The organism is Neobacillus sp. KR4-4, assembly GCF_042136325.1.
In the GTDB taxonomy this organism is placed as follows: domain Bacteria; phylum Bacillota; class Bacilli; order Bacillales; family Cytobacillaceae; genus Neobacillus.
In genome coordinates this window covers 56,938-114,608 of sequence record NZ_JBHHJU010000004.1, presented here as the reverse complement: position 1 = coordinate 114,608, position 57,671 = coordinate 56,938, and the positions used below count along the sequence as shown (strand labels likewise).

The 57,671-nt window shown below is 36.9% G+C and carries 55 protein-coding genes (2 of these 55 only partly in view); 32 read left to right on the top strand and 23 right to left on the bottom strand.

Going from position 1 to position 57,671, the window contains the following annotated elements; all coding sequences use genetic code 11:
- The 5 genes from yidC to ACE198_RS05625 form a co-directional block, all read right to left on the bottom strand.
- Positions 1-541: the 5' portion of a membrane protein insertase YidC gene (gene yidC / locus ACE198_RS05645; protein WP_375374937.1), read on the bottom strand. It extends 254 nt beyond the left edge of the window; the window shows 541 of its 795 coding nt (coding positions 1-541); the start codon lies at positions 539-541; the stop codon falls past the left edge of the window.
- A 28-nt stretch (positions 542-569) separates the two neighbouring features.
- Positions 570-863, bottom strand: a complete 294-nt coding sequence (locus tag ACE198_RS05640) for a hypothetical protein (protein WP_251462249.1) — start codon at positions 861-863, stop codon at positions 570-572.
- Positions 864-1,038: 175 nt separating this feature from the next.
- On the bottom strand, positions 1,039-1,791 hold the full coding sequence (gene pflA, locus ACE198_RS05635) for a pyruvate formate-lyase-activating protein (RefSeq protein WP_375374936.1): 753 nt from the start codon (positions 1,789-1,791) through the stop codon (positions 1,039-1,041).
- A gap of 63 nt (positions 1,792-1,854) precedes the next feature.
- Positions 1,855-4,080: a formate C-acetyltransferase gene (gene pflB, locus ACE198_RS05630; RefSeq protein ID WP_098574995.1), complete on the bottom strand. Its 2,226-nt coding sequence runs from the start codon at positions 4,078-4,080 to the stop codon at positions 1,855-1,857.
- Positions 4,081-4,415: 335 nt separating this feature from the next.
- Positions 4,416-4,865 (bottom strand): cupredoxin domain-containing protein, encoded by a 450-nt coding sequence (locus ACE198_RS05625; protein ID WP_098574994.1) that lies wholly within the window; start codon positions 4,863-4,865, stop codon positions 4,416-4,418.
- Positions 4,866-5,147: 282 nt separating this feature from the next.
- On the opposite strand from ACE198_RS05625, the gene mprF reads away from it, so the two are divergent.
- Positions 5,148-7,676 carry a bifunctional lysylphosphatidylglycerol flippase/synthetase MprF gene (gene mprF / locus ACE198_RS05620; RefSeq protein WP_375374935.1) on the top strand — a complete coding sequence of 843 codons (2,529 nt, stop codon included), beginning with the start codon at positions 5,148-5,150 and terminating at the stop codon, positions 7,674-7,676.
- Between the two features lie 144 nt (positions 7,677-7,820).
- Positions 7,821-8,990, top strand: coding sequence for a D-alanyl-D-alanine carboxypeptidase family protein (locus ACE198_RS05615; RefSeq protein WP_375374934.1), 1,170 nt, complete (start codon positions 7,821-7,823; stop codon positions 8,988-8,990).
- A gap of 152 nt (positions 8,991-9,142) precedes the next feature.
- Here the strand turns inward: ACE198_RS05615 and ACE198_RS05610 are convergent, their stop codons facing one another.
- Complete coding sequence (locus ACE198_RS05610; RefSeq protein WP_098575037.1) at positions 9,143-9,385, bottom strand: YkuS family protein; 243 nt, start codon at positions 9,383-9,385, stop codon at positions 9,143-9,145.
- A gap of 102 nt (positions 9,386-9,487) precedes the next feature.
- Here ACE198_RS05610 and ACE198_RS05605 point away from each other — a divergent pair, with 102 nt between their 5' ends.
- Positions 9,488-9,619 carry a YuzL family protein gene (locus ACE198_RS05605; RefSeq protein WP_098574991.1) on the top strand — a complete coding sequence of 44 codons (132 nt, stop codon included), beginning with the start codon at positions 9,488-9,490 and terminating at the stop codon, positions 9,617-9,619.
- Between the two features lie 39 nt (positions 9,620-9,658).
- Here ACE198_RS05605 and ACE198_RS05600 read toward each other — a convergent pair whose 3' ends face one another.
- Positions 9,659-11,278, bottom strand: a complete 1,620-nt coding sequence (locus ACE198_RS05600; protein ID WP_375374933.1) for an ABC-F family ATP-binding cassette domain-containing protein — start codon at positions 11,276-11,278, stop codon at positions 9,659-9,661.
- Between the two features lie 189 nt (positions 11,279-11,467).
- Here ACE198_RS05600 and ACE198_RS05595 point away from each other — a divergent pair, with 189 nt between their 5' ends.
- Positions 11,468-11,602, top strand: a complete 135-nt coding sequence (locus ACE198_RS05595) for a hypothetical protein (protein WP_257148543.1) — start codon at positions 11,468-11,470, stop codon at positions 11,600-11,602.
- A gap of 74 nt (positions 11,603-11,676) precedes the next feature.
- Here the strand turns inward: ACE198_RS05595 and ACE198_RS05590 are convergent, their stop codons facing one another.
- Positions 11,677-12,279, bottom strand: coding sequence for an SCO family protein (locus ACE198_RS05590; protein ID WP_375374932.1), 603 nt, complete (start codon positions 12,277-12,279; stop codon positions 11,677-11,679).
- 607 nt (positions 12,280-12,886) lie between these two features.
- On the opposite strand from ACE198_RS05590, the gene ACE198_RS05585 reads away from it, so the two are divergent.
- On the top strand, positions 12,887-14,821 hold the full coding sequence (locus ACE198_RS05585; RefSeq protein ID WP_375374931.1) for an endonuclease MutS2: 1,935 nt from the start codon (positions 12,887-12,889) through the stop codon (positions 14,819-14,821).
- 48 nt (positions 14,822-14,869) lie between these two features.
- Here ACE198_RS05585 and ACE198_RS05580 read toward each other — a convergent pair whose 3' ends face one another.
- Positions 14,870-15,007 (bottom strand): hypothetical protein, encoded by a 138-nt coding sequence (locus tag ACE198_RS05580; protein ID WP_251462267.1) that lies wholly within the window; start codon positions 15,005-15,007, stop codon positions 14,870-14,872.
- Between the two features lie 46 nt (positions 15,008-15,053).
- On the opposite strand from ACE198_RS05580, the gene ACE198_RS05575 reads away from it, so the two are divergent.
- On the top strand, positions 15,054-15,272 hold the full coding sequence (locus ACE198_RS05575) for a cold-inducible protein YdjO-related protein (protein ID WP_251462270.1): 219 nt from the start codon (positions 15,054-15,056) through the stop codon (positions 15,270-15,272).
- A 56-nt stretch (positions 15,273-15,328) separates the two neighbouring features.
- Here the strand turns inward: ACE198_RS05575 and ACE198_RS05570 are convergent, their stop codons facing one another.
- Positions 15,329-15,502, bottom strand: a complete 174-nt coding sequence (locus tag ACE198_RS05570; protein WP_375374930.1) for a hypothetical protein — start codon at positions 15,500-15,502, stop codon at positions 15,329-15,331.
- A 140-nt stretch (positions 15,503-15,642) separates the two neighbouring features.
- Positions 15,643-15,777: a protein YhfH gene (gene yhfH, locus ACE198_RS05565; RefSeq protein ID WP_081825336.1), complete on the bottom strand. Its 135-nt coding sequence runs from the start codon at positions 15,775-15,777 to the stop codon at positions 15,643-15,645.
- Positions 15,778-16,068: 291 nt separating this feature from the next.
- Between yhfH and ACE198_RS05560 the strand changes: the two genes are divergently transcribed.
- Positions 16,069-18,225, top strand: coding sequence for a PAS domain S-box protein (locus ACE198_RS05560; protein WP_375374929.1), 2,157 nt, complete (start codon positions 16,069-16,071; stop codon positions 18,223-18,225).
- Positions 18,226-18,368: 143 nt separating this feature from the next.
- Positions 18,369-20,429, top strand: a complete 2,061-nt coding sequence (gene fdhF, locus ACE198_RS05555; RefSeq protein WP_375374928.1) for a formate dehydrogenase subunit alpha — start codon at positions 18,369-18,371, stop codon at positions 20,427-20,429.
- A 246-nt stretch (positions 20,430-20,675) separates the two neighbouring features.
- On the opposite strand, the gene ACE198_RS05550 is transcribed toward fdhF, so the two are convergent.
- Together ACE198_RS05550 and ACE198_RS05545 are read right to left on the bottom strand one after the other, a co-directional pair.
- Positions 20,676-21,977 (bottom strand): NarK family nitrate/nitrite MFS transporter, encoded by a 1,302-nt coding sequence (locus ACE198_RS05550; protein ID WP_375374927.1) that lies wholly within the window; start codon positions 21,975-21,977, stop codon positions 20,676-20,678.
- A 222-nt stretch (positions 21,978-22,199) separates the two neighbouring features.
- On the bottom strand, positions 22,200-23,696 hold the full coding sequence (locus tag ACE198_RS05545; protein WP_375374926.1) for a nitrate/nitrite transporter: 1,497 nt from the start codon (positions 23,694-23,696) through the stop codon (positions 22,200-22,202).
- 181 nt (positions 23,697-23,877) lie between these two features.
- Here ACE198_RS05545 and ACE198_RS05540 point away from each other — a divergent pair, with 181 nt between their 5' ends.
- Positions 23,878-25,029: an acyl-CoA dehydrogenase family protein gene (locus ACE198_RS05540; protein WP_375374925.1), complete on the top strand. Its 1,152-nt coding sequence runs from the start codon at positions 23,878-23,880 to the stop codon at positions 25,027-25,029.
- Between the two features lie 75 nt (positions 25,030-25,104).
- On the opposite strand, the gene ACE198_RS05535 is transcribed toward ACE198_RS05540, so the two are convergent.
- On the bottom strand, positions 25,105-25,284 hold the full coding sequence (locus ACE198_RS05535; RefSeq protein WP_098574980.1) for an H-type small acid-soluble spore protein: 180 nt from the start codon (positions 25,282-25,284) through the stop codon (positions 25,105-25,107).
- Between the two features lie 84 nt (positions 25,285-25,368).
- Entirely contained in the window at positions 25,369-25,548 is a 180-nt protein-coding gene (locus ACE198_RS05530; protein ID WP_375374924.1) for a hypothetical protein, read from the bottom strand.
- 446 nt (positions 25,549-25,994) lie between these two features.
- On the opposite strand from ACE198_RS05530, the gene ltaS reads away from it, so the two are divergent.
- The 4 genes from ltaS to ACE198_RS05510 all read left to right on the top strand — a co-directional run bounded on the left by ltaS (position 25,995) and on the right by ACE198_RS05510 (position 29,763).
- The gene (gene ltaS, locus ACE198_RS05525; RefSeq protein ID WP_375374923.1) at positions 25,995-27,944 is read left to right on the top strand and encodes a lipoteichoic acid synthase; all 1,950 of its coding nucleotides are present in this window, start codon (positions 25,995-25,997) and stop codon (positions 27,942-27,944) included.
- A gap of 85 nt (positions 27,945-28,029) precedes the next feature.
- Positions 28,030-28,923: a thermonuclease family protein gene (locus ACE198_RS05520; protein ID WP_375374922.1), complete on the top strand. Its 894-nt coding sequence runs from the start codon at positions 28,030-28,032 to the stop codon at positions 28,921-28,923.
- Between the two features lie 61 nt (positions 28,924-28,984).
- Positions 28,985-29,158 carry a multidrug transporter gene (locus ACE198_RS05515; protein ID WP_375374921.1) on the top strand — a complete coding sequence of 58 codons (174 nt, stop codon included), beginning with the start codon at positions 28,985-28,987 and terminating at the stop codon, positions 29,156-29,158.
- 92 nt (positions 29,159-29,250) lie between these two features.
- The gene (locus tag ACE198_RS05510) at positions 29,251-29,763 is read left to right on the top strand and encodes an HD domain-containing protein (protein WP_375374920.1); all 513 of its coding nucleotides are present in this window, start codon (positions 29,251-29,253) and stop codon (positions 29,761-29,763) included.
- Positions 29,764-29,802: 39 nt separating this feature from the next.
- On the opposite strand, the gene ACE198_RS05505 is transcribed toward ACE198_RS05510, so the two are convergent.
- Positions 29,803-30,279: a hypothetical protein gene (locus tag ACE198_RS05505; protein WP_098574976.1), complete on the bottom strand. Its 477-nt coding sequence runs from the start codon at positions 30,277-30,279 to the stop codon at positions 29,803-29,805.
- Positions 30,280-30,475: 196 nt separating this feature from the next.
- Between ACE198_RS05505 and ACE198_RS05500 the strand changes: the two genes are divergently transcribed.
- Positions 30,476-33,883: a hypothetical protein gene (locus ACE198_RS05500; protein ID WP_375374919.1), complete on the top strand. Its 3,408-nt coding sequence runs from the start codon at positions 30,476-30,478 to the stop codon at positions 33,881-33,883.
- 197 nt (positions 33,884-34,080) lie between these two features.
- A complete protein-coding gene (locus ACE198_RS05495) occupies positions 34,081-35,241 on the top strand; it encodes a cation:proton antiporter (RefSeq protein WP_375374918.1) in 1,161 nt (386 codons plus the stop codon).
- 65 nt (positions 35,242-35,306) lie between these two features.
- Here ACE198_RS05495 and ACE198_RS05490 read toward each other — a convergent pair whose 3' ends face one another.
- Positions 35,307-36,773, bottom strand: a complete 1,467-nt coding sequence (locus ACE198_RS05490; protein ID WP_375374917.1) for a cbb3-type cytochrome c oxidase subunit I — start codon at positions 36,771-36,773, stop codon at positions 35,307-35,309.
- Between the two features lies 1 nt (position 36,774).
- Positions 36,775-37,311, bottom strand: a complete 537-nt coding sequence (locus ACE198_RS05485; RefSeq protein ID WP_098574973.1) for a cupredoxin domain-containing protein — start codon at positions 37,309-37,311, stop codon at positions 36,775-36,777.
- A gap of 250 nt (positions 37,312-37,561) precedes the next feature.
- Between ACE198_RS05485 and ACE198_RS05480 the strand changes: the two genes are divergently transcribed.
- The 10 genes from ACE198_RS05480 to ACE198_RS05435 all read left to right on the top strand — a co-directional run bounded on the left by ACE198_RS05480 (position 37,562) and on the right by ACE198_RS05435 (position 47,254).
- Positions 37,562-37,690: a hypothetical protein gene (locus ACE198_RS05480; protein ID WP_375374916.1), complete on the top strand. Its 129-nt coding sequence runs from the start codon at positions 37,562-37,564 to the stop codon at positions 37,688-37,690.
- A 244-nt stretch (positions 37,691-37,934) separates the two neighbouring features.
- Positions 37,935-38,933 carry an ABC transporter substrate-binding protein gene (locus ACE198_RS05475; RefSeq protein WP_098574972.1) on the top strand — a complete coding sequence of 333 codons (999 nt, stop codon included), beginning with the start codon at positions 37,935-37,937 and terminating at the stop codon, positions 38,931-38,933.
- A 108-nt stretch (positions 38,934-39,041) separates the two neighbouring features.
- Complete coding sequence (locus ACE198_RS05470; protein WP_098574971.1) at positions 39,042-40,064, top strand: ABC transporter permease; 1,023 nt, start codon at positions 39,042-39,044, stop codon at positions 40,062-40,064.
- Positions 40,048-40,842 (top strand): ABC transporter ATP-binding protein, encoded by a 795-nt coding sequence (locus ACE198_RS05465; RefSeq protein WP_098574970.1) that lies wholly within the window; start codon positions 40,048-40,050, stop codon positions 40,840-40,842. The genes ACE198_RS05470 and ACE198_RS05465 overlap by 17 nt, the downstream gene beginning before the upstream one ends.
- Positions 40,843-41,083: 241 nt before the next feature.
- Positions 41,084-42,199 carry a 4-hydroxyphenylpyruvate dioxygenase gene (gene hppD / locus ACE198_RS05460; RefSeq protein WP_375374915.1) on the top strand — a complete coding sequence of 372 codons (1,116 nt, stop codon included), beginning with the start codon at positions 41,084-41,086 and terminating at the stop codon, positions 42,197-42,199.
- Between the two features lie 86 nt (positions 42,200-42,285).
- Positions 42,286-42,897 (top strand): flavin reductase family protein, encoded by a 612-nt coding sequence (locus tag ACE198_RS05455; RefSeq protein ID WP_375374914.1) that lies wholly within the window; start codon positions 42,286-42,288, stop codon positions 42,895-42,897.
- A 16-nt stretch (positions 42,898-42,913) separates the two neighbouring features.
- On the top strand, positions 42,914-43,840 hold the full coding sequence (locus ACE198_RS05450) for a fumarylacetoacetate hydrolase family protein (RefSeq protein WP_375374913.1): 927 nt from the start codon (positions 42,914-42,916) through the stop codon (positions 43,838-43,840).
- 4 nt (positions 43,841-43,844) lie between these two features.
- On the top strand, positions 43,845-45,002 hold the full coding sequence (locus ACE198_RS05445; RefSeq protein ID WP_375374912.1) for a homogentisate 1,2-dioxygenase: 1,158 nt from the start codon (positions 43,845-43,847) through the stop codon (positions 45,000-45,002).
- Between the two features lie 112 nt (positions 45,003-45,114).
- Positions 45,115-45,729, top strand: a complete 615-nt coding sequence (locus ACE198_RS05440) for an NUDIX hydrolase (protein ID WP_098574965.1) — start codon at positions 45,115-45,117, stop codon at positions 45,727-45,729.
- A gap of 163 nt (positions 45,730-45,892) precedes the next feature.
- Positions 45,893-47,254, top strand: coding sequence for an aspartate kinase (locus ACE198_RS05435; protein WP_251462320.1), 1,362 nt, complete (start codon positions 45,893-45,895; stop codon positions 47,252-47,254).
- Positions 47,255-47,296: 42 nt separating this feature from the next.
- Here the strand turns inward: ACE198_RS05435 and ACE198_RS05430 are convergent, their stop codons facing one another.
- A complete protein-coding gene (locus ACE198_RS05430; RefSeq protein WP_251462323.1) occupies positions 47,297-47,872 on the bottom strand; it encodes a DUF2238 domain-containing protein in 576 nt (191 codons plus the stop codon).
- A gap of 14 nt (positions 47,873-47,886) precedes the next feature.
- Positions 47,887-48,453 carry a DUF2238 domain-containing protein gene (locus ACE198_RS05425; RefSeq protein ID WP_375374911.1) on the bottom strand — a complete coding sequence of 189 codons (567 nt, stop codon included), beginning with the start codon at positions 48,451-48,453 and terminating at the stop codon, positions 47,887-47,889.
- A gap of 169 nt (positions 48,454-48,622) precedes the next feature.
- Here ACE198_RS05425 and ACE198_RS05420 point away from each other — a divergent pair, with 169 nt between their 5' ends.
- Positions 48,623-49,240 (top strand): GntR family transcriptional regulator, encoded by a 618-nt coding sequence (locus ACE198_RS05420; protein ID WP_375374910.1) that lies wholly within the window; start codon positions 48,623-48,625, stop codon positions 49,238-49,240.
- A gap of 514 nt (positions 49,241-49,754) precedes the next feature.
- On the opposite strand, the gene ACE198_RS05415 is transcribed toward ACE198_RS05420, so the two are convergent.
- Complete coding sequence (locus ACE198_RS05415; RefSeq protein ID WP_375374909.1) at positions 49,755-51,314, bottom strand: ABC transporter permease/substrate-binding protein; 1,560 nt, start codon at positions 51,312-51,314, stop codon at positions 49,755-49,757.
- Entirely contained in the window at positions 51,314-52,438 is a 1,125-nt protein-coding gene (locus tag ACE198_RS05410; RefSeq protein ID WP_375374908.1) for an ABC transporter ATP-binding protein, read from the bottom strand. Before ACE198_RS05410 ends, ACE198_RS05415 begins: the two co-directional genes overlap by 1 nt.
- A gap of 174 nt (positions 52,439-52,612) precedes the next feature.
- Between ACE198_RS05410 and ACE198_RS05405 the strand changes: the two genes are divergently transcribed.
- The 5 genes from ACE198_RS05405 to ACE198_RS05385 all read left to right on the top strand — a co-directional run bounded on the left by ACE198_RS05405 (position 52,613) and on the right by ACE198_RS05385 (position 57,324).
- The gene (locus ACE198_RS05405) at positions 52,613-53,284 is read left to right on the top strand and encodes a response regulator transcription factor (RefSeq protein ID WP_098574958.1); all 672 of its coding nucleotides are present in this window, start codon (positions 52,613-52,615) and stop codon (positions 53,282-53,284) included.
- Positions 53,285-53,287: 3 nt separating this feature from the next.
- Entirely contained in the window at positions 53,288-54,673 is a 1,386-nt protein-coding gene (locus tag ACE198_RS05400; RefSeq protein ID WP_375374907.1) for a sensor histidine kinase, read from the top strand.
- A gap of 71 nt (positions 54,674-54,744) precedes the next feature.
- Positions 54,745-55,821: an ABC transporter permease gene (locus ACE198_RS05395; RefSeq protein ID WP_375374906.1), complete on the top strand. Its 1,077-nt coding sequence runs from the start codon at positions 54,745-54,747 to the stop codon at positions 55,819-55,821.
- A 1-nt stretch (position 55,822) separates the two neighbouring features.
- Positions 55,823-56,515, top strand: a complete 693-nt coding sequence (locus tag ACE198_RS05390) for an ABC transporter ATP-binding protein (RefSeq protein WP_375374905.1) — start codon at positions 55,823-55,825, stop codon at positions 56,513-56,515.
- A 125-nt stretch (positions 56,516-56,640) separates the two neighbouring features.
- Entirely contained in the window at positions 56,641-57,324 is a 684-nt protein-coding gene (locus tag ACE198_RS05385) for a M50 family metallopeptidase (protein WP_375374904.1), read from the top strand.
- 52 nt (positions 57,325-57,376) lie between these two features.
- On the opposite strand, the gene ACE198_RS05380 is transcribed toward ACE198_RS05385, so the two are convergent.
- Complete coding sequence (locus tag ACE198_RS05380; RefSeq protein ID WP_285851459.1) at positions 57,377-57,502, bottom strand: hypothetical protein; 126 nt, start codon at positions 57,500-57,502, stop codon at positions 57,377-57,379.
- A gap of 135 nt (positions 57,503-57,637) precedes the next feature.
- Between ACE198_RS05380 and ACE198_RS05375 the strand changes: the two genes are divergently transcribed.
- Positions 57,638-57,671, top strand: the beginning of a protein-coding gene (locus ACE198_RS05375; RefSeq protein ID WP_375374903.1) for a nitroreductase family protein. Its footprint extends 452 nt past the window's final position; the window shows 34 of its 486 coding nt (coding positions 1-34); it begins with the start codon at positions 57,638-57,640; its stop codon lies beyond the right edge, outside the window.

Here is a 57,671-nt window from a genome sequence, read left to right as displayed (position 1 = left end):
TAATAATGATGTCAGGATTTCCTAGGCTGAACCATAAAAACTCATGAGTTTTTATCTCTTCTGAACCACGAATCGCATAATAGAAACCAGTTAGAATAGGCATTTGGATTAGCAATGGAAGACAGCCCATATTTAATGGATTAACCCCATGTTTTTTATAAAGTCCCATCATTTCTGCTTGAAGTTCCTGCTTTTTCTTTGGATCCTTTTCGGTTTTCATTTTAGTCTGAATGACATCCATTTCAGGCTTTAACACATCCATTTTTTCCTTCATCGCCATTTGATTTTTATACTGCCTTAACATAAGCGGCATTAGGGCAAGCCTTATAATCAGAGTAACAAGAATTATGGACAAACCATAATTTCCATTAAAAAGTTCCGCTAAATAATGTATAAAATTTGAAAAAGGTTCGACAAAGTAAGTATGGAAAAATCCACTATTGTTGTTTCCACTTTTTGGTTGGGACGAACATGCAGATAATAATAAAGTCGTTAAAGCTAACATTGTTACAAAAATAATAGAAGATCGTTTGTTTTTCATATTTCCTCCTAGAATGGTTTATTAATTTTTATGGACAAAAAAGGGAGGAAACAGGTTCTTCAGAATCATCCTGTGAATATTCTTTTCTACGAAAATATATAACAATTCTTTTCAGAATAAAGCTGCCATTTAAACAACTTTTCTTAAGATAAAGTACCAATGGGTGAATAATATTTGTCCTTGCTGGATCAGATAAGGAACCAACAAAAGAATATTCCACACTCCATGCCCATAATAACTTTAAAGCAATTCCTAAAAAAATACTTACATAAAGAGCGTTAAGGGCATTTATATCTGAACTGTCGATAAGCAATTGAAACAAATATTATCACCTCACTTAAATGTCAATGATATGAGTATATAGGAGATAAGGTAAAGAATCAATTTAATACTTGCCAAAATGCCAGATTATGAAGATATTTACTTATTGGCCAATAGGATAAGTATTAAAGTTTCCAAATTATGCACAGTATCTAAAAACACTGATTCAAACCGAATCAGTGTTTTTGGATTGGTGCATTCCAGTGTGCAGTTATTTTTTTATTGGCAAACTCCACATTTTCCTCTGTGGGCGGCTCAATAGAATGGAGTTGATATTCATGTCCGAGTGCTTCCCACTTATAAACACCGAGTTTGTGGTAGGGAAGAATTTCAATCTTTTGGACGTTATTAAGTGTCCCAATAAATTCACCAAGTTTTGTTAAATCATCAGGATCATCTGTTATCGTTGGAACGAGCACGTGGCGAACCCAGATAGGAACATGATGATTGGATAAGAATGTTGCAAATTCAAGAATATGATCATTAGCCATTCCCGTTAATTGAATATGTTTTTTCCGGTTAATATGTTTCAGATCCAATAGGATTAAATCAGTATACTGGAGCAATTCCTCTAATTGGTCAACAAAAAGCTTTGAATGAGAGAAGCAGCCACCGGAAGAGTCAATGGTCGTATGAATCCCTTTCTTTTTACATTCCTTAAATAATTCTGTTAAGAAAGGGATTTGCAGCAAGGGTTCACCACCGCTCACTGTAATTCCACCACCAGAAGACTGAATAAAAGGCAGATAGGACATAAGATCATCCATGATATCGGAAACAGTCATTTCTTTGCCGCTGCCAATTTCCCACGTATCAGCATTATGGCAAAACTGGCACCGCAATAGGCAGCCTTGTGTAAAAATAACATAGCGGATACCTGGTCCGTCGACTGTACCTAATGTTTCAATTGAATGAATATTTCCGTTCATGATGATGATCCCCCTTGGTTTACCAGGGACCCCCGATTAAAGGGCCCCTGTTGGTTTGTTTGATTATAGAGACTCGTGGAATGTTCGATTAATAACGTCTAACTGTTGTTCTTTTGTTAATTTAATGAAGTTAACTGCATATCCAGAAACACGGATTGTTAATTGTGGGTAAAGCTCTGGGTGTTCCATTGCATCAATTAATGTTTCGCGATTAAAGACGTTAACGTTTAAGTGATGACCTGATTTAATAGCATATCCATCTAGGATTGAGACAAGGTTACGGGTTTGGCTTTCTTCCTCTTTACCTAATGCTTTAGGCACGATTGAGAAGGTATTTGAAATTCCATCCATCGCATAGTTGTATGGAAGCTTCGCAACTGAAGATAGTGAAGCTAGTGTTCCTTTTGTGTCACGGCCGTGCATCGGGTTAGCACCTGGTGCAAATGGTTCTCCCATACGACGTCCATCAGGTGTATTACCGGTTTTCTTTCCGTAGACTACGTTAGATGTAATCGTTAAGATAGATAGTGTGTGAACAGAATCACGGTAAGTTTGGTGCTTACGAAGCTTTTTCATAAAGGTTTTAAGCACTTCCACAGCAATCGCATCGACTCGGTCATCGTTGTTTCCGTATTTAGGGAAGTCCCCAGTTGTTTCGAAATCAACCGCAAGACCATTTTCATCACGGATTACCTTGACTTCACCGTATTTAATCGCACTTAGTGAATCAGCGACAACGGAAAGACCAGCGATACCTGTTGCCATCGTACGAAGAATCTTAGTGTCGTGTAAGGCCATTTCAATTCTTTCATAGCTGTATTTATCATGCATATAGTGAATGACATTTAAGGTGTTGATATAAAGACCAGCAAGCCATTCCATCACAAGATCGAATTTTTGCATGACTTCTTCATAGTTTAATACTTCGGATGTAATTGGCTGATATTGTGGTCCCACTTGTATTTTTAATTTTTCATCTACGCCGCCGTTAATAGCGTATAGGAGTGCTTTTGCAAGGTTAGCACGGGCACCAAAGAACTGCATTTGCTTACCAATTTCCATTGCTGAAACACAGCAAGCAATTCCATAGTCATCCCCATATTCTGGGCGCATAATATCGTCGTTTTCATATTGAATCGAGCTAGTTTTGATGGACATTTTCGCACAATATTTCTTAAAGTTTTCGGGTAACTGTGGTGACCATAAAACTGTTAAGTTTGGTTCTGGTGCAGCACCTAAGTTGTCTAATGTATGCAGGAAGCGGAATGAGTTTTTCGTTACTAGGGAACGACCATCATTTGCCATACCGCCGATTGATTCTGTTACCCATGTAGGGTCTCCACTGAATAATTCATTATAATCTGGTGTGCGGGCAAATTTTACAAGACGAAGCTTCATAATAAAGTGGTCGACTATTTCTTGTACTTCTTCTTCGGTTACTGTTCCGTTTTTCAAATCTCTTTCTACGTAAATATCTAGGAATGTTGACACGCGGCCAAGGCTCATCGCGGCACCGTTTTGTTCCTTAATCGCTGCTAAGTATCCAAAGTACACAAATTGGAATGCTTCAGCCGTATTTTTAGCTGGTTGACTAATATCAAATCCATAGCTGCTTGCCATTTCCTTTAGTTCTTTTAAAGCACGAATTTGTTCAGCAAGTTCTTCACGAAGGCGCATATTATCTTCAGTCATTACTTTGCTAGTGTTCTTTTGGTCCTTTTGCTTTTCTTGGATTAAGAAATCAACACCGTAGAGAGCAACGCGGCGATAATCCCCAATAATGCGGCCGCGGCCATAAGCATCAGGAAGACCGGTAATAATTGCAGCTTTACGAGCAAGCATCATTTCATCTGTGTAGGCATCGAAAACACCTTGATTGTGAGTTTTACGGAACTCAGTAAAGATTTTTTCAATTTCAGGGTTTAATTGGTACCCATAAGCTTCACAAGCTGCTTTCGCCATACGGATCCCACCAAATGGCTGCATGGAACGATTAAACGGTTTATCGGTTTGTACACCAACAATTTTTTCAAGGTCTTCGTTAAGGTAACCAGGTCCATGGGAAGTTATTGTAGATACGGTTTCAGTGTCCATATCCAATACGCCGCCCTTTTCGCGCTCTTGTTTGGTTAATTCCATTACCTGTGCCCAAAGTTTAGTGGTAGCTTCTGTAGGACCTGCTAAAAATGAATCATCTCCTTCGAAAGGAGAAAAATTATTAAGGATAAAATCGCGAACGTTAACTTCTTTTGACCAAGCACCTTTTGTAAATCCAGTCCATTGTTCCATTAGTAATCACCTCATATTTTTTATAAAACAATATAACAGTTTGGTTGTTTCTTCTATAAATTGAGTATAACAGGTTTTTTGTGAAAAAAGGCACGTATATTAGTAACAATTGTTAACGTTTTGTGAAGTCTTATTTAAAGGGGATAATTAGTAATGTCTTCAGATTGTTAATATAGTTTTATAGAATCAATTTTCAAACTGTACTATAATTATCTTCGTGAATTTCAAAACTGTTATATATGAAGAAATTTATAAAAACAAGGTGTTAACATTAAAAAAGATTGAAACAGCAGTTCTTTTATCATGAAAAAAAACAGGAGAAGAATCCCCTGTTTTTAATCCACTACTATATAAGCAATCATTGGACCATTATGTGAGCGATCGGAATGGACTTCACAAATTAACCGATACGTACCTTCTTTTTCAAATTGTAAGGGAACAATTGTTTCTTCGCCCTTTTTGACGGTCCCTTTTATTTTAGTTCCTTCTATATAAAAGGGGTGCTCTTCACCGTTGATTCCGCTAATAAATAACCTTACTTTTTCACCTTTCTCTAAAAATACTGTCCCGGGATCCCAGCGATAAGCCTCCATTTCTTTTCCATTTTTCATTTTCGTACTGAATTCTGCAGTAACCATGTGAATTTCACGGATATCTTTCGATTGCTGATTAAAAACAGTTATATCCCCGGCTTTTAACATGAACCAGGCTGACAGGGAGAAAAGTACAACCCCTATTGCAACAAAGAATAGAAGTGTTTCCTTTTTAAAGACTAAAAATTTCATTTCGTACCCCCTCATAAATTTGTCCTACTTTATACTTATGCTAAGTGGGGGAGAAAACTTGTCTATTATTTTGTGAGATTTGAGTTGTTTTGGTTACCACTTATACCTTCAAACATGGTTGAACATAAATAAAAATGTCTAGAATAAGAAGTAACACCCTATAGAGTGAGATAATTTTTCTTTGTTTTTCTATTAGAAAAGTTTATAGTAAAAACAGGAAATGTGTTTCTATGTAAATTAGATGTTGCTAATTAATTCGCAAATAATTAGGTGGTTAGCTTGTTGGGGATTAGAAAAGAAAGAATATTAAAGGCGCTAAAATTTATTTTTCCATTGTTACTGTTAATCTTTGCAATTGTCGAAATCAAAAAATTTACTCAAAACATAAATATGGACTTACTTAAGGAAGAACTAAGTCAACTTGATATGGGGCGCCTTCTATTTATATTATTTATCACCTTTATAGCTGTCTTACCCATGTTGCTTTACGATGTGGTTCTAGTACGAATATTAAAATTAAAAGTTCCAATCAGAGATTTATTAGAGCAATCATTTATTGCTAATTCGTTTTCAAATTTAATTGGCTTTGGTGGAATAATCGGGGCAATGTTACGGACATATTTCTTTCATAAGCACGAACCGGACAAGCGCAAACTTTTAGGGGTTATTGCATCCGTATCATTATTTTATTTAACTGGTATTTCGGTGCTCTCATGGATTGTCACAAACAATTTTCGTAACTTTCCGTTGTTTGTTGACACAAAATGGCTCTATTTTGCAGTGGTGGGAGTTGGTTTATATTTACCACTATTTTTATTTATACATATCTTAAAATCAAGAAAAGGAAGTCCATCTCTAGTTAGTGCCAATAGTACCTTGAAGCTAATTATGATATCCATTATCGAATGGTTTGCAGTATTTTTAGCCATTTGGATTTTATGCCGGACTCTAGGAATTTCTATCTCTGCAGCAAATCTTTTTCCTGTTTATATTGTAGCTGCATGTGCCGGTATTATTAGTATGATCCCCGGCGGCTTAGGTTCTTTTGATTTGGTATTTATTTGGGGGATGCAAGATTTACATTTCTCTGAAGAAAAGGTACTTGTATTATTATTATTTTATCGGGTTGGCTATTACTTTCTCCCATTTTTTATTAGCCTAGTTTTCTTTATTAAGCTTTATTGGAAAAAATGGAATCAAACTTGGAATGATCTTCCTAAAGCCGTGGTACAAAGATTAAGTCATGTCATTTTAACCATGCTGGTTTTCCTTTCTGGTCTAATCCTGCTCTTATCAGCTAGTGTGCCTGGAATTATGTCCCGGTTAAAGGTTGCACAAGAACTTTTATCCTTTCCAATTATTAATGTTTCGCACCAATTATCTGTTGCCGCTGGATTTTTACTATTAGGTTTATCTCGGGGAATTGAGTATAGTGTTAAGCGAGCGTACGAACTAACGATGTTCGCTTTAATACTGGCCGCATTGTTCTCTATCTTTAAAGGAATTGATTATGAAGAAGCGATCTTTTTAATTATTGTCGCTTTGTTGCTCCGGATGTCAAAAGGTCAATTTTATCGAGAGAGTTATGTGTTAACTTGGGGAAAAACGATTTTTGATATAATGATTATTCTTGTAATTACATCAATGTATCTCGTAATTGGTTATCTGAATTTACCGATTTCTAAAATAGAAATACCACCCAAACTTTTACCCTATGTAATAGTTGATTATCACGATTTATTTATGAGTGCGGCAATTGGGCTTGTTATCGCACTATTCATTCTTATGTTTGGATATTTAATCAGTTTGCCGAAAAGTTGGATTTTAGAGCGATCTGTAAACCGTGAAAAAGATATTGTTGACCATTTATCGAAGTATCAAGGTAAGGTGTTATCGCATTTAATCTTTTTACATGATAAATTTATATTTTGGAACAGTCAAAAGAATGTATTAATTTCCTTTCAGCGATTTGCAGATAAGCTGGTCATTCTTGGAGATCCCATAGGGGAAAAAGACGAAATATCAAATGCAATAGAGGAGTTTCAGGAAATTGCTGATTTACATGGCTATACGCCTGTTTTTTATCAAGTTAGTGATGATATGCTTCCTTATCTGCATGGGCATGGTTTTGCTTTTTTTAAGTTAGGTGAAGAGGCATTTGTAGATTTGAAATACTTTTCTTTATCAGGATCCAAAATGAAAGGGTTGCGTGCATTACGAAATAAATTTGTTCGTGCTGATTATTCATACGAGATTATAACCCCTCCACATTCAATAGACCTTTTAGAAGAATTAAGAGAGATATCTAATGAATGGCTGCAAGGAAGAGAGGAAAAAGGTTTTTCACTAGGTTTCTTTTCTGAGGATTATTTAAATAAGGCACCAATTGCGATTGTAAGAAATGAACAAAAGCAGATTCTTGGTTTTATGAGCATTATGCATGTATATGATGATTATCAAACGATTTCTGTTGATTTAATGAGGTTTAAACCAGAAGCCGCATCAGGTGCAATTGATTTTCTTTTTTTGTGTTTATTTGATTGGGCAAAAGAACAAGGGTATGCTCGTTTCAATATGGGCATGGCACCATTGGCAAATGTAGGACTCTCAAGATTCTCATTTTTAAGCGAAAAAATTGCTGCGCAAATTTTCCTGCATGGCCATTTTTTTTACCACTTCCAAGGTCTGCGTAAATTTAAAGAAAAATATACAAACATTTGGGAACCCAAATACTTGGCATACCGGAGAAAATCATCATTACCGATGATCATGGCGCAAATTACTATGCTTATATCAAAAAAAAGAAACTAGTCCAATTTTCGGTTGGTGTGATACCAGCCGATTTTTCTATTTCTGTAATTGACTTCCCAATAGATATCCTAATTTAATCTATTATTTTGCAATACAATCTGTTAAGATTTAATAGGAAATAATGTAAAAGTTGGGTGTTATTTAATGAAAAAATTTGTATCCGTTATCTTTGTAATCCTACTTGTTTGTTCGAACCATTTAAGCCCGATAGCTGCTAATAATGGACAACCTAACCTAAAAAGTAAAGGGGCTATACTTTTAGATTCTGATACGGGTGCCGTTCTGTATGCAAAAAATGCAGATAAAAAGATGTACCCTGCAAGTCTAACGAAAATAGCCACAGCAATTTATGCGATTGAAAAGGGCAATTTGAATAGCATGGTTACGGTTAGTGGCAATGCAGTGAGGCAAGATGGAACAAGGGTTTATTTAGAAGAAGGGGAAAAGATCACTTTAAAGCAATTAATCCAGGGAATGTTAGTTAATTCAGGTAATGATGCAGCTGTAGCCATTGCAGAACACATAGATGGAAATGTCGAACAGTTTGCTGTGCATTTGAATACCTATTTAAAAACAACTATAGGTGTTAACCACACCCATTTTATCAATCCCAATGGTTTGTTTGATAAGAACCATTATACCACGGCAAGGGATATGGGGATTATAACTAATTATGCAATCAAGAATCCTGTCTTTGCAGAAATCTTTGGTACGAAAGTACTAAAGTGGAACGGGAAATCTTGGAAAACGAATATCCTGACCCACCATAAAATGCTGAAAGGGGAGTTTGCCTACTCAGGAGTAACTGGAGGGAAAACAGGATATACAGTTAAAGCAAAACAAACACTGGCTACCACTGCAGCTAATCCGAAAATAAGGCTGACTGCTGTGGTTCTAAACTCTGAACTGCCAAGAGATAAATATGATGATACGGCCAGCTTGTTTAATTATGGTTTTAAAAACTTTCAACATGCAACACTATTGCAAAGTGATATTTATAAATTAGACAATAAAGAATACTTCCCGGAAAAAAATACCTTAATTACAGAATCCACCAAAGGAAGTACAAGGGTATTAAATAATCAGGGAGTACTTGCTATTAAAAGTAATATTAATGGACAAGTAGTTCAGTTCGTTCCACTTAAATTCAAAGAACCAGTTCCTGTTAAGGTTGAAGTGAAAAATGAAACATCCTCTAAAAAGAAACAAAAAGAAAAGCAGTTATCCAATATTAATCTCATATATGGTGTAATAATTATTGCATTAATAGGGATTATAATTGGTTTTAAAAATAAACTTACTAGGAAATTTTAGAAAAATGAAAAAGCTATGATAAGTGAGGCCTTATCATGGCTTATTTTTGTGTAATATTGTTGCGAATAGCATTATAGCAAATAGAATTATACATAAAAGGTGAAAACAAAAAAGACTAAAGTATATCCTTTAGTCTTTGAGATTTGGATAAATTATTGTAGTCTGCTTTCAACTTGTTGACATACTTCGTCAGCGGATAGTCCGTTTGCGTCGATAACAGAACCCTTTGTACTGGTATCCTGCATACCCATTACATTGGAATCTAGTCCTGTAACAACACAACAATCGCAATTCTGGGCGTCCGACTCCTGCTTTAATTCAACTACATCATGTCCCTTTTCACGCAGAACTTGTTGAACTTGTGTAAGAGATTGTTCTACACCAATTTTTGCCATACAAAACACCTCCTCTTCTAGTTTATCTTGCCTCAGTTTATCTGAATTATTCGGAATAACTAGCATTAATCCTCCAAAAACTAATAGGGGAGGTGTACAAATATGGGAAAACGTAAAAAGGATCCATCAACGATAGGCTTGGCTTCCTCTCAAGTGGAGGGACAAGGAACAACAACAACTGAGACAGGTTCTAGAACAGAACCTTCATCAAGAAGAAAACAAAAGAGAAGCTAATGAAAAAGGGTCACCTCAATCGAGGTGACCCTTTTATCCCTATTTATACATTTCAGCTACTTGTTTTTGAATTTCATCATTTTCTAAATATTCATCATAGCTCATTTGTTTATCCATTAAGCCATTTGGAGTTAATTCAAAAATTCGATTAGCAATTGTTTGAATAAACTGATGGTCATGAGAAGCGAAGAGCAATGAACCCTTAAAATTAATTAATCCGTTATTCAATGCTGTGATTGATTCTAAGTCTAAATGGTTGGTTGGTTCATCTAATAAGAGAACATTTGCGCCGTTTAACATCATTTTAGAAAGCATGCAGCGAACCTTTTCTCCTCCGGAAAGGACACTTGCCTTTTTAAGCACCTCTTCACCAGAGAAAAGCATTCTACCTAAAAATCCACGTAAAAAGCTTTCACTGTCATCTTTAGGTGAGAATTGACGTAGCCAATCCACGAGATTTAAGTCGCTGTTTTCAAAGTAATCAGAGTTATCCTTAGGGAAATAAGCTTGTGAAGTGGTAATTCCCCATTTAAAGGTACCACTGTCTGCTTCCATTTCACCCATTAGAATTTTAAAAAGGGTTGTTTTTGCAAGTTCATTTGTACCAACAAGAGCAATTTTACCCCCCTTATTTACAAAGAAACTGATATTATCAAGGACCTTAACCCCATCAATGGTTTTTGTTAATCCTTCGACATGTAATAAATCATTTCCGATTTCGCGGTCTGGTGTAAAGCCAACAAACGGGTACCGGCGCGAGGATGGCCTGATATCATCCAGAGTGATTTTGTCCAGTAACTTTTTCCTTGAAGTTGCTTGTTTAGATTTAGATGCATTTGCACTAAATCGTGCGATGAAAGCTTGCAATTCTTTAATCTTTTCTTCTTTCTTCTTGTTAGCGTCGGAAGTTAACTTGGATGCTAATTGGCTTGATTCATACCAAAAATCGTAGTTACCCACGTAGATTTGAATTTTACCAAAGTCAAGATCAGCGATATGTGTACATACCTTATTTAAAAAATGACGATCATGGGAAACAACAATTACAGTATTTTCAAAGTTAATTAAGAATTCCTCAAGCCATTGGATTGCTTTAATGTCTAAGTGGTTTGTTGGTTCGTCCAGTAGTAAAACGTCAGGTCTGCCGAATAAAGCCTGTGCAAGTAATACTTTCACTTTTTCTGAACCTGTCAATTCCGCCATTGTTTTATAATGAAGATCTTCACCAATACCAAGACCTTTTAAAAGGATGGCTGCTTCAGGTTCAGCTTCCCAGCCGTTTAATTCGGCGAATTCGCCTTCAAGTTCAGCGGCCTTCATACCGTCTTCATCTGTAAAGTTTTCCTTCATATAGATTGCGTCTTTTTCTTGCATGACTTCATACAGGCGCGTATGACCCATGATAACCGTCTTTAAGACCTCATACTCTTCATATTCGAAATGGTTTTGTTTTAACACAGCCATCCGTTCATTAGGTCCGAGCTGAACAGTTCCTGATTGTGCTTCAATTTCACCAGATAGAATTTTTAAAAAGGTTGATTTTCCTGCACCATTGGCACCGATTAGTCCGTAGCAGTTCCCAGGTGTAAATTTAATATTTACATCTTCAAATAATTTTCGGTCTCCATATCGTAAACCTACGTTACTTACAGTAATCATATTTAAAACATTCCTCCAAAACAAAATATCTACTGATTATACCATTAAAACAGAAGAAGAGCGAATTCTTTTCGTCAATAAAAAGTTTATAAGAAAAATTTTCTAAAAAAATTTATCCGATTTCATACTTTATTCATATTTTTGTTGTAGAATTGGGTATAGAAGCAAGTAAAAGAAGGTGTGAGATGGATGACAAAAAATCAACTAACTGAACTTGTTAACAAGTTAAAAAAGGCTGGTATTAAAGCGAGCTTAACCAAACCAAAATCCAATTACCTCTTGTCACTGCAGAAAATAAAAAATTACCCTTCTTCTGTGAATTAAATAACAAACATAAGCTAGGGACAAAATCTAGAAATTAAAAAGCGATTATTCCAAACGGACTAATCGCTTTTTTGTTACTCTAATTCATCCATGACTTGATCGTAGACTTCTTGTTTGTTAAAGTCTTCTCCCATTGGAAACTTGTTAATAAATTTATTGTTCTCATCAATTAAAAAGGTAAAGGTGGAGTGCACGAATTGGCCGTTTCCAGGATCTTTAAACTGAAACTGCATGGCATCGGTCACTTTTTTGATCTCTGCGCGGTCTTTTTTAATGTTCTGTTTATCTCCGGTTAAGAATAACCAATCCTCATTATTTTCAATCTCAAATCCTTGCATATAATCGGCTAATATCTGTGGTGTATCACGATAGGGATCGATAGTAATTGTCAAAAACTCAATATCCTTACCAAAAACGCCAACCTTCTGAAAATCTTTTTTCAAGTCAATCATCTTTTGTGTTGTAGTTGGACAAATGTCAGGGCAATGGGTATAGATAAACTCTACAAGTTTTAGTTTGGTTTTATCCTTACCAAAATTATAAGAATCCCCATTTTGGTCTATCAAGGTAATCTCTGCAGGTATTTTAGCATTTGCATCACGTACGAGAAAGAAAGAAATTCCTGCTGCAATTCCGATAAGCACAGCAAGACTGCAAATTAAATAAATCTTTTTCATAAATATCCCTCCTACTTTTAAGATAAAGAAGTTAGCAGAAAAAAGATATGGATAATTTGTGAACAAACCCAAGGACTTGAAAATGAAAACTATATCAATTCATCCTTCTCTAAGGAGCAATGGATCTTTATTTGCATATTCTATAAAATGAAGCAAATACTAAATTGACAAGTGTTGCCAGTTATTATATTCTTTATAAGAAATTAATTTTTCTAAAAACTTAGTGTTTAAAGGAGTATGTTTTATGTTAGGTGTCGTTCTTAACTAATCCAATCAATTGGATATGTTCATTCCTAGCTCCTCGTTCAATTTTTTCTTGAATGGAGGCTTATTTACGTATGTTTAGGAATGGAGTTAAGAACAATGGGCATCATTAGCATACATCTTCACCAATGTAGCTGTGTACCTCCGTGTAGACAGTTTTTATTTTGGGTAAATATTTTGTATGTAATATGAGTGAATGAGTTTTTTTCATGTGGCCGCAATGACATTGTTCATTGCGGCTATTTTTATTTCAGTTTAACTAGGCTGTTGATTTCCGCTTCAATCAACATAGTGCCAATATCAACAATGATTAACATAGTCAATTATTTAGGAGGTTAAAAAAGTGAATCAACATACTTTTACTACATTGGAATTTCAGCAAATCAAAAAGACTATTGCAAGTTTTGCCTTAACGCAAGAAGGGAAGGAAAAAATTGAGTGCCTGACACCATCGACAAATTTGAGGCAAATTGAAGCATGGCTGGATGAAGTGTCTGAGGCTGTAGAGATTTTAAAAAAGAGTGCTAGTGTTCCTGTTCATGGTTTGGATGGGATGGATGCCTTGTTAAAAAGTATGAATAAAGGAGTTGCACTAAGGGTTGACCAGTTGGCAAGGCTTTATGATTTTTTGGATTGTTGTAGAAAGATGCGCAAGTTTATGAAGGATAAAGAATATTATGCCCCAAGAGTATCATCCTACGTGAATGGAATTGATGAATTGCCGGAGCTTGCGAGTGAGATTATTCGCTGTATTCGGAATGGCCGCGTTGATGATTATGCTAGTAAAGAGTTATTAAAATTGAGGAAACAAATAGCGATTCAAGAGGAAAGGCTAAAAGAAAAAACACTTCAGTTGATTCGTTCCAATAAATATAAAAATTATTTACAGGAGAATGTTGTCAGTCAGCGAAATGGCCGCTATGTGATCCCTATTAAAAAAGAATATCGGAACAAAATAAAGGGAGTTGTCTTAGATACTTCTGCTTCTGGTTCAACTCTTTTTATGGAACCTGAAGAGGTTACGATGTTACAAGATCAATTAAATTGGTTATTCGGAGATGAAGAGGTCGAAGTTCAAAGGGTTTTAAATTATTTAACGGGATTGGTTGAAGAAAAAGAGCAGCAAATTCTTATGGCGATTGAAACGATGGTTCATTACGATGTTTTATTTGGAAAAGCAAAGTATGGCCGTTCAATTAATGGATCAAAGGTAAGTATAAACGAATCTGGTGAGTTGAAATTAATTTCTGCAAAACACCCGCTTTTAGGGGAAAAAGCTGTTCCGCTTTCCTTTACTTTAAGTAATGAACAACATGCATTAGTCATTACCGGACCAAATACAGGAGGGAAAACTGTAACGATAAAAACGGTGGGTCTCTTAACTTTAATGGTCCAATGCGGTCTTTTTATTCCCGCAGCACCAGAAAGTAGTCTGAATATATTTGAGAGTATTCTAGTCGATATTGGGGATGGGCAAAGTATTACTGAAAATTTAAGTACGTTTAGCTCACGAATGGTTAATATTATTGAAATTTTAAAAGAAACCCACCATCGCACCTTGGTTTTATTAGATGAATTAGGTTCGGGCACTGATCCTGGTGAAGGAATGGGGCTCGCTACAGCGATTTTAGAAACCCTGTATGAAAAGGGGGCGACTATTCTGGCAACAACCCATTATAGTGAAATCAAAGTTCTTGCTGAAACACATCCTGGATTTATTAATGGATCAATGGAGTTTGATCTACCCACTTTAAGTCCGACATACCGCTTACACATCGGGAAAGGAGGAGAGAGTCAGGCCTTTGCAATCGCATTAAAACTGGGAATGCATCCGAGAATTCTTGAGAGGGCTCATACTATCACTTATAAAGAAGAAAAGCAATTTACAACTGATATTACAGATGCATGGAAGCTAAAGGAATTGGAAAAACAGGTAATTATTAATAAATATAAGGACGTAAAGAAAAGAACGAAAATGGAGGTGAAAATCCCGCTCTTCCTACAGGGAGACAATGTAAAAATTTCACCTGCCAATGAGTTTGGGATTATCTATTCAGGTCCGGACCCTCTCGGAAATTACGTTGTACAAATAAAAGGGGAAAAGCAAGCAATCAACCACAAAAGAATCACTTTATATATCGCAGCAAAAGAGCTATATCCTGATGATTACGATTTTGATATTATTTTTCAATCCAAAGAAAACCGGAAAAAAGATAAACTGCTCTCAAAAGGACATCAGGAAAATATATCAATCGAACATAGAGAAGGAAATCATTAGGAAAAAAATCAAACCCTCAAGCCCGATTGCTTGAGGGTTAGTCATCCTCTATTCCTTTTTAATATCAAGATATCTTTCCGCAAGTAATCTCTTTACTTCATTATAACTCAAACCAGATTGGAGGTTTAACCGCTTTACTTCGTCAATATCAGTTCCTACTGATGTATATCTGCTTTGATTGGTCATCTTTTTCACAACTCCTAAAGAATTCTGGAAATGAAAAGCCGCTTTTTTGTGCATACTAATAAAAAAGGAGGCGGTTCCCATTTTTTACGGTAAAAGAGCAAAAGAAGAAGAAGTTGAAACGATCTTAGTTAATACTGAGATCTATTCATGCATAGCCGAAGCCTGCATAGGGTGGATGAGAAAGGACTTCGTTGCAGATGACTTACTATGCCCAATGTGTGGCAATGAAATGCTTCAAGAAATGAGAGAACTTCCGCAAATTTAAGAAATCACTATTCACTAAAGACTGTCAAGGAAGATTGACAGTCTTTTCTTCTCTTTCTACAGATTATCATTTTGCTGTTGAATTTCATCACCGCTAATCAAGGTGTTTGCTTCTTCCAGGTTTCTAAGTTCATCTACAGAATCCCCCGAAACTGTTTTCGTATTATTGATAACAGTCTCTTTTATTACGTTTCTATTTCGATAACTCTGGGAATCAGTCTTTATAGCCATGCATATCATCTCCTTATGTAAAGGTTTTGCATGAAGAAAAGGGATTATGCCTTCCTAAATCTCACCTAAAAGGTAAAAATTAATCATTACATGACATTTGAAATAACAAAAAAACTCTCCAAAGTGGAGAGCTTTTCAAGCTATTCTTCTTTTTTTGCTAAACATTTTTCGCATTCCATGAAATAGCTTTCTGCTTGTTCCTCCATGTGCTGACCACATTCTGAACATTGCTTCTTTGGTAAAGTACGGAAAAACTCAACTGGACTGATTAACATAATAAAACTCCTCCTTTATTAATACAGTTTATTTATTTCGTTCTTGTTATAGTACAGTATAGACGAAATTTATTAAAATGTGTAGACTTTTTTTTGAAAAATCAGCCTTTTTTTTAAAAAATCTTTTATCATATAAATGTTCATTCATCCATTTACTCATTCATGGATTGGAGATGTGTAGGTTAAAATAATAGGAAATTGAAGGTTCATGTGAATTTTGTACTTCCATAACAATTCTCATTCCATTACAATCATAGTAGAAAAGCTATAGATTTGGGGGGATGCTCGTAAATGAATGCAGTGGTAGGGACTTTTCAACCGTATTTCATCATAATTGCCATTGGTTTAACCATCATGGCATCTTTTACAGCATTAGATATTTTTACTTTAATAAAGTCTACAGAAAAAAATCAGCCACATCTGTTCCTAGGTGGCACATTTTCAATAGGTATCGGGATTTGGATCATGAATTTTATTGGACTTATTTCCGAAGATACAAACAGGTTTGCCAGTTATCATATTCCACTAACCATTTTGTCAATAATCATCGGGTTAGCATTCACAGGCATGGCCTTCCTATCATTATTAGGAAAACGAATGATGTTTTATCATTTGATCTTAGGAAGTTTATTTCTAACGATGGCCGTAGTTGCAACCCATCTAATCGGTTTATATGCCATGAATGTTGTTATAAAATATCACGTAATATTGCTTCTTTTTTCAGGGCTTTTAATCTTTGCTTCTTTTTTATTCTCATTATGGATTATTTCTTCTTCGAAAAGTTTTACTCGAAATAACCAGGTTTGGTTAAAACCAATTAGTGCGATTATTATGTCGTTAGCTATTATTGAAGGTCATTTTCTATTGACTAGAGCTTTGAACACGTCAATAAGTGATAGTCTGAATGGGTCAAGTGCAGATAGTCCCTTTTTTATTTATTTGGTATTATTCTTAACTATTCTCATTATTGGAGGGCTAATTGCATCAAGTACATTAATTAGTAAACAACTTGTAACATCCGATGCAGACCTAAAGGACATTAAAGCTGCTCTCGATGCCTCGACCATTGTTGCTATAACAGACCCTCATGGAACGATTATCTTTGTAAATGATAAGTTTGAAGAGATTTCCAAGTATACAAAAGAAGAAATTCTGGGTCAGAATCACCGGATCTTAAATTCTGGTTACCATTCTAAAGAATTTTTTAAAGATTTATGGTCCACGATTCGGTCAGGAAAGATTTGGCGTGGAGAAATCCGTAATAAAGCCAAGGATGGGTCTTTTTATTGGGTGGATACCACGATTGTGCCTTTTTTGAATAAAAAAGGGAAACCTGTCCAATATGTTGCAATTCGCTCGGATATTTCGGACAGAAAAAAGGCTGAAGGCCATCTGAAAGAAACCGTTAAAGAGAATGTTGATATAAAATTTGCACTTGACCAATCCTCGATTGTTGCATTTACGGATGCAAAAGGAGTTATCACCAGTGTTAATGAAAAATTCTGTGAGATTTCGAAATACAAGCGGGAAGAAATAATTGGCAGAGATCATAATATTTTAAATTCAGGTTTCCATTCAAAAGAATTTTTCAAAGATCTTTGGAAGACCATTGGTTCTGGAGGAGTATGGAAGGGTGAAATAAGAAATAAAGCCAAGGATGGTACTTATTATTGGGTGGACACAACGATTGTTCCCTTTTTAAATGATCAAGGAAAGCCATATCAATATCTTGCCATCCGAAATGACATAACCGAACGGAAGAAATCTGAGGAAATCCTCCATCGGCAGGATAAATTGGCTGCGGTTGGTCAATTAGCTGCGGGTGTTGCCCACGAAATTCGTAATCCACTCACTTCAATGAAGGGATACGCGGAATTTTTACAGCTGGATGAAAAGGACCCCGAGCGAATTGAGTTTTTAAGCATTATTCTCGATGAAATTGAACGAGTTAATACTATTGTTGAGGACTTTATGGTATTAGCAAAGCCAAAAGCCGTGGAATTAGAAGAAAAGAATGTAGTTCCTGTAATTAAGAATGTTGTCTCATTGCTTGAATTTGAAGCAAGAAAGAAAAATGTCGGTTTAACATTTGATTGCAATCAGGAAATTATTCAAATTGAATGTGATGAGAATCGTTTAAAACAGGTATTTTTAAATTTCATCAAAAATGGAATTGAAGCTATGCCAAACGGCGGGGAACTACATGTAAAAACAATCATCCACGATAATAATGTTCAAATTTCTATTCAAGATACAGGTGTGGGCATTTCTAAGGAGAAATTAAAGAAACTTGGCGAGCCGTTTTATACAACGAAGAAGAACGGGAACGGTTTAGGATTAATGGTGAGCTTCAAAATCATTGAAAGTCATAATGGGAAGGTCTTTGTAGAAAGCGAACCTAATAAAGGGACCACCTTTAATATCTTATTGCCTGCCAAAACTGCTTAAAAAACGGGAGAACGATTCTCTCGTTTTTTTATTACTCAATTTTTCAAAAAATAGACACATATATTGAGAAAAAAGAATCTACAATTAAAATATATAGATTATTATTATTATATAGTTACAATGCTTTTTATAGAGGAGTGAACATGTTGGGAGATTCTAATTTAGTCAAAACGATCTGCGGATATTGTGGAACGGGATGTGGCCTAGTCCTTGAAGTTCAAGACAACCGAATCATGAAAATTCGTGGTGATAAGGATGCACCTGTCAACAAAGGACAAACATGTGTAAAAGGTGCATTTGCCTATGAATATGTACATGCTAAGAATAGATTAACAACCCCATTAATTCGTAAAGCTGGTAAGTTGGTTGAAACGACGTGGGATGAAGCCTATCAATACATTGCCACTAAATTATTAAGCATCAAAACATCATGGGGACCAAATGCAATATCTATGTTTGCTTGTGCACGGAGTACCAATGAATCCAATTATATAACACAAAAATTCATGAGAACGGTCATCCAGAGTAATAATATTGATGGCTGCAATCGAACCTGACACGCTCCTAGCGTTGCCGGTCTGGCAACTGTTTTTGGAAGCGGTTTCCCAACGAATACTTTGGAAGATTTTGAGCGGGCAGAGGTGCTGCTTTTAATGGGGTCGAATACAACAGAGGCACATCCAATTATCGCTAATCGCATAAAAAAAGCGGCAAAAGCCGGCCTGAAAATAATCGTTATTGACCCAAGAAGGATTGATATGGTGAAAGTTGCTCACCGTCATCTGCAAATTAATGTCGGTACAGATATTGCACTGATCAATGCTTTCATTCGAATTATCCTGAAAGAAGGGTTATATAACCCTGAGTATATTAAACAATTTACGGTCGACTTTGAGAAACTTGAAAAACAAGTTGAACCATATACTCCTGAATTTGCTGCAAGCATTACTGGTTTGCAATCAGAAGATATTGTCGCTACAGCTAGGGAGTATGCTTCAGCAAGCTGTTCAATGATAGCATATACACTTGGTATTACAGAGCATCACTGTGGTGTTAATAATGTATTTGATATCGCCAATCTTGCTTTATTAACCGGAAATATTGGAAAACCAGGAACTGGAATTATGCCATTAAGGGGCCAGAACAATGTCCAAGGTGCTGGGGATATGGGATGCCTGCCAAACCAATTAGCTGGAGCAATGAGTTTAGCAAATGACGAATTCCGTAGCCGATATGAAAAAGAATGGAGAGTCGAATTAAATCCGCAGGCAGGCGATACACAAACGCGTACATTTGACCGCTTAGAAATGGGTGAACTAAAGGCACTATATATTATTGGTGAAAATCCTCTACTTGCCGATGTTCATATGAACCATACGAAAAAATTGCTTGAGAAATTAGATTTGTTAGTTGTTCAAGATATTTTCATGACCGAAACAGCCAAAATGGCAGATGTTGTTTTACCAGCTCGTTCATGGGGAGAAGTAGATGGTACTTATACCAACACAGATCGAAGAATTCAAAGGGTTCGCAAAGCAATTGAGGCACATCCAAATGTGAAAGAGGATTGGGAAATCCTTTGTGAATTATCCACAATTATGGGTTATCCGATAACCTATAAAAATAGTGAAGAGATTTGGGATGAAGTGAGGAAACTTGCTTGGGAGATGTATGGTGGTATCTCTTACGAGAGGCTCGAAAAAGAGTATAGCATCCACTATCCATGTCCGGACGAAAATCATCCTGGAACTTTTATCATGCATGAGAGGTTTCATCAGCATGAAGTGCCAACGAAAAAATCACCATTTGTTCCGGTAGATTACACAGCTCCTTTAGAGTTACCAGATCATGACTATCCATTTACACTAACGACAGGCCGTCGCTATGAATCTTATAATACCCATTCTCAAACTCGTCATTATGCTTCGGGTGTAAAGGTGAAACAAACGGAAGAGACCTTAGATATCTCTCCTTCTGATGCAGCAGCTCTAGGAATTATTGATGGAGAAGTGGTCAGGGTTCGTTCACGAAGAGGGGAGCTTGAGGTAAAGGCAAAGGTTACAGAACAGGTGGTACCAGGCTTGGTCTTTATGAGTTTTCACTGGAGTGAAACACCAACAAATGTATTAACATTAAATGAATACGACCCTATTTCAGGAACCGCCGAATACAAAGCATGCGCAGTTGCAATTGAAAAGGTCTAAAAATTATTTTAGAAGACGCAGTTTAATGACTGCGTTTTTTTTATGTGATTGTTTAGGTCACTGTTAATTTTGGCATCCTGTTGATTGGAACGTAAGGCGCGAGACTCCTGCGGGAGTACGGGGCAGGGGAGACCCCGCAGGAGCAAAGCGACGAGGAGGCTTCCCGGCACGCCCGCGGAAAGCGAAGCGCCTGAAGTGGAAATCAACAGACAAATTAAAGGAACGATACAAAAAAACAAGCCGGGATTACCCGACTTGCTGTGTAAGAGCTTTAGCTGCAGTTGCTTTCCTTTGATAAAAATACCAGTTAAGCACAAAGGATATAACATAAAAACCGATAAAGAAGTAAAAAGCAGTAACTGGTGTGCCAGTAGCGTTAACTGACCATCCGAATAACTTTGGTATAAAGAATGATCCATAAGCTGCAAATGCTGCTGAAAAGCCAATAACTGGTGCGGCTTCTTTCGGAATAAACAGGTTAGGAATCATTTGGAACGTTGAACCTGAACCAATTCCAGAAGCAATGAAAAGTACTAAGAAAGCTACTAAGAACCCAGCAAACTGTTTGCCATTTAGGAAGTAAATAACCCCCGCTGCGCCAATTCCCATGATAATTAAAACATATGAGGTCACCTTTGCACCACCGAGTTTGTCAGCCAACCAGCCGCCTACAGGTCTTGCCGCCGCTGCTACTAAGGCTCCAAGGAAGGCAAGTGAAATATGCTCAGGAAATTGTGATCTTAAAAGGAGCGGGAAAGCCGCTGAATAGCCAATGAATGAACCAAATGTTGCTATATAAAGAGCTGTCATTATCCAAGTGTGTTTACGTTTTACGATGACAAATTGATCCGCTACAGATTGTTTTGCACCAGGAACATTATCCATTTTAAACATAGCTAGTATTGTTAAAATTACAATTGGAATAACCCAGATAAATGCTGCATTTTGTAACCAAACTTTCTCACCATTTGCTAACACTTGATTGCTGCCGACTAGTGCAAAAGTTCCTGAAGTAACAATTAACGGTGTAACAAATTGAACAACAGATACCCCCATGTTACCCAAACCACCATTAATACCAAGTGCTGTTCCTTTTTCTTTCTTGGGAAAGAAAAAGCTAATATTCGCTGAAGAGGATGAGAAATTTCCACCGCCAAGACCACAAAGAGCTGCTAGTAACAACATGATTGAAAATGGTGTCTCCGGATTCTGAACTGCAAAACCAATTCCAATCGCAGGAATGGCTAAGACAGCTGTTGAAATCACAGTCCAGTTCTTACCACCAATTGAGCCAACAGCGAATGTATAAACAAAACGAAGTGTTGCACCAACCAAACCAGGCACAGCTGCAAGTGTAAAGAGTTGTTCTTCAGTAAAATGGAAGCCAATGTCGTTAAGCCTAACAGCAACCACGGACCAAATTTGCCAGACAATAAATGCGATCATCAATGATGGTACGGAAATCCATAAATTTCGACGTGCATGTTTTTTTCCTTCTGCTTTCCAGAACTTTTCATCTTCTGGGTTCCAGTAATTAATTCGGGCCATTATTTATTCCCCCTAAAGTGCTTTAATTTTTATTTTCAAAAGTATTTGTGTTTGTGTTATTAATATAAATCAGATGGTAACATGAAATTTGTGACGTACGTCACAAAAATGGTGAACGAACTGTGAACTCAAGGCGGATGACAAAAAGTTGTAATAATTTGATCCTTAGCATAACGAAAGGAGACCTTCCACACACGGAAGGTCTCCTTTTGTTATGCTTATTTAGGATTTTTCATTATCCTCATAAAACATACCTACATAGTTTTTTGTTTCTCCAACGTCATCTTTAATGGCCGTAATGGTAAGCCATTCTCTGTAAATTTCATTATTTTTACGTTTATTCCAAATGTACCCTTCCCAAACGCCATTGGTCTTTAGACTCTCCCACATTTGATTGTAAAATTCATGCCCATGTTCCCCGGATTGAAGTACACTTGGGGTTTTACCTACAACTTCGGCCTGACTATATCCGGTAATTTTCGTAAATGCAGGATTTACACTTTGAATGATTCCGTGAACATCGGTTACACAAATACCGTCTAAAGCATGATTAACAATCTTAGCAGAAATATCTAACTTATCTTGGTAATATAGCCAAACTACTATAACCAGACTTGCTAAAGAAAACTCCGAAAGAGACATAAACCCTATTGCATAATGTCCAGTCCAATTAAAGAGTATGGTAAGAATAACTGGAGGGAAAAAACCACCAAGCCCCCCCATGGCAGAAACAATACCATTCACAATTCCAGCTTGCTTTGAAAAATATAATGGGACTAATTTAAAGATCGCCCCATTTCCAATCCCTGCGAAGAAAGCAACTAATAAGCAGCCAAATGAATAAATTGGCAGCGAGGGAGTAAATGACAATAGAAATCCTGCAAAAGTTAGGCTAAAGAAAACAGCCATTAAAATAAGAAACGGATTAATTTTATCGCCTAACCATCCCCCAATTGGTCTAAAAATTGTGGCTAAGGCAATAAAACCGGCTGTCCGAAGTCCTGCATCCACTTTATCCAATTCAAAGTGATTGACTAAGAACGATGGTAAATAAATGGTGAAGGCTACGAAGGAACCAAACGTGATAAAATAAAATAAACTTAGAAACCATAGTTTAGGATTTTTATACACCTCTTTGATTTGGTCAGGTAAGGAAATGTTTACTTTTCGTTCCTTTCTGTCCCCTAATATTAAATTTAAAAGGGCAAAGAGAAGTACAACGAGCAGGTAGATTTTTATCGTATTTCTCCAACCATATGCGGTAGCAAGAACAGGTGCTGAAAAGGAAGTAATGGCCGTTCCAATATTACCTGCTCCGTATATTCCATTAATAAACCCATGCTTTGATTTCTCATAATATTTTGGAAGAGAAGTTACACCAACAGAAAAGACTGCACCTCCAATCCCAAGTAATAACCCGCCAATGATAAGCGTACTCAAGGAATTTGCATAGCTTAACAATGCAATAGGAATAAGTAGTATAATGAAACTAATTGTAAATAAAAGACGAGCACCATAGCGATTTGTCCAATAGCCAATCGGTACACGGAGAAGTGAGCCGAGGATAACAGGGACAGCTGTTGCCCATGCAATTTGTGAGGAAGTAAGTTGAATATCTACTTTTATAAAAGGCATAAGTGATGATATAAGTACCCAAACCATAAAACCAGCAACAAGGCTTCCAGTTTGTATAAAAAGTTGTTTTGATCCTTGTTTCATAAAAATCCTCCTTTAATTCCCATGCCATCTTATTATTTCCTCAATCTTACGTTATATATTAAGAAATATGTTCATAGGCATGGAAGATTTTTCTTCTTGTATTATAGAACAACGAGCATTTGACTTTCAGTGAGGTATGACACACATTTGACACAAATATTTTTAATGGGAGAGATAGATAATGAATTTTCTTGAAAAACGAACATTGGATGAACGAATCGAACTTATGAGTAGCCTTTCGAAACAGTTTAAAATGCGTGCACATCAAATAGACATTGAGGGCGCCTTTCCTTATGCAAATATTCTGGACCTTAAAAGTTCTGGATACACTTCATTAACTGTCCCCTCTAGGTATGGCGGACAGGAAATTGAACTTTACGAACTCATTCGACTCCAAGAAAAGATAGCCGAAGGTGATGGGGCAACTGCTCTTTCCATCGGATGGCATATGGGCATTATCATGAATCTCAATGAAAAAAACTCATGGAAGGAGCCTGTCTTTAAGGAAATTTGTGAACAGGTGAAGAAAGGTGCATTAATAAATAGTGCTCAAAGCGAACCGAAAACAGGTAGTCCTACTCGGGGTGGAAGACCGGAAACAACAGCGGAAAAGTGTAAGAGAGGCTGGAATATTAATGGAAGAAAAACGTTTACGACGATGTCTCCTGTCCTTGATTACTTTATCGTTAGTGCGACCATTAAAGATACAGATGAAGTGGCCAATTTTCTAATCCCTCGAACGTCAAAAGGGATAATGATTGAAGAAACATGGGACAGTATCGCTTTAAGAGGGACAGGCAGTCATGACTTAATTCTTGAGGATTGTTTTGTGGAAGCTGAAAATCTTGTCGAAGAGTTTAGTACCACAGGAAGAAAAGTGAATGGATGGCTCTTACATATACCAGCTTGTTATCTTGGTATAGCAAAAGCCGCCCAAACTTATGCTATTCAATTTGCAAAGGAGTATTCTCCTAATAGTATCGTAGGGCCGATCATCGATTTACCAAATGTACAACAAAAACTGGGTGAGATGGAACTAAAGGTCATGCAGTCCGAGTACTTTTTATATGGGGCGTCTAAACAGTGGGATTCTTCAAACACTGAGGATAGAGAAAAAATGGGCGCTCATTTAGGGGCAGCTAAATTAACTGTGACCAATCTAGCTATTGAAATTGTTGACTTAGCCATGCGTATCGTGGGAGCAAAAAGTCTTTCATTAAGTAATCCATTGCAAAGATATTATCGGGATGTAAGAGCCGGACTTCATAATCCTCCGATGGATGACATGACTCTACAATTATTAGCAAAGCATAGTATCCAAAACATGGAGTAAGGCAGGAATCCTATCCTGCCTTTTTATTGTGTATAAAAAAATCGTTATTTGATTTCACACCACTCACCAAAAAATTTATTCTTCTACTAACTCTCCAATGTCAACAGTTGATCGTTCTTCCAATGGACCGCGTAAATGAACTGTGGCAGTATGTCCGTCTTCATTTAATTGATCAATCCATACTGATGCACCATTATACTTGACTTCGATATCTGCTGAAGAAGACAAAATCTGCTTAACTCGGTTAATATGCATGTGATTCACTCCTAGTCATTTATTAGGTAATTCAAAAAGGTTTTCAATCGCATTCTACTATTATTTAGTGGGTAATTTTTCATTCTAAGGGTAGTCAATATGTACACCATTGATCGTTCCTGGCTCATCCACCTCTTCCAGGCTATTTATATAATGATTGAGTTCTATCTGCATTTCCTTCGGTGCACCAGGCTTTAAATGCCAATTTCCTGGTTCATCAACAAAATATGGGCTCTTTGTAAAGTCAGGCCTTATTCTGGGCATGGGATTCTCCTTCTAAATGTTCTTCTTTCCTCTGTGTATATACTTTCCAATGTTTACAAAGTTCATTCAAGTAAACATGGCTCCATTTTTGTAAAAGATAAGGCTAAATTCATATTGCTCCCAAATTCATTCAGGTTTAATATATGTAGAAATGGAAACTTAATGGAACGTATCACGTATTAAATAAAAATTTGAAACTAAAATAAGACTTATTCGTCTTATATAAATGAGGACCTGAAAATAGTCATGTCCAACAAATAAATAACATAGAAATAGAAATGACCAATTTAAAAATGGCTAAAGTATCAGCAAATAATGTAGATTTATGTTGATAAGAATTGGAAGATATAACATGAGTTTTGTTTTTATTTTGAGAAGAAATGTGATATAGTAATTGAGGTTCGTTTACCGGAGCTTAATTGGTAAGTGAGGGGAGAAATTTTTAAATGAATAAAATTAGACTACCTAAAACATTAAAAAATAGTCATATTACATTTTTTGCGGCTGCAGTTGTTTTATTTTGGATCAAAACATATGCAGCATATCAAATTGAATTTAACTTAGGTATTGAAAATAATTTACAAAAGTTTCTACTTTTGATAAATCCTTTAAGTTCAGCACTTTTCTTCTTTGGGTTAGCACTGCTGTTTAAGAAGCGTTCAAAGTTAATTATGATTTTAATTAACTTCCTTTTATCATTCTTATTATATGCGAATATCGCCTATTATCGCTTCTTTAATGATTTCATTACGGTGCCAGTGTTGATGCAAACTAAGACGAATGCTGGTCAGCTTGGTGACAGTGCACTTTCGTTAATGTCTCCTTTTGATATTTTTTATTTTACAGACATGTTTATATTAATTGCATTAGCATTAACAGTCTTCAAAAAAGTAACGGTATCGAACAGAAAAACCTATAAAATTGTTCTATTATTTTCAATCACTACTTTTCTATTTAATTTAGGTTTAGCGGAAAAGGATCGTCCACAACTACTGTCACGATCTTTTGACCGAAATTATTTAGTAAAATACCTTGGGGCGTACAACTTTACTATCTATGATGTTATCCAAAATATTAAGTCCTCTAGTCAGCGTGCGTTGGCTGATAGCAGTGATATTACAGATGTGGAGAACTACCGTAAAGCAAATTATGCTGCCCCAAACCCAAAATACTTTGGTAAAGCTAAGGGTATGAATGTAATTTATATTTCTATGGAATCCTTTCAAAGTTTTATGATTAATTATAAAATGCCTAACGGTCAAGAAGTAACACCATTTTTAAATTCATTGACACATGATAAAAATACCTTCTATTTTGATAATTTCTATCATCAAACAGGTCAAGGAAAAACATCGGATGCCGAATTCTTAATGGAAAACTCACTTTATCCAATGGCACAAGGTGCAGTTTTTGTTAACAAAGCCCAAAACACGTATCAAGCTATGCCATCGATTTTAAAAGGACAAGGATATAGTTCTGCAGTATTACATGGTAACTATAAAACATTCTGGAATCGAAATGTGATCTATAAAGCTTTTGGCTATGATAAATTCTTTGATGCAGAGTACTATAGCATGTCAGATGAAAATACAAAAAACTATGGAATGAAGGATAAGCCTTTCTTTAAGGAATCTATCCCATTACTTGAAAGCTTAAAGCAGCCGTTCTATACAAAGTTCATTTCATTGTCCAATCATTTTCCTTTTGAAATGGATCCAGAGGATACAAATTTTCCTGCTGGTGATTATGGAGATACGGTTGTAAACCAATATTTCCAATCGGCAAACTATATGGATCAGGCGTTCGAGCAATTCTTTAATGATTTAAAAGCAAACGGTTTGTATGATAATACCATTATTGTTATGTATGGTGACCATTACGGCATTTCTGAAAACCATAACGATGCAATGGCAAAGGTTATGGGTGTAGACGAAATCACTCCTGCAATTAATGCAAAATTACAGCGTGTTCCATTATTTATTCATGTACCTGGTGTGAAAGGCGGTATACAACACCAAGTTGGCGGGGAAGTCGACGTTCGTCCAACCGTTCTTCATTTATTAGGTATAGATACGAAAGATTATATGGAATTTGGTTCAGATTTACTTTCTAAACAACACCGTAATTGGGCATTATTTAGAAATGGTGATTTTGTAACTTCAAATGCCATCCAGATTAATGAGAAATGCTATTCTTCTGCAACGGGTGAATTATTAGAGGATAATACTACATGTAAGGATGTAGATAGCAAAGTCAATATGGAACTTAATATGTCTGATGAGATTGTTTACAAAGACTTACTACGTTTCTATAAGCCAGAAGGTTACACACCAATTAACCCTAACGATTATGAATATTTAGGTCCAAAAGGTGACACTGAGACATCAGGTGAATAACACTGTTAAAGAGAGAAGAAGCGATACTTCTCTCTTTTTCTTTTGCTGCAAAAATTATAGGAAATAACATTAAGGGGAACTTGCAATGTACAAGAGAATTTACCAATTAATCATTTCATTACTCGTCATTATGGCTATTATTCTCACTGGATGTAATGATAGCGAAACCTTAAAGGATAAGAATGACACAGGACCGACTTCTCCTATCAAGAATAAAGAAGTGAATACGAATGAAACGAGTGATTCTTCACCTTCTCAATTAGAAATCCCAGAGCAGAAAACTGCTCATAAGAAATTGCTTCCTGCTACCATTGTAAAGAATGTCGATGGGGATACCGTTGAGATTAATCTTAATGGGACCGTCGAAAAGGTCAGAATGCTCTGTGTGGATACACCAGAGACACACCACCCCCGATTAGGTGTTCAACCATTTGGACCGGAAGCGTCTGAGTATACTAGGAAGATTCTCGCTGTCGGTACAAAAGTCGAAATAGAACCTGGAATTGGTGAGGGACGGGATAAATATGGTCGGTTACTTGCTTATATTTATGTAAATGGAAAAATGTTTAATGAAATGCTGCTTGAGGAAGGACTTGCACGAGTAGCCTATATCTATGCACCCAATACTCAATATGTTGATGAATTTTATGCGATCCAAAAGAAAGCACAAAAAAAGGGTATAGGCATTTGGTCCATTGAAAATTATGCCCAAGAGGATGGGTATAACACTGATAATACTAAGAGCGCTGATGAAAAAAAGTCAAATCCATACACATCATCTGGAAAAAGTTATGAAAATAACCCAAATGATGATCAAGAAACTAACTTGGATTGTAAAGGGAAAATTAAAGGGAATGCTAATTCCCATATTTATCATGTACCTGGTGGTAGTTTTTACGAATCCACCACAGACAATATCGTCTGGTTCTGTTCAGAAAAAGAAGCACAGGATCAAGGCTATCGGAAGTCCAAGCGTTAGAATAATTTGTTTATAGGCAGCAGCAGGCATTTACATGCTTGCTGCTTTTTATTAATAGGCTGTGTTAAAGAATAATGTAGATTTTGGAACTCTGTTGATTGGAGTGGAAGGCACGAAGACTCCTGCGGGAGTACGGGGCAGGGGAGACCCCGCAGGCGCTAAAAGCGCTGAGGAGGCTCCCCGGCACGCCCGCGAACCGCTTGTGCCTGGAACGGAAATCAACAGACTAGTTTAACACAGCCTAATAATAAAAAAATAGCCATGCACCAATTGTTAGCATATAATAAATAAAATATATTATTTTAAAAAAGTTAGGAGAGAGATCGCATGAGAGACGTTACCTTATTGAATATATTTGAACATCATATTGCCCAAAAATATTTGAATCGTTCAGGTCTTGCCCATGCGATTGCGGTTGCCTACCATGCTTTTCAACTTGGGAAGGATCATCAACTGGATGTGGACATTGCTGCAAAAGCAGGACTCCTCCATGACATGGGTCATTATACATGGTATAAAAATGGAAAATGGGATTATGACTTATACAAACAAAATGATATTCACCCAATCAAAGGGGCGGAAAGGGCTCATAAGCTCTTGATTCGCCTTGGTGAGAATCCAATCAAAGCCAAGACAATCGCACTTGCTATTTTGTTTCATACCGACTCATTTTTGCCATCCAACGATATTGTTCGAACGCCATTACAGCAAATTGTTAAATGGGCCGATGAAAAGGATGAAGAAGAGGGCGGAATGCATCATTATCGGACGATTGAATATGAACGAGCCAGACAAAGCATTATCCGCTTAGACGAATGGATCGATAAAGAATGTATATAAAGTAATGGCGGTGCACATGCACCGCCATGTTTCATTCATTTACTGCCTAGAAAAACCTTCCTCTTTTAAAAACATCTCAGCTTCCTCATAGGTATCAAAGGTTGCATCCAGGTTTAACCCGTAATAGATATTCCAGGATTCATTTTCTTCCACTAGAATTAGAACACTATTTTCACTATCTACCCAACGCTCCTCGTTTGAATCTCCAATAATCGCTTCTTCTGCAGCTGTTTTTTCTACTGGAGATAAGGATTGAATCGATTGTTTTAACAATTTACGGAGTTGGTCTTCAGAGTAATCACGGATATTGACCATTCCTTTTTCATCTGAATCATAATTGTCCAACTGACCAGCATAAATAAATCCATTCCCGTTTGGGTGTAAGTGATAAACAATGTTTTTCTTATCTGAGACACTGCCTTCGAACTGAAAATTGACTCGTCCTAGTGAAACATTTTTTCGTTCCAATTCAGGAAATGATTCGATAATCGCTAATTTTTCATTATATGTAAGCATAGTTTCCTCCGTCTATTTAAGTAAATCCTCTTACATCATACAGATATTTTACCCAAAGGTAAAATCTTTTACGAAAGGACGCGTATGAATACGTTTTTTTGAATATGTATTGGAAAATATTCATAAATGGTGTAAAATTACACCAAGAAGAAAAAATGGTATAATTTACATTTTTGTATGATTGTGGGGAGATTTTATGGATTTGAATATACGAGAAGAGCATGGGAAAATTTTTAGAAAAGAGTTATACACATTAAAAGAGGAGGGGTACCTTTCCAATGAAATAGTCGACATAGTTTCAAGAGCACATCACCAATATCATTTAGATTTAATCGAAATAGAGACAAAGCCTCCCATAAATGAAAAAAACTTACAAGTCCATTCGCAAGTGCCAAAAAAACCTGCGAAAGTGATGAAGACACGAACACCAGAAGAGATTCGTGAAAGAAATATTACGTGGTTATTAAACATCGGAGTAATCTTCTTACTTATCGGAGGATTGTTTGTTGCCACAAGTAATTGGGAATCTATGACAAATTTCATGAAAAGTGGGTCCATTGCAATTGTTGCTATCTTATTTTATGGAATTGCCTTTCTAACGAAAAAAATATTAAAAATAGAAAAAACTGCTTTTGCCTTTAGTGTCTTAGGAAGTTTGTTTTTACCAATATTTATTCTCTCTTTGGGATGGTTTGGTCTATTGGGATACTATTTATCAATTTATGGGGAAGGGCGTTATTTACTCGGAATGCTGGGCAGCTTGCTGCCAGTTATTGTTTACTATTTTTTTGCAAAAAGCTTAGCATCAAGATTATTTGTTTGGTTCGCCTTTGTGTCGGTATCTTTAGGGATGGCCTTTCTTTTAGCTAGCTTCCATCTGAAAATTGATTTCTTCTACCTGGGTATGATGATTTTCAATGCCATCTTTATTTTTATTTATCATAAGTTAAAGAATAGGGAATCAATCAAACTTTTCACGAAGGAATTTATCCCGTATGTCCAAGTGAATCTCGTTTTGTGTACACTATTTATGCTTTTTCTCTATGATAACAAGGTTTTATACAGCTTCAATTTGCTATTAACAGCGATTATATATTTATCAATGATGTATGTGAGCGGCAGAAAGGAATATCATTTCATTTTTAGTATCATGATTGTTTATGGTGCTTATCAGTTAATTGAGCACAGTTTCCTGGATTCTTTTGGGGCGATCATTTATGCTCTGATCGGATTTGGAATGGTCTTTGTTCCAAGGGCTTTGAATAACCAGTTTTCATTAAATAAAGCATTTCAATATACAAGTGCAATAATATCCGGAATGGCATTTATTTATATAAGTCTCGAAGGAATTCTCCTGCGTGCAGGGAATCCGTCGTTAGTTCTTATGCTCGCTTATTTTATCATTGCAGCTAACTTTGTTTATTTGTCCCAGCACGGTTCAAGAAGGTTATTTCCGTATTTAAGCGCTGTTTTTGCAGCCTCCAGCATTTATGAAATTATTGCATTACTAAGCCAGCCTTTTGATGCAATAAATTTAGCTCTACAATTATCTATTACAGGGTTTATCCTATTTAGTATATTAGGTATTGCGCAACTTTCAATGCACGTAAAGAACATTCAGACTGCCTCCAGAGATGTTGGGTTATCGGTCATGGTACTTGCTATAATGATGGCTATTTCGTTGTTATTATGGTGGGAATTAGGTGTTCTCTTATGCCTACTTATGGTGGCTTCCTATTTAGTTTATAAGAGAGAAGCAAGGATTTTCCTAAAGGAAGCTGCTGTATGGATTACTCCTAGTTTACTTGGTCTATCCATCGCTGCTTTTGGAGAAGAAATTAATAGTAATTTTTCTTTTTATCTTAGAGAATTTGGGTATGGAGTTAATTTTGCTATCGCAGCCATCCTTGTTTTATTATCTAGTTTTGTGTGGAGAGCTGTAGGGGAAAAGAGGTTGGATAAAATCTCTTTGTATACATCCCATGCACTTTATACTGTGGCCATCCTCCAAGCATTGTTTAATCACATAAACCATGTTTGGGTTCAACCGCTTATTTTGTTAGTTGGAATTGGAATGTATTATTATTTGTATAAAAAGCTTGGTACGAAGTGGGTTCCTTTTTTAGTAAGTATTACGGCACTGATTTCCTATTTTTCAATCATCCAGGCGATTATGCTATCCTTTAGTTTAAGTCATACCATACATTCTTTAATTACTTCTACTAGTGCAGTGATCATGCTGGTGATCGCCTATCTCTTACGGAAAAATGATTTGAACCTATCATTTGCGTTTGGTTGGGTAGGACACAGCATTTATCCACTGACGCTATTATTCACATGGTTCGCATTTCAGACAGACGCTATTTACAGCTTTATCTTGGCGTTGTTTGTCTATGCAATGAGCACAAAGTTGATGACTGTCGAATGGAAAATTAAAGCCTTTCTTTATGGGAGTTTTACTTCCGTATTCTTTATAGTTTCATCTGGCCAAGAGCTAATAATTAATCAATCTTTTGGAAACTATGAGTTTGTGTTTACTAGTGCGCTACTTCTCTTGTTTGTTTTCTTCACAAACGATGAATATAAAAAACGGACTGCTTACTATTTAGTCCCTTTTTCAATAATTGGAATTGTGTTAACGTTGATTACTTATCCGTTTGATTTGCTTCCATATCTTGTTACGCTTGCCTATGCTTTAGGAACAGTGGTTTATTTGCATAAAATCCACTGGGATGTGTTAGGAATTGTTCCGTTATTTTTAGTATTTATTGCTACAGTAGAATTTATTTATATGGGGGACATAGGTGATATTGCTAGACTGCTAGTCACTGGAGTGGCAGGAATTGTCCTTTCGATAATAGGCCAATTGGTTTACAAACAGCTAGTTGAATATGGACAAAAAATTCAGCAAATAAAATTAGATGGTTTTACACTAGTTTCATTCATGTTTTTTAGTCTTATGTATATGTTCGAGGATCCATTTATCTGGAGTCGTGCAATACCGGGTGTGTTGATCGCCATTTCTTTTTTTCTGCAAAGAAAAAGAGTGCCTGAAAGGTTATCGGTCCTAATGACCATACTTGGAGGAGCCTATTTATTACAACCATATTATTCAATCATAGCTAAACTTAATATACCAGCATTATGGGAGCGGGAAGTAGTTGTTCTTCCCTTTATAATATTGATAATTTTCATTCGACGTTGTTTAAAGGGGCGATATGCGGAGATAACAAAAGCTGTCCAATGGGGGGTCCTGCTCGTCGTTTCATTATTATTAATTCAAGATGGTTTGGCGAGCAACACAATTTATGATGCAATCATTGTCGGAACACTTTCCTTGTTGTCGTTGATGGCAGGAATGTTCTTACAAATTAAATCATATTTCTTTGTAGGAGTTGGCGTTTTATTATTAAACGTATTCCTGCAAACAAGACCGTACTGGGGGAATATGCCGTGGTGGTTCTATTTATTAATTGCCGGCCTAATCTTAATTACGGTTGCCAGCTTTAATGAATGGAATAAACAAAAAGCGAATAAAGGAGAAACCACTTTTATTATGATTCTCAAGGAGAAAGTAATTGGTACAATGAAAAAATGGGATTAAAGGGATCTAACGTTCAATTCAATTTTAATTGATTGATAATATAAAAAATGTTATAATGAATTTAATAAAATAACTGTTGTATCTGGAGGAGCCTGTCACCAAGGGATTACTATGTCCCGTGGTTGACGGGCTTTTTTGTATTTAAAAAGGGTCTGTTAATACACAGACCCTATTATTTTTTTAAGGAGGAGGATTGGATGGAATTAATTTTAGAATTAGCGATTATTTTATTTGCCTCAAAGATTGCTGGTGATATTAGTGTTAAATTAGGCCAGCCTTCAGTTTTAGGAAAGTTATTAATTGGGGTTATTATCGGACCTGCGGTCTTGGGGCTAATTTCAGAAACGAAAACCATTGCAGACCTAAGCCAAATTGGTGTGATCTTGTTAATGTTTATCGCCGGGCTGGAGACTGATATCCATGAATTTAGACGGACTTGGAAGGCATCAACCTTTGTAGGGATCAGCGGAATCATTGTTCCTTTATTGGCTGGTTATCTGACGGGGATTTTGCTGCATATGTCAACCATCGAAGCATTATTTTTAGGATTATTACTATCTGCAACTAGTGTAAGTATTTCTGTTCAAGCATTGAAAGAGTTAAATATGATTCAATCTAAAGAAGGGACAACAATTTTAGGTGCAGCAGTTATTGATGATGTTCTTGTGATCATTGCTTTAGCCTTCCTCATGAGTATGGCTGGAGACGAAGTTAATTTAAATATGATGATTATGAAAAAGGTCCTCTTTTTCACGGTTGCTATTTTAGTAGCTTGGAAGATTGTACCATGGCTTTTAAAGAAATTTGCTCCACTAAAGGTTACAGAATCACTTGTCACAGGTGCATTAATTATATGTTTCCTGTTTTCTTTTGCTGCGGAATTAACAGGTGTTGCGGGCATAATTGGTGCCTATATCGCTGGGGTTGCGATTGGTCAGACAGATTATAAACATAAAATATTTAAGAAAGTGGAGACCATTAGTTATTCTATTTTCGTTCCAGTATTTTTCACTTCGATTGGTTTGTCAGTAAGTTTTGATGGAATCTCTCAACATTTAGGGCTTATGTTGGGCCTTAGTATCCTTGCGATTTTAACCAAATTAATTGGTGCAGCAGCAGGTGCAAAAATGGCAAGCTTTTCTTGGAAGAACTCCCTAGGAATTGGTGCAGCCATGGTTTCACGTGGAGAGGTTGCGTTAATTATTGCCACAATAGGTTTAGAAAGTAAATTAATCACAGAGGAACTTTTTGCTGTATTAGTAGTTGTTGTACTAGTGACAACCATTGTTACACCACCGATGATGAAGTTCTTTTTCAACCAAAGTAGTAAACGAACAACCATGAAAAACACCGCATGATATAAATAGAAACTTATTAATAGACTAATAAAATCCAGCCAAGATTGCTTTGGCTGGATTTTTACTTATGATACCGACTTTAATGAATTAGTCTCAGAGTTCTTACCTAAAGTTCTTAAACCAATAATAAATCTTATGGTAAAAATGACTGCAGCGATGATAATTAAGACCCCGCACAGTGCTCCAACTTGATCCGCTCCTGTCCACTCTGGTAAGTGTTCAGCCCAGCGACGCGGGGTACTTATTTTTCCAGCATAAAGGAAGGAGCCTGCTAAACCCGTAAAGAAGAAAAAATAGGTAGAGATAGCCAAATTATCGATTCCCTTTTGCTTTTGTGTTCCTTCAGTTTTTGTGAAATAGTACATAAAACCGAAGATCATCGCAATAACACCCATTCCCATGTACGTGTGGAAATGGCCTGGCACCCATTTTGTATTGTGCATCACATGGTTCACTACGATTGTAGCATCAATAATCGCAGGTACTGCACCAGCGACCCAGCCGAACATTGCTAGAAACATCATACTTGAAGCAAAGTCCCATTTAACAGCCGAGCGGAACACAATCATCAATGCTCCATATGCAGTGACAACCATGACAGGTAAACCATTTGCATAAGAAAATATTTGACCGATAATTAACATCCATCTTGGTACTGCAAAATCCATTAACAAATGATGTGTATAAATCATTAAAGTAAACAGAGTGGAAAAATTCCATGCAATTAGGAAGGCTTTATTGGATTTCCAGGGACGTCCAGTATATTCAGAGAGCACTTCATAGACGGCAATAACTGCCATATAAATGGTGCAATTAGCAAAAATATGGCCAAATGCATAGGTTAAGTGTTTTGCGAGCATTGGATCGAAGGTGAACTTTGGATTAAGTATATTAACAATTGATTCAACTATGGCTGTAGCACCTGCTAAGATTCCAGTGGAGTTAGCGATAATGACCATTGTTGTGGCAACAACAGCAGCAGGTGGTCCATATCCCTTTTTGCCCCTGAAAATATAATCCCAGCCTAGTGATTTACCTAGACCGCCATATTCTTTGATCAGCCTTGCTGCTAAATAAAAATACATGACCAAATAGCCAATGCCTAACAGTAATAGCCCAAATAAAAAGAATAGTGCACCTGCTGATCCATTTAGTTTTGCTGAGGCAGATGGAAGGGGATAAAGGAATGTCCAACCATCAGAAAAATTAAAAACAAAAATAGCGGCAAGTATCATAACCACACCAATCAAAGATAAGATGAGGTTGGTAAAGAAAACCTTTGGATTCAAATGAATATATTTCGATAAATAATACCACATGATGGCGCTTCCGCCCAGTGCGGCGATACCGATCATTCCTGTTCCGTGAATGGTCATTACTTTATAAAACAATTGAGCAGAAATTTTTACGACATTTCCTTGATTTAATAACATCATCACTCCGAAAAACATCATGAAAACCAGAACCACAGAGGTAACCATCAATGAAAATGCAACGCCTTTTTTAATCTGTTTCCGAGCTTTACTTTCCATATTAATTACCTCCCTTTGGCTTGACAACAATGTCTTTAATCATGACATGATGGCCAGTGCTGCAATATTCTAAACACATAATTTTATACGTTCCCGGTTTTTTAAATGTAATAGAGACAATATTTGTATAGTCGGGCATCGCTTGAGTTTGTGCGATCAAATGCAGTTTTTCATCATACAGCCCAAACCCATGGGTGACATCTTTACTTGTAACACGAAACTGGACAGGCTCCCCCACAGTAAAGTTTTCATTACTTAATTCCCAGGCAAACTGTATCCCACTAACCTCAACAACCTTGCCATTTTCTTTTGCCTGTACGTGCTGGTCGTGGTAAGGTAGTTTGCTTAGTGAAATTGCAGAAGCAAATCCCATAATGGCTAGTAATCCAAGAAAATAAAATTTACGAATTTTATAGCCTTTTTCCTGAATAGATCCATACTCTTTTAGTTTTCTCGATTCCCCGTACACAAACGAAAATGCTAGTGCGATAAGGAATACGAAAAATAATGTAGCGTACCACGCAATAGATTGGTACATAGTAATCCCTCCCCAAAAAAAATAATCAAACAAGCAGTCCCCCAACCGCTTGTTTCATTTCATTTTCCATTGTAAACACCTTTTTATGAGAAATTAGTGAAAAATATCATACTTTCACTAGGGTATCTATCATAAGTATTAGCCCTTTTTTAATTTTTTTGAGATTAATTGAAAAGGTACCCCTATTATTTCATTGATGTTGTCGAATGATTTATCAAATAATAACAAACCAACATTCAGGAGGTTAGAAATGGGTACTGTACTAATCGATATAGACAAATTACTAGAAGCAACGTCAAATCTAACATCTGAGAAAAATAATAATAATGTTAAAAAAGTTGAAATCGACCTTTTACTTGAAAATACCCGAGATTGGTAAAAATAATATTTTTCAAAAGATAATTTTTAAAATGCCTTCATTTAACATGGAGGCATTTTATTTTTTGCAGAAAGAAATCGGTTATTAATAATAGGAAAGAATAGAATTCCATTTATGTTGCTTTAAAGCGAAAAAATATTTTTGCGATATCTATTGATTTTCCTTCAAAAAGATACTAGAATAATTTTTAATATATTCAATTTTTTGAAAATTAATATTTTAGTATTTGAGGGGGATTTAGCTAGTGAAGAAAAAAGGAAAAGTATTTTCAATTGCTTTAGCAGGAATGATGCTGCTTGCAGGGTGTGGAAGTAAAGAATCCGCAGGCGGAACTGAAAAAGGGGGAGCAGATAAGGAATTCAAAGTAGGTATTACCCAATTTGCACCACACCCATCCTTAGATGCAGCGACAGAGGGTTTTAAAAAGGCTCTAAAAGATAAAGGAATTAAAGTTAGCTTTGATGAACAAAACGCTCAAGCAGACATGAACAACACGCAAACAATTGCGAATAATTTTGTCGGAGACAAAGTAGATTTAATCTTTGCTAATGCTACGCCTAGTGCAACGGCTGCATTGAATGCTACCAAAGATATTCCGATTATCTTCACTTCAGTAACAGACCCAGTGGGTGCTGGATTGGTAGAGGCTTTTGATAAACCAGGCAAAAACATTACTGGAACAACAGATAACCATCCAGAAGCAACGAAAAAGACAATCAGCTTTATTACAGACGAAGTGAAAGCGAAAAATGTTGGGGTCATCTATAACTCAGGGGAACAAAATTCAGTTGTTCAGGTGGAAGAAGTTGAAAAGATTGTTAAAGAGAAGGGTGCTAAGCTAGTAAAAGTATCTGTTTCTACTACAGCAGAAGTGAAGCAAGCCTCAGAATCATTAGTTGGACGCGTTGATGCCATCTACATTCCCACTGATAATACTGTTGTTACTGCACTTGACTCAGTTATCGCCGTTGCAAACAGTAAGAAAATCCCGTTGTTCGTTGGTGAACTAGATTCTATGAAAAAAGGCGCGGTTGCTGCGAGTGGATTTAGTTATTACGATCTTGGCTATCAATCTGGTATTATGGCAGCTGACATTTTAAGCGGCAAAAAGAAAGCATCTGAAATTCCTGTTGAACTTCCTAACAGCTTAAAGCTTGTAATTAACAAGAAGGCTGCTGAAGCTCAAGGTTTAAAAGTCAATGATGCTTGGAGTAGTTTAGGTGAGTTCTACGAAGGTAAATAAATAATATTTTTCAATGAGGAGCCTTCATTTAGAAGGCTGCCTCTTTGTCACTACATAAAATTTTGCATCTAAGACGGATGCTTAATGATTAAAGAAAGGATGATCTCAATGTTTACAGCCATATTTGGATCATTTGAAGCAGGTATCATCTACGCGATTATGGCACTGGGCGTATATCTTTCCTTTCGTATTCTGGATTTTCCGGATTTAACGGTTGATGGGAGTTTTGTCACTGGGGCAGCAATTTCAGCGGTAATGATTGCGAATGGTACCGATCCATTTTTAGCTACAATTATGGCCCTATTTGCAGGTTTTGCAGCAGGATGTTTGACAGGACTTCTGCACACATTTGGAAAGATTAACAACTTGCTTTCCGGTATTTTAATGATGATTGCACTTTATTCAATAAATCTGAGAATTATGGGACGTTCCAATATCCCTTTATTAAATACAGATACAGCTTTTACGAAAATCAGTGGATTTTTTGAAAAGACAGGAATTGATTCATTCTTCAATAATATTCTTTCCATGGTCGGTCTCGGTGACAGCCTGCCGGAAACATGGGGAATTCTTCTTTTTATGATTATCGTTACATTTGTGATTAAATTCCTGACGGATTTGTTCCTAAGGACAGAAATTGGTCTTGCTGTTAGAGCAACTGGAGATAATAAACGTATGATTCGCAGCCTTTCTGCTAATACCAATCTGCTTGTTGTGTTTGGCTTAGGTTTATCTAATGCATTAGTAGCATTTTCAGGTGCTCTGATTGCCCAACAAGGTGGATTTGCAGACGTAGGTATGGGAATCGGGATGATTGTGATTGGCCTAGCTTCCGTTATTATTGGTGAAGCCCTTTTTGGTACAAAAACAATCGCTCGGACAACACTTGCTGTGATTGGCGGTTCCATTATTTATCGAATCGTTGTAACGTTAGCCTTGCGTGTAGATTTCTTAGACCCAGGTGATATGAAGCTGATTACTGCACTTATTGTTATTATTGCACTTACTGCTCCAAAAATCATTGAAGGTTCTAAGGAGAAAAAGCGTAAAGCCCGACGTAGATCAGAGCGAAGGAATATCATCCAGGCAAATGCTTCAGCGAAGGGGGACAATCATGCTACACTTAAATGAAATTCATAAGATTTTTAATGAAGGGACTCCGGATGAAAAAATCGCCATCGATCATGTGAATCTGAACCTTCAGCCTGGTGATTTTGTCACTGTTATTGGAAGTAACGGTGCGGGGAAATCTACACTAATGAATATCATTTCCGGTGTATTGATCCCAGATGTCGGTGAGGTTCAAATAAACGGGAAAAATGTTACCAATATGTCAGAGTACAAACGTTCAAAAATGATTGGCCGTGTCTTTCAGGACCCAATGGCAGGAACGGCTCCAAGTATGACAATTGAGGAAAATCTTGCGATGGCGTACTCACGTAACAAAATGAGAACCCTTCGCCAAGGGGTAACTAAAAAGCGCCGTGATTATTTTCGTGAGGTATTGGAATCATTGCATTTAGGACTCGAAAACCGGCTTAGTGCAAAGGTGGGGCTATTATCAGGTGGAGAACGCCAAGCATTATCCTTATTAATGGCAACTTTCACAGAACCATCCATCCTCCTTCTTGATGAACACACAGCGGCACTTGATCCGTCAAGAGCGGAATTAATTACAAATTTGACGAGAGAAATCGTCGACAAATACAAACTTACTACCTTAATGGTGACACATAATATGCAGCAAGCGATTGATTTAGGAAATCGTTTAATTATGATGGACAAGGGGCAGATTATTTTAGAGGTCAGTGAGGAAAATAAGAAGCAGCTGACAATTGAAAGTTTGTTAACGGAGTTTAAACGGATCCGCGGTGAACATATGGCAAGCGATCGGGCGATTCTTTCCTAATCGAAAAAATTTTTTGAATGTTTATTCTACTAGTGAACAATATTTCCACTATGTTTAAATTAGAAACTTCCCGAAACGGGTAAGTTTCTTTTTGCATTTTCGGGAAATAACGCAAAAATTATCCTGATTTCTTTAGCACAAAAAAGCGTTATTGCTTTACATCCTATCCTTGATAGGACAAGCTTCATTGAATTAGAATTAATTCTGAATATTATTACATTTGGTTAATGGGGGTTTCTAAATGAAAGAAAATAGAGTAAGAGCAGATCAATTAGCTAATGACTTCTTTCCAGTTCGAGACGTGGATTATATTGAGATTTACACAGGTAATGCCAAACAAGCATGTCACTTTTTCTGTACAGCATTTGGTTTTGAACCAGTAGCATATTCGGGTCTTGAAACAGGCAATCGTGAAACCGCTTCCTACTGCTTGAAGCAGCGGAATATTCGTCTCCTGCTTACAGGCTCTTATAGTAAGGATGGGTCAGTAGCCCAATTTGTTAAGAAACATGGAGACGGTGTGAAGGATATAGCACTCTTAGTTGATAATGTTGAAAAAGCTTTTGAAGAGGCTGTGAATCGAGGCGCGATTGCCATTACGGCCCCATTTGAAATGAGCGATGAATCAGGGGTGGTTAAAAAAGCTGTTCTAGGTACATATGGGGACACAATCCATACGTTAATAGAACGCAAAAATTATCAGGGTGTGTTCTTACCTGGATTCGAATCATATTCAGCGGAATTACCGGTGAAAGATGCGGGTTTAATTGGGATTGACCATGTCGTTGGGAATGTTGAGCGCATGGGGGAATGGGTAGAGTATTATGCTAAGGTAATGGGCTTTAAAGAAATGAAACATTTCTCTGACAAGGACATTACCACAGAATACTCTGCACTTATGTCAAAAGTTATGCATAACGGAGGACGGATCAAGTTTCCTATCAATGAACCTGCGGTAGGGAAACGAAAATCACAAATTCAGGAATTTCTAGAATTTTATAATGGGCCTGGTGTACAGCATTTAGCAATCCTAACTGAAGATATTGTCTCAACAGTAGCTATATTAAAGCAAAATGGAGTGGAATTCCTAAAAACTCCTGATACTTATTATGAATCCTTAGGTGAACGGATTGGAAAAATTGATGAAGAAATAGAAAAGTTGCGTGAGTTAAATATTTTAGTAGACAGGGATGATGAGGGGTATTTACTGCAGATTTTCTCGAAACCAATTGTTGACCGTCCAACATTATTTATTGAAGTTATTCAACGAAAAGGGGCACGCGGTTTTGGGGAAGGAAACTTTAAGGCATTATTTGAGTCGATTGAGCGGGAGCAGGAAAGACGAGGAAATTTATAATGAATAGAGACTAATAGTTTAGAAGAGCTAAAGGGAGAGTGATCTCTCCCTTATTTAAAGACCTACTAAGTGAGGTGATAAATGTAATGGAGATTTCCCCGAAAACACTGGAATGGAGAGAGGCGTATAAATTATTAGTTGGGTCCATTCTCCCCCGTCCAATAGCTTTTGTTTCTACAGTGGATGAGAAGGGGACTGCTAATGCGGCACCATTTAGTTTTTTCACGGCAATTTGTGCGGACCCTATGCTCATTTGTTTTTCACCAATGAGAAGAGGAACAGATGGAGCTAAAAAAGATACGCTTGTAAACATTGAAAGCACAGGTCAATTTGTCATTAATATTGTTAGTAACAGTTTGGCGGAGCAAATGAATGATTGTGCAATTGAATTTAGTCCGGATGTCGACGAAATGATGGAAGTGGGTTTAGCGAAAGAACCTAGTATCAAGGTCAAGGTGCCGCGCATTAAAGAATCCCTTGTCCACCTAGAATGTGAACTAGAACAAGTATTGCATTTTGGTGAAAAGCCTGGGGCAGGAAGTCTAGTAATTGGAAAAGTAGTGCATGTCCATGTAACCGATGAACTGTTTGATAAGGGACGGATTGACTCTGCGAAACTAATGCCGATAGGAAGAATGGCAGGAAACATCTTTACAGACCCCTTAGCAAAAATGTTTGAAATGAAGAGAAAAACCTAGAAAAAAGGTGAATGTTGTGAAATTCGTAACCTTCGAAAAAAAGGATGGGACAAATAGAGCAGGATGGTTATTGGATAAGGAACATGTGGTTGATATGCATGAAGCATCAGGTGGAATGCTGCCTAGTAATCTCTTGGATTTTCTAGAAAATAGTATGGCAAATCTAGAAAAAGTGTCCAGTTTCTCATTTACAAAGGAGCAAAAAGGAGTGTATCCATTAAGAGAGTTCCGTTTAAAGGCCCCGCTGCCATACCCAAGGAGCTTTCGTGATTTTTATGCATTTGAACAGCATGTAAAACAAGCAAGGGAAAATAGGGGTCTTGGAATGATTCCAGAATGGTACGAAATCCCTGTCTTTTATTTCTCTAATCATCTTGCTATTAAAGGACCAGGAGACGCTATTGTTAAGCCAAAAGAGTGTAACTGGCTTGATTATGAGCTTGAGATTGCCTGCATCATTGGTAAAGAAGGCAGAAATATTTCTGCAGAACAAGCGGATGAGCATATTTTTGGCTACTGTATATTAAATGATTGGAGCGCAAGAGACCTGCAAAGGAAAGAAATGAAAGTTGGCCTTGGTCCTGCTAAGGGGAAGGATTTCTCCACTTCAATAGGACCATGGATTGTTACAAAGGATGAGTTTGAACCATTAAAAGCAGGAAAAGGCTTTGATCTTACCATGAAAGCTACTGTAAATGGATGCCTTCTTTCCGAAGGAAATATGAAAGACTTATTTTATTCATTTGGAGAGATGATTGAGAGGGCTTCTGCGGGTGTTACCTTATACCCTGGTGAGATGATTGGTTCAGGAACTGTCGGATCTGGATGTATTCTTGAACTTGGTGAACAAGTGCATCGTTGGTTAAAACCTGGTGATCGAGTTAAATTAGAAATTGATCATCTTGGCGTGTTACAGAATGAGATAATCGCTGAAGAGAGGTGAAAACATGTATTACCGGCAAATGGGGAAGATACCGCACAAACGGCATACGATGTTTAAAAAGGCGGATGGGAGCCTATTCCGAGAGCAGGTAATGGGGACACGGGGGTTTTCTGGAACCCAATCGATTTTGTATCATCAATATATGCCAACAGAAGTGGTGAGAGCGGAATTAGTTAGAGATTATTTGCCAGAATATGAGAACCAGCAGGCACTCAAACACCGTCATTTTTTTACCAGTAAAGTTTCAACCAAAGGTGATGGCCTCCATGCTAGGGAGTATATTTTGGGGAATCAGGATTTATTAATTGGAACAGCCCATGTAACTGCACCGATGACAAGCTTTTATCGGAATGGTGATGGAGATGAAATGCTCTATGTCCATTATGGGAAGGGAAAACTGGAAACGATGTTCGGGACCCTTTCATACCAGCCGGGAGATTATCTAATTATTCCGATTGGGACCATATACCGTGTTATACCAAACGAAAATGAAGAGACAAAAATGCTGTTTGTTGAATCCTTCAGCCAAATCACCACACCAAGACGGTACCGAAATGAATATGGCCAGCTATTAGAACATAGCCCATTTTGTGAAAGGGACCTTCGTGGCCCGGAAGAACTGACGGCATTTGATAAAAAGGGTGAATTTGAGGTCTTAACAAAATCAAGAGGGAAGATAACCTCGCATATTTTAGGACATCATCCCCTTGACGTAGTGGGCTGGGATGGATATTTATATCCTTGGGCTTTTAATATCAAAGATTTTGAACCAATCACCGGGAGAGTCCATCAGCCGCCGCCAGTCCATCAAACTTTTGAAGGGAATAATTTTGTTGTCTGTTCATTTGTTCCGAGACTCTATGACTACCATCCGGAGTCCATACCGGCGCCATATTATCATAGCAATGTGAACAGCGACGAACTTCTCTATTATGTGGAAGGTAATTTTATGAGTCGTAAAGGAGTACAGGAAGGTTCCATTACGCTCCATCCAGGCGGTATCCCACATGGGCCGCATCCTGGGAAAACAGAAGCAAGTATTGGAAAAAAGGAAACGTTAGAACTTGCCGTTATGATTGACACCTTCCATCCTTTAAAAATCGTAAAAACCGCACAAGAAATTGAGGATGTTAATTATATGTATTCATGGTATGAGAAATAGGAATAAATTAATTAGCGAACAATCCAATAAATTAAATTGGATTGTTTTTTATCTTCAGGTAAAAAGTGGTATTGTAATAATAAGATATTTGAAAATGAAATGAGGTGAAGTCATGGAGTTGGAACCAATACTATCTAAATTAAAAAACCACACACCAAAGATTCTTGGCAGTGAAAAGTTTTCAAAATATGCTGTTATGGTCCCACTCATTGAAAAAGAAGACGGGGTCCACGTTTTGTTAGAAGTTCGTTCCCTGGAACTTAGAAGGCAGCCCGGTGAAATTTGTTTTCCAGGGGGGAGGATTGATGCCCAGGATTCCGACGAAAAAGCAGCCGCTATCCGTGAAACTGTTGAAGAATTATGTGTCAGCAAGGAGAGTATATCAAATGTACTCCCATTGGATTTTATGATTTCACCTTTTGGAATGATAATCTATCCTTTTGTTGGCTACATTAAAACACCTAATCCAATTGTTCCTAACCCTTCAGAAGTTGGTGAGATTTTTACCGTGCCGCTATCATTTTTAATAAAAAATGAACCAGAGATTTATCGTATAGAATTTAAGGCAGAACCCGAGGTGAATTTTCCCTTTGATCTTATTGTTGGGGGAGAAAATTATAATTGGCGGACACGTGGGGTTGAGGAGTATTTCTACCGTTATGATGGAAAAGTGATTTGGGGGCTTACGGCCAAGATTCTTGCCCATTTTATTGATTTACTTCGTTAGTTTTAGTTCCGAAACAAAGAGTGGATTTCTAGCCAAGATCCACTCTTTTTTTTGATTGTACGCCAGGGGTGAACAAATGTCTTTCTATAAAAGAAAAAGCTTGATTATTTTCTGAATATGATTAAAATTAAGATTATATTTTTAGAATTAGGGAGATGTAGGGATGAAGGTCGTAAAGTTTGGTGGGTCCTCACTAGCATCAGGAAAACAACTGGAGAAGGTATTTAAGATTGTAGTTTCAGACCCCGAAAGAAAAGTGGTTGTCGTTTCTGCCCCCGGGAAAAGGTTTGCAGAGGATGATAAGGTAACAGATTTATTGATTGAATGTGGAGAACTTTGTTTACAAAATAAAGACCCAAGAGAACCATTTGAGGCAGTCCTTGAAAGATACTGCTCAATCGCAGAAGAATTATCACTGTCACATGACATTATTATCGAAATTCAAGAAGATTTAGCAAATCGGCTGAGTGCAGATAAAACAAAACCTGATCGTTTTCTGGATTTGTTAAAAGCAAGTGGTGAGGATAACAACGCCAAATTGGTGGCTGCCTATTTCCGTAAGCAGGGCGTAGAAGCTTCTTACATAGACCCGAAAGAAGCGGGGCTGCTTGTCAGTGATGAGCCTGGTAACGCTCAGGTGCTGCCAGAAGCTTATAATCAATTATATTTGTTGAACGAACGAAAGGGGATCCTAATATTTCCAGGTTTCTTTGGTTATAGCAGGCAAGGTGAGGTGTTTACCTTTTCACGGAGCGGATCCGACATTACTGGATCCATCTTAGCCAATGCCCTTAAAGCTGACCTTTATGAGAATTTTACTGATGTCGATGCGGTGTATTCCGTCAATCCCTTCATTGTAAAAAGTCCGAAAGAAATAAAAGAACTGACTTACCGGGAAATGCGTGAACTTTCATATGCGGGATTCACTGTATTACATGATGAAGCACTTGTTCCGGCGTTCAGAGCAGGAATTCCTGTACACATCAAAAATACAAATAATCCAAGTGCACCTGGTACAAAGATTGTCTATGAACGAGACAACACAAATGGACCAGTGATTGGTATTGCCAGTGACCAAGGATTTTGTAGTATATACGTAAGCAAATACCTAATGAATAGAGAGATAGGCTTTGGACGGAAGCTGTTAAGTATCTTAGAAGACTTCGGATTATCTTATGAGCATACCCCTTCAGGCATTGATGATGTTTCCGTCATCCTTCGAGAAAATCAAATGGATGCGGAAATGGAGAAGGCGATTAAGGAACGGATTGAAACAGAACTTCATACTGATCAAGTAAAGATTGAGCATAGTCTTGCACTTATAATGGTGGTTGGCGAGGGAATGCGCCATAATGTTGGGACCATGTCAAGAGCTTCCAAGGCACTGGCGAAAGCTCATATCAATATTGAAATGATTAACCAAGGGTCGTCAGAAGTTAGTATGATGTTCGGGGTAAAAGAAGTAGATGAAAAGAGAGCGGTTCAAGCACTTTATGAGGAATTTTTTGTGGCAGTTACGGTTTAATATCAATATTTTAAAAGGTACGTCCAACGACGTACCTTTTTATTACAGGTTTTTTAACTTTTTCCGAGTACGGATTCCGGCAAGTACTGCAATAATCAACCCCCCAATTGTATCAGCAATTAAATCGGTCATTGTATCTTTATTTCCCCCGCCTTGTAAGGTCATATCGAAAAATTGGTCGGAGCTAAATTCATAAATTTCCCATAATACGCCACCGAGTGCCGCAAAGGATAACGTAAATAAAAACACAAACCATGGCGAAATCTTATCCCCAGCATTTCGATGAATCAAACGTTCATATAAAGCAATCCCGGAAAATGCGAGAATGGCTCCACTGACCAAATGCATAAAAGTATCCCACCAACCGAGACCATACCAGCCTAGGATAGAACCTAAATATTGAGAGCCAACTAAGAAAATTAAATAGGAAATAACAATTGGTAAATTGAATTGTAGTTTGGTGAATAATGCCAATAATAACGGAATCGCACCGCATACAATACCGCCAATTGCGACTGAGCCTTCAAAGGATTCTCCCTTTGTATAGTAATAGACCGCTAAAACTGCCATGAAAAGGACATAAATGGCACTTAAAGTGATGACAAGTTTTCGATTCAACAAAATGCACCTCTTTAAACTTTTGGTTTTCGAAAATAGGCGTAAATGGCAATTAAGAGTCCTCCGGAAAACCCGCACAACAGGTCATACATCGTATCTTTATTTCCCCCAAGCTGCATGATGTGCGTGAAAGTTTGATCCCCTGCAAACTCATAAATCTCCCAAAGTACACTTGCTAGGACAGAAAGGGAAAGAACGAAAATTGAAATAATCCAACGTGAGGTATCCTTTCTTACTTGTTCAGGTATCATTAATTTATATAATGTTATGCCAACACAAGCGACATATACACCTTTATAAAAATGTATGGTCGAATCCCACCATCTATATTTAAGATAAAAATCCCCTATAGTCCCTAAATACGTGGTACAAAAGATAAATAGATAAAACCCAACGATGCTTGGCAGGTTAAATGGTATGTTTTTCTTAAAAATCAATAGCATGGGCAACGCGCACACGATTATCCCTCCGAGGGCTACTTGCCATTTTGAAGGCTGCCCTTTAACAAGGAAAAAAATAAATAAGACAATCATAAATAACACAAATATACTACCTAGAACAATAAGTATTTTCCGTTTCAATGACTCACCTCATTAATCATCGTTCATTACAATTATATCCAATAAAAATAATTGAAATCACTCCGATAATTTTGTATTGAAAACTCGCATAGGCACATACAAAAGAGTATATTGGAGAGGTAGCACATTGTAGGAATAGACCAAGATAAAGATGGTTGCGGAGGATATTATGCAAAAGGCACAAATACCAACTTACGAGCGAATTGCGATAGATTTAGCAAATAGAATATATGATGGGAAATTTAAGGTGGGAGAAAAAATTCACGGGAGATCAACCTTAGCCAGTGAATATAAGGTTTCTCCTGAAACTATTCGAAGAGCTATAAAAATTTTGGAAGATGTTGAGATAGTCCACTCCACAAAAGGCAGTGGAATTGTTATTTCTTCTCGGGAGAATGCTTATAAATATATTCAACGGTTTTCAAATCTTGCAAGCATCAAAGATCTTGAGAAGCAAATGAACTCCCTCATTTCCAAAAGAGACAAGCTCGATGAACAGCTCTTTGATACGCTCCGAAAAATTATGGACTATTCAGGAAAGCTTCGTCATACGAACCCACTTGCACCCATCGAAGTAGAGGTAGTTTCGAATTGTATACATATTGGCAAAACTATTTCGGAATTGAAGTTTTGGCAAAATACTGGGGGAACTGTTATCGGGATGAAACGAAAGGGAGAATTAATTATTTCACCAGGCCCCTATGCCGTAATACAAGAAGGGGATGTCCTCCTTGTCATAGGTGCTGATGAAACATATGACCGAGTCCTTCATTTTATGGCAGAGTAAGAAGGGATTGAAAGATGCAAAAAAGCCGGATTTTTAGGTAAAGGGTTCCGTTTTGTAGTGCTTAATGACTCGTTCCAAATAGAGTAACCAGCAAAGGAAAAATAAGAGGAGATTTTCCGGTTAAATGCAGAATGGCGCTCGTTTCGGGGGAAATAAGGGGAGATTTTCCGTTTATGCAAAGCAAAATCTCCCATTTTCACGTTTTTCGAATAAATAGGCGGAATTTCTCCGTCTATTTACCCCCTATTTTAATAATAATTACGAATTAAGCGGAAAATTTCCGTCTATTTATCAGCTCGGGTACTTAACCCGATGCCCTAACAGATAAGTGCGGACCCTCAATAATGATGTCAATTGCTATTTCAAATTTAAGAAAGCTTTAGTAGTAGGAACTTCATAAATAAAGAAAAAGACGTATGCTAATGCATACGTCAATTCTTGTGTCTTTTTATTAAGAAAGCACCCGTAAACGGAACCTTTTATTTTTTTGAGGACCAGCTTTTTCTTAAATGCACTATTTTTCTAATAATCCTTCACTTTCTAAAAATTCCTTTGCGACTTTGGCTGGTGACTGCTTAAGGCTGTCGACCTTATAGTTCAGTTTTCGCATTTTTTCATCAGTTAACTTACCAGCCAAGGAATTTATCACTTTTCTAAGTTCTGGATGTTCCTTTAACGTTTCTTCTTTTAACATCGGTACCGCATAATAAGGAGGGAAAAAGTTCTTATCATCCTTTAATACCTTTAAGTGGAACGCTTCAAGTAAACCATCCGTTGAAAAGGCATCGATGACATCACTCTTATGGTTGGCTAATGCCGTGTAGCGCAATCCGCCGTCAACGGGTTTTACCTCTTTAAATTTCATATTATACGTTTTTGTCAGTCCGATTAATCCATCCTCACGATTAGGGAATTCGATGGTTGGCCCCATGGTTAATCCATTGCTGATTTTGGTTAAATCAGATATCGTCTTTAAGTTAAATTCCTTTGCAGTATCTTGACGAACAGCTAAGGCGTAAGTGTTATTAAATCCAATCGGTTTTAACAATTCAAAACCATACTTTTGCTTGAATTCCTTCTGGACAATATTGTAGACTTTGTCCGGATTACTTTGGGGCGGCTGATTTAAAATATTCACTAACCCTGTCCCGGTATACTCAACATACATATCAATATCCCCATTTTTAAGGGCGCTGAAGGCCACCTGACTGCCGCCAAGATTTAGTTTTCTTTCTACTTGAATATCAGTCTTATTTTCTATTAGATCTGCAAGCATATTTCCTAATATTAATTGTTCACTGAAATTTTTAGAACCGATCACAATCTTATCCTCTGCGTTTACTTTTGAATAAACAGTAAATGCACCGGCAATGATGATGACAATACTCGCAAAACTAATCATCATTTTTTTAGTGGTTTTCCCGGTCTTTTTTGCTGAAGATTGTTTGCTAGTATAGGAAAGTGAGGATTCTAGTTTTCCTACGATAAAATCGATAACTAGGGCAAGGATACAGGCAGGAATCGCTCCTGCTAAAATCATATAATTATCGACCGTTTGCACACCTGAGAAAACGAGATATCCTAGTCCGCCAGCACCAATGAAGGCAGCAATTGTCATTAATCCAACAGCGGTAACCGCTGAAATTCTGATACCCGCCATAATCATCGGGAAGGCTAGTGGTAACTGAACCTTTCTCATCGTTTGACTCTTGGTCAGACCGATACCTCTGGCGGCTTCCAGAATATCTCCATCAATATTCGTTAAACCTGTATACGTGTTTTTGACAATAGGAAGCAATGAATAAAGAACGACCATAATAATCGCAGGAGTACTGCCAATCCCAACGAATGGAATAAGAAATCCAAGTAAGGCCAAACTAGGTACTGCTTGAATCACATTGGTTGTTCCTATTATCGGTTTTGCAAGTTTTTGCTCTCTAGAGATTAATATACCGAGTGGGATCCCGATAATAATTGCTACTAGGACAGAAATTACGCTTAAGTAAAGATGCTGGCCCAGTAGACTGAATACTTGCTCATAGTTAGTGGTTAAATAGTTCATAAATCCACTCATTAAAAGGCCACCTCCAAATCAATTAACTGGCTGCTTAGTGCAGAAAGAATACTACTTCTAGTTATAAGTCCAATCAGCTGTTTATGACTGTTCACAACCGGCACATAACCAATTTTATGCTCATTCATTGTTGCTAAAACTGATATCAAATTGGCATCCTGTGAAACCGAAAGGACATTTTGTTCCATTACCTTTTCGATTGAGATTGTTCGATTGAGCAATTGGATACTTTTTAATGTCACTAAACCTTTTAGGACATTATGTTTATCAGTAACCATTAGGCTGTCGACTTTTTGGTCCTTCATTATTTCAATCGCCTGTAGCACTGTGCGCATGGAGGTGATCTTCACAGGATTAGGAATCATAATATCCTCAGCCATTAATAATTCAGGATTGTTCCAAACCCGTCTTTTACCAATAAAGTCTTCAACAAAGTCATTGGCAGGATTCTTTAAAATATTTTCAGGGGTATCATATTGAAGTATATCCCCGTCTTTTAAAATACAAATCTTATCTGCTATTTTAATAGCTTCGTCCATATCATGGGTAACAAAGATAATCGTTTTGTTAAGTTCCTTTTGCATTTGGAAGAGTTCATCTTGAAGCGAACTTCTTGTGACAGGATCTAACGCACTAAATGGTTCATCCATTAAAATGATATCGGAGTTGGTTGAAAAAGCTCTTGCTACCCCAATTCTTTGCTGCTGACCACCACTTAATTCCTTTGGAAAGCGATGTAAGAATTCTTTCGGGTCTAATCCAACCAATTCAAGCAGTTCTCCAGTTTTCTTCGCTATGGAATCAGGATCTTCTCCTTTAAGTTTGGGAATCAACTCTAAATTTTCTTTAATAGACATATGAGGAAACAATCCCGTATTTTGAATCACATAACCAATATTTCTACGCAGCTCAATCGGATTAATGGTCGAAATATCCGCCCCATCTACAAAAATTTGCCCAGACGTTGGCTGAATTAATTTATTAATCATTTTCAACAATGTCGTTTTTCCGCATCCGCTTGGTCCAATAAAAACAACCAGCTGGCCAGCTTCGATATCTAACGAAAAAGGTTTAATAATTGTCTTCGATCGATATTTTTTAACAATATTCTTAAACTCTATCAATTTTTCTTCCTCCTTTGACAATAAAAATGAACCGGTCGTCAATGTGACAACTTAATACTAACACATAAGTTGTTACTTTGTCTAATTCATCACAATTTTGCTTCTTTCCAATTAATGAGCCATTAAGTACAATGAGGTGAGGAATATAGCGCTATGGAGTAAGCAGGTGATGAGATGAAAACAATTTTAATTGTTGATGATGATGAATATATCCGCAATCTTGTAATAAGTTTGCTGATGAGAGAAGGATTTAAAACAATTGCAGCGGAAAATGGGAGCACAGCACTTGAACTTTTAAATAAAGAGGATTGTGATTTAGCGATCGTAGATATCATGATGCCCGTCATGAATGGTTACCTCTTAACAACTGAAATCCGAAAAGAGTATGATATTCCGATTATCTTATTAACGGCAAAAAGCCAGATTGAAGATAAGGAAAAGGGATTTGAATCCGGCACGGATGATTACTTAATTAAACCGTTTGAACCCAAAGAATTAATATTTAGGGTCAATGCCCTGTTAAGAAGATATGGAAAATCTGGGGAAGCGAATATTAAGATTGGGACCTTATTCATAAATAAAAAAAGCTATGAGGTTAAAATTAATAACAAGACCTTTATGCTCCCGTTAAAGGAATTTGAACTTTTATCTTTTCTTGCTACGCATCCTAATCAAGTGTTTAGCCGCGGTCACTTGATTGAAAAAATATGGGGTCTTCATTTTGAAGGAGATGAAAGAACCGTGGATGTTCATATCAAACGGTTACGCGAAAGGTTTGCGAATATTGCAGAGGATTTTATCATCAAAACGATTAGAGGGGTAGGATATTCCCTGGAGGTTCTTTAACTAATGATCATGAAATCTTTGTATAGTAAATTCGCCTTTATTACGATTATGATTATGGTTGTCAGTGGAATTATTTCTTTTTTTCTTTCCAATGCTTATTACCAATTCAAATTAAAACAGCAAAATGATGAAAAAATCATGAATTTTGCCATTGAAATAGCTGACTTTGCTAGTAAGCACCCTTTGATTAGTCTCCAGGACTATTTTGACCATATCGGTACGATTGGTTACCAAATACTTTTAGTCAATAAAGAGGGGGACAAGAATTATTTCGGATCGTCGTTTAGAGTAAAGAACTTACCAGCAAATATTCCAGGAAAAGTTTTAGATGGAGAGGTTTATCATGGGATTCGCAATTTTCCTCATAAAACCTTTGTAACCGGATTTTTTGCCAATGAATTAAAAAACTCAGTCGGTGTCCCATTTGAGTATAAGGGTGAAGAATACGCCATTTTTATCAGGCCAGATATTAAGCTTATGTTTAACGAGATGCATATTCTTTTTGGCTGGCTGCTAATCATTTCAATTTTATTAAGCGTAATATTGGTTCTTATTAGCACCAAATATTTAGTCAAGCCGATAAGAAAGCTAAATTTCGCAACGAGAGCAATTGCGGAAGGAAATTTTTCAATCAAGTTGGATATTACCCGAAGCGATGAACTTGGAAATTTAGCAGTTAGTTTTACTAGGATGACAGAAAAATTAGCACAAGTAGATTCGTTAAGAAAAGAACTAATTTCTAACATATCTCATGATATCCAATCACCACTAACCAATATAAAAGGGTATTTAAACTTATTGGAAAACAGCGGCAAAAGGGAGCAAGAAGAACAACAATATTTACGCGTGGTTCAATTCGAGGTAGACCGACTCTCCAGGATGACCAAACAGTTATTACTTCTATCCACAATTGAGAGTAAAAAGGATTTAATGGAAGTTAGTAGCGTAAATATAGCTGAACAGCTCAAAGCTTGTATTCACCAATACGAATGGAGCATCCTGGAAAAAGGAATAATGATGAGTTACTCACTCTCTGATGCCAGGGTTAAAGGGGACCCAGCATTACTATATTCTGTCTGGGAAAATCTGCTGACGAATGCGATTAAGTATAATCGTGAAAATGGTACGATTGATATTGAATTGACTGAAGCGGATAAAGAAGTTTTAGTAGTTATTAAAGATTCTGGTGTGGGATTAAGTCAGAAGGATCTCAGCAGAATCTTTGACCGTTTTTACCGGGCGGATGCCTCTAGAGCACGTTCAGTTGAGGGAACAGGTTTAGGCCTGTCAATCGTCCAATCCATTATTGATTTGCACCATGGAAAAATTGATTTAGAAAGCATAGAAGGAACAGGGACTACTTTTACTGTGCACCTTCCTAAATTGTAAAGTAACGTTCATCTTCCGTTCATATTCGAACAGTATTCTGTTTGTGAAATGAAAGGGAAGGTGAATTTTTTATGTACTTATTACCATTTAAGGAAATGACATTTTTTAAAGTGAGATATTTGTTAATCAGCTTTATTCTTTTTTTCGTAGCAATCCTTGTTTTTGTCATCAGTGGACTTGCCAATGGCTTATCTATGAACAATGCTTCAGCGATCATTAACATGCCAGTACATTCTATTTATCTGCAAAAAAGTGCTGAGGGGCGCATTGATCGATCTCACTTTACCCTTGATTTAGAGAAATTGACAGCAAAAAGTGAGACTCAGCCAATTGGTATTCAAATGGGGGCCATTTCTAAAGGGAATTCGGAGGAAAAATTAGATATTACATTTATGGCTGTAAAGCCAGGTAGTTTTTTAAAGCCAGATAGAAAGAGTTTGGAAACAAACGGGGGAAATTCTGTCTTACTAGACCGCTCGTTATCTGAAACAATTAAGAAAGGAATGATCGTAAAAGATGCACGAAGTGGAATAAGCTTAAAGGTTGTTGGTTTCTTGGATGATCAAACTTTTAGCCATACACCTGTTGCGCTTATTTCCCTTGACACCTGGGAGGAACTCGCTGGCGGCTCAAACAAAAGTGAATATAACGGAATTGCCATAAACAAAGTGGATCTAGGATTGGAAAAATCCATTACTAGTTTATATAAAGATGGGGAATGGGTAAAAAAGGATCAAGTGGTCAAGGGCATTCCTGGGTATTCGGCTGAACAAAATTCACTTTATATGATGTTATCGTTTTTAATCGTAATCGCTATGTTTGTATTAGCCGCATTTTTTTATATTATGACCATACAAAAAACGGCACAATTTGGCATCTTAAAAGCCATCGGTGCTAAATCGAGTCAATTGGTTAAATCAACTATCTTTCAGGTGATTATGTTATCTATTGTTAGTATTGCAGCAGCTGTAGCCTTTACTAAGGGCTTTATGTCTATTCTTCCTGATGATATCCCGTTTATATTTGATTTTGTGCAAATGGCTAAATTCTCAGGGTTATTATTTATTGTGTCGATATTCGGCTCATTATTATCGGTATTTAATATTGTGAAGGCCGATCCAATTCAAGCAATGGGGAGAGTAGAATAATATGATGATGGAACCATTAATATTAGAACAGGTTGAAAAATCATTTAAAGATGGCGATAAGGAAAATCATATCGTGAAAAACTTATCCTTCCGTTTAAAAACGGGCGAAGTGGTTGCGATTATTGGTCCTTCAGGGTCGGGAAAATCCACGTTTTTATCGATTGCAGGTGCTTTGCAATCTCCTGATAAAGGAAAAGTCATTGTAAATGGCACAGACATTGCAACCTTTAGTGATATTGATAAAGCAAACATTAGATTAAATCACCTAGGTTATATTTTCCAAACATCGAACTTAGTCCCTTATTTAAAGGTAGAAGAGCAATTGAGCCTTGTTTTAAAAATGGCGAACCAGTGGACAAAGGAAAGTAAAAGAAAGATTAACGAGATGTTAGTTGCAGTTGGGATGGAGCAACGATCTAAATTTTATCCCCGCCAGTTATCGGGTGGAGAAAAGCAACGAGTCGCCATTGCTAGAGCGTTTATTAATGATCCGGAAATCATCTTAGCGGATGAACCAACAGCCAGTTTGGATTCAAATCGAAGCATGTCCATTATTGAGTTAATCGCAAAAATCGTTAAGGGGCAAAACAAATCTGCTATCATTGTTACACACGACGAACAGATTCTGCCGCTATGTGATCGGATTTACGTAATGAAGGATGGACAACTTATGGAGCAAGGAAACAGAGTTTAAATGTAAAGTGCTAGCAATCTGAGTGATTGCTAGCTTTTTAGAAGATAAAGTTGAATTGTGCAAAAGAATTAACAAAAGATGTTAAAATGGAGGTATTACTAAATACCAAAAGAGGAGAATTTATTATGAGCTTTGTTCGGAACAAATTCAGTGCGAAGTTTTTCCTTTTCCTCGTATTAGCTTTTCTGTTGATTCATGTGCCCATTCTAGGAAACTATGTAAAAGTCATTAATACGCTTATCCATGAGTCTGGTCATGCATTAATTGCTCTTTTTGGAGGGAATGTCGAACGAATATCGTTATTTATGAACTCCGAAGGGGCGACATATAGTAATCAGTCAACGTGGATTGGCAGCTTCTTAACGAGCCTAGGAGGATACACTTTTGCGTCATTTATGTCATTTATATCATTTTTATTAATTGGAAAGAAGAAACAAATTGTTCTGGTTGATCTATTGTTAGGTTTTATTGCCTTGAATCTTATTTTTTGGGTAAGAAATCCATATGGTTTGTTTTGGTTATGTTCATTTGCCATTGTTTTTTTGTTCCTGCTCATTAAAGGAAGTCAAAATTTCAGAGATCATTTATTACTATTGATTGCCTCGGTATTAATGGTTGATTCCGTCCAAAGTGCGTATGAAATCTTTTACATCAGCCTATTTCAACCACAGGCCGCAGGGGATGCAGCAAATCTAGCCAGGCTCACAGGAGTCCTTCCAGCACAATTTTGGGGGCTTTTCTTCATGGTTCAGGCTCTGTGGTTTTGTTTCTATGGGTTAAAAAGAGGATATTACAAGCTTGGGAGTTGAAGTAATTCAGCTAATATTAGAAGCCCGCCTTGTTTCTGCGGGCTTGTGTAGATTATTTTTGTAAATCTTTTTTCGTCATTTCACTGCGAATATCTTTTTCTTTTGAAAACTCTGTATCTTGATTTTTGTTGTTAGGGTATTTATTTTTTCGTTCTCTGTTATCATTCTTGTTAGTCATCGTAAGCCTCCTTTTTAGTTACCTCGGAGATTATTTTGTGCAAGGGAGAACTTTTTACTCCCTTTTAATAAAAAGTTAAGAATGGAAGCATAAGCTATTATAGTGAGCAGCTAAAACGGAAGGGTGAGTATGTAATTGGATACTTTAGATGCAATTAAAACACGTAGAA

Excerpts from the sequence above, each read along its gene's own strand:
- pflA (WP_375374936.1), bottom strand. The coding sequence starts at position 1,791 with ATGAACGGAAATATTCATTCAATTGAAACATTAGGTACAGTCGACGGA.
- pflB (WP_098574995.1), bottom strand. The coding sequence starts at position 4,080 with ATGGAACAATGGACTGGATTTACAAAAGGTGCTTGGTCAAAAGAAGTT.
- ACE198_RS05625 (WP_098574994.1), bottom strand. The coding sequence starts at position 4,865 with ATGAAATTTTTAGTCTTTAAAAAGGAAACACTTCTATTCTTTGTTGCA.
- ACE198_RS05615 (WP_375374934.1), top strand. The coding sequence starts at position 7,821 with ATGAAAAAATTTGTATCCGTTATCTTTGTAATCCTACTTGTTTGTTCG.
- ACE198_RS05610 (WP_098575037.1), bottom strand. The coding sequence starts at position 9,385 with ATGGCAAAAATTGGTGTAGAACAATCTCTTACACAAGTTCAACAAGTT.
- ACE198_RS05605 (WP_098574991.1), top strand. The coding sequence starts at position 9,488 with ATGGGAAAACGTAAAAAGGATCCATCAACGATAGGCTTGGCTTCCTCT.
- ACE198_RS05600 (WP_375374933.1), bottom strand. The coding sequence starts at position 11,278 with ATGATTACTGTAAGTAACGTAGGTTTACGATATGGAGACCGAAAATTA.
- ACE198_RS05595 (WP_257148543.1), top strand. The coding sequence starts at position 11,468 with ATGACAAAAAATCAACTAACTGAACTTGTTAACAAGTTAAAAAAGGCT.
- ACE198_RS05590 (WP_375374932.1), bottom strand. The coding sequence starts at position 12,279 with ATGAAAAAGATTTATTTAATTTGCAGTCTTGCTGTGCTTATCGGAATT.
- ACE198_RS05580 (WP_251462267.1), bottom strand. The coding sequence starts at position 15,007 with ATGACCAATCAAAGCAGATATACATCAGTAGGAACTGATATTGACGAA.
- ACE198_RS05570 (WP_375374930.1), bottom strand. The coding sequence starts at position 15,502 with ATGGCTATAAAGACTGATTCCCAGAGTTATCGAAATAGAAACGTAATA.
- yhfH (WP_081825336.1), bottom strand. The coding sequence starts at position 15,777 with ATGTTAATCAGTCCAGTTGAGTTTTTCCGTACTTTACCAAAGAAGCAA.
- ACE198_RS05560 (WP_375374929.1), top strand. The coding sequence starts at position 16,069 with ATGAATGCAGTGGTAGGGACTTTTCAACCGTATTTCATCATAATTGCC.
- ACE198_RS05550 (WP_375374927.1), bottom strand. The coding sequence starts at position 21,977 with ATGGCCCGAATTAATTACTGGAACCCAGAAGATGAAAAGTTCTGGAAA.
- ACE198_RS05545 (WP_375374926.1), bottom strand. The coding sequence starts at position 23,696 with ATGAAACAAGGATCAAAACAACTTTTTATACAAACTGGAAGCCTTGTT.
- ACE198_RS05540 (WP_375374925.1), top strand. The coding sequence starts at position 23,878 with ATGAATTTTCTTGAAAAACGAACATTGGATGAACGAATCGAACTTATG.
- ACE198_RS05535 (WP_098574980.1), bottom strand. The coding sequence starts at position 25,284 with ATGCATATTAACCGAGTTAAGCAGATTTTGTCTTCTTCAGCAGATATC.
- ACE198_RS05530 (WP_375374924.1), bottom strand. The coding sequence starts at position 25,548 with ATGCCCAGAATAAGGCCTGACTTTACAAAGAGCCCATATTTTGTTGAT.
- ltaS (WP_375374923.1), top strand. The coding sequence starts at position 25,995 with ATGAATAAAATTAGACTACCTAAAACATTAAAAAATAGTCATATTACA.
- ACE198_RS05520 (WP_375374922.1), top strand. The coding sequence starts at position 28,030 with ATGTACAAGAGAATTTACCAATTAATCATTTCATTACTCGTCATTATG.
- ACE198_RS05510 (WP_375374920.1), top strand. The coding sequence starts at position 29,251 with ATGAGAGACGTTACCTTATTGAATATATTTGAACATCATATTGCCCAA.
- ACE198_RS05505 (WP_098574976.1), bottom strand. The coding sequence starts at position 30,279 with ATGCTTACATATAATGAAAAATTAGCGATTATCGAATCATTTCCTGAA.
- ACE198_RS05500 (WP_375374919.1), top strand. The coding sequence starts at position 30,476 with ATGGATTTGAATATACGAGAAGAGCATGGGAAAATTTTTAGAAAAGAG.
- ACE198_RS05495 (WP_375374918.1), top strand. The coding sequence starts at position 34,081 with ATGGAATTAATTTTAGAATTAGCGATTATTTTATTTGCCTCAAAGATT.
- ACE198_RS05490 (WP_375374917.1), bottom strand. The coding sequence starts at position 36,773 with ATGGAAAGTAAAGCTCGGAAACAGATTAAAAAAGGCGTTGCATTTTCA.
- ACE198_RS05485 (WP_098574973.1), bottom strand. The coding sequence starts at position 37,311 with ATGTACCAATCTATTGCGTGGTACGCTACATTATTTTTCGTATTCCTT.
- ACE198_RS05480 (WP_375374916.1), top strand. The coding sequence starts at position 37,562 with ATGGGTACTGTACTAATCGATATAGACAAATTACTAGAAGCAACGTCA.
- ACE198_RS05470 (WP_098574971.1), top strand. The coding sequence starts at position 39,042 with ATGTTTACAGCCATATTTGGATCATTTGAAGCAGGTATCATCTACGCG.
- ACE198_RS05465 (WP_098574970.1), top strand. The coding sequence starts at position 40,048 with ATGCTACACTTAAATGAAATTCATAAGATTTTTAATGAAGGGACTCCG.
- hppD (WP_375374915.1), top strand. The coding sequence starts at position 41,084 with ATGAAAGAAAATAGAGTAAGAGCAGATCAATTAGCTAATGACTTCTTT.
- ACE198_RS05455 (WP_375374914.1), top strand. The coding sequence starts at position 42,286 with ATGGAGATTTCCCCGAAAACACTGGAATGGAGAGAGGCGTATAAATTA.
- ACE198_RS05445 (WP_375374912.1), top strand. The coding sequence starts at position 43,845 with ATGTATTACCGGCAAATGGGGAAGATACCGCACAAACGGCATACGATG.
- ACE198_RS05440 (WP_098574965.1), top strand. The coding sequence starts at position 45,115 with ATGGAGTTGGAACCAATACTATCTAAATTAAAAAACCACACACCAAAG.
- ACE198_RS05435 (WP_251462320.1), top strand. The coding sequence starts at position 45,893 with ATGAAGGTCGTAAAGTTTGGTGGGTCCTCACTAGCATCAGGAAAACAA.
- ACE198_RS05420 (WP_375374910.1), top strand. The coding sequence starts at position 48,623 with ATGCAAAAGGCACAAATACCAACTTACGAGCGAATTGCGATAGATTTA.
- ACE198_RS05415 (WP_375374909.1), bottom strand. The coding sequence starts at position 51,314 with ATGAGTGGATTTATGAACTATTTAACCACTAACTATGAGCAAGTATTC.
- ACE198_RS05405 (WP_098574958.1), top strand. The coding sequence starts at position 52,613 with ATGAAAACAATTTTAATTGTTGATGATGATGAATATATCCGCAATCTT.
- ACE198_RS05400 (WP_375374907.1), top strand. The coding sequence starts at position 53,288 with ATGATCATGAAATCTTTGTATAGTAAATTCGCCTTTATTACGATTATG.
- ACE198_RS05395 (WP_375374906.1), top strand. The coding sequence starts at position 54,745 with ATGTACTTATTACCATTTAAGGAAATGACATTTTTTAAAGTGAGATAT.
- ACE198_RS05390 (WP_375374905.1), top strand. The coding sequence starts at position 55,823 with ATGATGATGGAACCATTAATATTAGAACAGGTTGAAAAATCATTTAAA.
- ACE198_RS05385 (WP_375374904.1), top strand. The coding sequence starts at position 56,641 with ATGAGCTTTGTTCGGAACAAATTCAGTGCGAAGTTTTTCCTTTTCCTC.
- ACE198_RS05380 (WP_285851459.1), bottom strand. The coding sequence starts at position 57,502 with ATGACTAACAAGAATGATAACAGAGAACGAAAAAATAAATACCCTAAC.